The following is a 57671-nucleotide window of genomic DNA, read 5'->3' on the forward strand; positions in this document are numbered from 1 at the left end:
GCAGCCTCAACTCGTGCCGGCAAATCATTGTTGGAGACAGCATCCAGCCGCGCCTTGGCCTTGCTCGCTTTAGATTTTAGTTCGAAAAGAAAGGGGTCGGCCCCATTGTGATGGCGTCCAGCCAGCATGTCCTCGTAATTCTCGTTAGTCATATAATCCATATCTCCACAGTGGATACGATGTGCGTCCGCCATTACTTTATTTGTTTTAGACTTTTCTAGCGACTGTTCAATGAAGCGCGGTTTCTAGCCCTTAATCCAAGAACGGCTTTGTCCGCGCTTAGGTCATTTGTCTTTCAAGAATGCGGCGTTTTAGATGAACGTCCGCTTCTAGGCAGCTGCATTGCAGCGACGCCTAGATGTAGACGGCAGCAAAGGGCCGAATTAGCAAGATTGACGGTTAGATTGCGTTCGTGCCTGCCGTTAAAATTTACATGATAGCTCCGTTCGGCAACGGCGATTGCATGCTCCCGCAGCCAAATTTATCACAATAATTACAATAACTTACGCCTCTCATCTGCGAGGCCGTTCGCGTTGGCAATTCTGCCCGTCGAAGCACTGTGGAAGCACAAGGATGCGTTTCGGGAGTGTGGTTGAAGTGCAACATCCACAGAATCTAGATACCGCAGCAAATGGCCCAAACTGGACCTTGGCCAGATGTGCGCGTGCTGCATCGCAGCTTCTCCTAAGCAGCCGTTCCAAACATTGCGCAGCTTTTTTACTGGCCAGAGGGCGGCACTGCGAACAAAGCCAACGTTCGCCACTCTTCAGGGAGAGTTCGGAGGCTGCGCATTATCGACCGCCGCCCAATCTGAACGCTTCGCAAATATGGTATGACCCTTCGAGAAATCTTCGTCGGGAAACCGCAATTCGTGATTGGGGCAGCAGTATCCCAGAGCAACCCTACAGTAATCTTTCGATTTACCTTGCTCAATAGCCGATCCCTAATCGGCTAATTCGAGGTGAAAAGGTCTGCCATGATGAGCAAGATTGGAATTGCCAATTAGGATTGCGCCAAGGCCGGTCGAACTGCTTTTGACCTGGTTGCCAATGTCGTAGAGGGATATTCCGCGAACTCGCGTTTATAGGCAGCCGAAAACCTGCCAAGATCGAAGAAGCCAAACGAGACAGCGACTTTGGTTACGGTTGTCTCTGCCAAAGGAGCCGCCGAGAGCAGCTTCTGGCGCGCGCCATGCAGTCTCTGCCGACGCAACAGCGCGTATATCGAGCAGCCGAACTCCGCCTAAACGCCGCGAGCCAGCGTGCGATAATTTACCTGAATCTTTTTGCACAGCTGATCAACAGAGTAGGTTCTCGAAACATCAGATCGAAGGCAATCGAGCAATGCGCCGACAGCGCGGGCTTGCTTGTTTCGGCTGCGCGCGCTCTCTCTGCCGAATTCGTCCGGCTGCGCCACTTGCAAGAGCCGTCGCTCAAAGTCGGCGCGCAGAGCAGCGAGCGCGGCGTTCCTCTGCACAAGGTTGGCTAATCTAGAAGCACGAACCAACTGCCGCATGATCTCGACCAAGCCTGGAGAACCATTCTGAGACCCGATCATGCCCTCAATCCGTTTTTTCGAATGAAGTTGGTCAATCACGGACGCTAGGGGTTCTGGCAAGCCTTCGTCGATGTCGATGAGCGCGACCCAGTTTTCATGACCGTCTGACATTACGGCATCCAGCGGCGTAGAGTGCAAAGCATAGAGCGCGCCTGACGATACCTGACGCGACCAAAGGACGGAATCTCGACGGGGATCAGAAGGCAATGCTACCACTAGCTTGCCTTCTGGAGGCATACCTTGAAGTCGTGCAGCACTACCGAAATAGCTGTCGTGATAAATCGTAAGGCCTGGCATCAGCAGGTAGTCAATCTCAAAGCGTACTCTTTTCGCGCCGCTTGTATTGATCATCAGATTCCAAGGGTTGACCGCGATTTCGAAAGCGGAAGGATCGTGCGTGGTTAGACGACCGCTCGTGAGGAATACCGGACGTTCTCCCATTAAAATATCCTATAAACAATATTCTTTTCGCCCAAGTGTCAGAAATTACGTAGCACATCTTAGGAGAAAAGTCTCCTATCTGAGTAAGGAATACGGAAACGGATCCCTTTGGCAGTTGGACAGCTATTTTAAAATTTGTCCAATTTTTTAGGTAAGCTGAGATAGTGCGGCCGTAGATCCGTCATATTTTAAGTCAGTAATAGGAGGTATTTGGAATGCGAATTGAAATACGAAGATTCTGTTCAACATTGACTATTGTTATGCTGCTTGCCGTCGGATCGGCAACCATTACCGCGACGCAATTACGGGCGGACGTACCGGCCTCAATCTCGACACCGGATCAGGTGGAAACTAGGTTAGGCACCTTGGAGTTCAAGGACGGCTACCCGACGAAGGAAACAGCCGAGGCGGTCCGCAACGAACTGGACTACATTCACGGCGTGGAGTCCTTCATGAATTCGATCCAAGGCGTCTCACTTTACGCTCTTCGCAAAGGCTACGAGGAACAGGGCATCAAGGATGGAGACTTTCTGATCTTCTCGAAACTGATGGACTCGAACTCGCTGTTCCTGACCGCCAATGCCGACACTGTCTATTTTTGGGGCAACGTCGATTTGTCTGACGGGCCGCTGGTCATCGAAACACCTCCGCAGGTTCTAGGGATCTTTGACGATTTCTGGTTCCGTTATGTTGGGGACTTCGGTCTGGCCGGTCCAGATAAGGGCGAGGGCGGCAAATTCCTTTTGGTCGGCCCAGAGTACGACGGTGTCCTGCCTGAGGGAGGTTTCTTCGTTCGGCACTCGCGCACCAATCTGGTTACGCTTCTTTTCCGCGCATTCCTCGAGAACGATGATCCGGCACCAGCAGTGGCACGGGTCAAAGAGACGCTAAAGGTTTACCCCTATAAACCCGGGGGCTATGGCAACAGCGTCGGACAGTATCTTGCCGGCGAGGCGCCTCTCGCGTCGACGCCCGAAGCCAAGAGCCCGCGCTTCGTCGAGGGATCTGGCATGGTGATCAATACCGTTCCGCCAAACGATTTCGGTCACTACGAGTTACTTAACGAAATGGTTCAACGCGAACCCGCCAGCGCACTCGATCCAGAGATTGCCGGCCAGTTTGCAGCGATCGGCATAGTCAAGGGGCAGGAGTTTGCTCCCGATGAGCGTATGAAGAAAACGCTGACCGAGGCTGTTGCCTTCGGAAACGCGGCCTCGCGGACGCTCGGAATGGGAGCGCATCCGGTCGACAGATTCCGCTATTACGAGGACGATGAGAATTCCGCCTGGTGGAATATGCTTTTCGTTGGGGGCTACCAATTCCAGGATCCGCCTCCGATGATCGGAGAAAATGGCGAGGTCATTCCTGCTGAGCCCACCGGAAACCGGAAGCTTCATTCGCGCACATCAATGTTTTACACAGCAACTGGTATCACGCCAGCAATGGTGATGCGCCTGACTGGGATCGGATCTCAATATCTGATCGCAAATGTCGATGTCGCTGGAGAACCCTTCGACGGCGCACTTACCTACAAGGTAACGCTGCCCGCTGACATTCCGGCCGAGCGTTTCTGGTCGTTCACGGTTTATGACAACCAGTCTCGGTCAATGCTCGCGACTCCGCAAATGTATCCGCGGGCCGGTAGCCAGGGCTATCCTTCGCCAGCCGCATCCGCGGATGCAGATGGGTCGACAACGATTTATTTCTCCCCTGAGAAGCCCGCTGACGTGGCCGATGGAAACTGGATCCAGACTGATCCGGAAAAGGGGTGGTTCACCATCCTCCGACTCTACAGCCCGAAAAAGTCGTTCTTTGACAAGACCTGGCGGCCTTCAGAGATCGAGTTGGTTGAGTGAGCACAAAAACTTCCGGCGGGCCGAGATGTCCGGCGGAAGTGAAATACGGCTTTTGACCTGCGCTCAGAATCAAGTTCGAGGGCCGCACTATTCCGGTCGGGGGGTACTCAGTTGAGATTGATTCACCCTGAGGACTGCAAATCAGGACAGGAGGTAACGATGAGAAATAGTCTACAACAGACTGTCACGGCAGCTAGCTTGTTTATTGCTGGTATGGCGATGATGCCAAATTACGCTGGTGCTCAGGAGGCCGTTGAGACACGGCTCGGAGAATTGGAGTTCACTCAAAATTATGGTTATCCGACGGAAGAGACCGCAGAGAAACTGTTCGATGAGATGGATTTCCAGCGTGCCAGCCAGTCTTACATCTGGGCTTTGCCAATCGTGCAACTGGCGAAATGGCAGGATGCCCACGAGCAAGTGTTCGGGGTGGATAACGGCCAAATCGTATTATACGACGATTTCGTAGATAAACTCGGTATCCTGACATCCAACAGCACGACGGTCTACCTCTTGGGAATGGTGGATCTGACCGAAAGCGGACCCTATGTGCTGGTTGAACCCGAGGGAGCGACCGGAGGGATGATACTCGATTTCTGGCAGAGACTCCTCACAGACACGGGAGTCATTGGTCCTTTTGAAGGTAAGGGTGGAAAGTACTTGTTGTTGCCACCTGGTGCTGAAGAACCTGAGAATGTCGATGATTACCACGTCGTAAGGTCTACAACGAATAATGTCTTTTTTGCCTGGCGGCTATTGGGAACAGATCCTGACGAGAACAAGTACATTAAAGAAACGGCAAACTCCTATCCTCTTTCACAAAAGGACAGTCCTCCTGCCGTAAAGATTGTCAAACCGGATGGCAAGAAGTGGGATCAGGTTCATCCAAGAGGTCTTGCCTATTGGGAGCTATTGTCCAACGTACTTAACACGGAAGTTATTGATGATCGCGATCGGTTTTTCATGGCGATGTTGAAGCCTTTGGGAATCGAAATGGGCAGCCCGTTTGAACCAGACGAACGGCAGAAAAAAATCCTGACGGAAGGAGCATATGTGGGCGAGGCGATGGCCAAGGCCAATACCTTCCACAAGCGTTTTGATGGGGTCCGATACACTGAGGGCAGCAAATGGCATTTCATTCTGCTGGCTGAACTGGACCAGAGGATGCCCACTTACGATCAACTCGACGAACGTGCGTCATACCTCTATGAAGCCGTTACCGTTTCAAAGGCCATGCAGGGCAAAACCGAGGGCTTGGGCCAAGCGTATATTGGTGCCTATCAGGACGAGGATGGAGATTGGTTGACTGGCGAGGAGACATACAGACTCCATGTTCCGCCGAATCCACCGGCTAAACGGTTCTGGTCTGTGACTGTCTATGACACCGACACTCGGACCATGATCAACAATGAATTGCAACGTCCAGACCGTTCTTCCAGGTCAGAAGACCTGATTATAAATGAAGACGGTTCGATCGATATCTACTTCGGGCCAAATGCGCCAGAGGGGAAAGAAAAGAACTGGATTCCTACCATCGAAGGAGAGAACTGGTTCGCTTACTTCAGGTTTTATGGCCCAGAGAAAGCCTATATCGAGAGAACGTGGGAGCTGCCAGATATTGAAAAATTCGCGGCGGCGGACTGAGCATCTCTAATGCTTAAGCCATCGATTGCAGCGGACGGCGACTGTCTGCCCCCGCTGCAACAAAGATCGTGTCTCGAACGTGGTGGAAACTTGAGGACTGGGCGCTTCTTTTTCATGTGAATGTCTCGTCGATCCTGCCAAGAAATTTCTACACCCGCATGCCCTTATCCACGGGGGATTATGAATCGAGCTCCTTGGTAGCCACATTGTCAACGGCGGCGTTAATTGAAGGACCAATACTGTATATGGGGCTCCAGTGAGGTCGTCAGGAAAAGAACGGCACGCAAGTCGAAAGTTTTCGCGCGATCTCAAGGCTGCGCCAGAACTGGCCCGGCCGTACAGAATTTACGAGATATCTTCGACCGTCCGATGCATGAATGGCTTCGAAACCGATAGTAGCCAACTCGAAATGTGCCACGCAACTGCCGTCGAGTCGCAGCGGCACGCTAACGGATGACCCGTCCGGCCCGTAGCCCCGTCACTTGCGCCCCGCTCGATACCGTCGCCATTTCATCAACGCCAATGTATTCTGTGACCTTTGTTCCAGGCGGTACAACCAAGGCCTCACGATCCGGCTCAAACCAAGGCGCTAGGATATCAACAGCAAAGTCGGCGCGGGCAACGCGCAGTTGTGTTTCAACGTAAGGAATGCCAAGTGCCGCCATATAATTCCGAAAGTGTTTCTCGGCTCCAGCAAGCCCGCTCTTTGCCACCCCAGAGGCGCGAAAGTCCACAGTGATTGCGGGGTTGTTTTGTATGCGGTCCTCTGGGTGTTGGAACAGCCAAACAGCGCCCATATCGCCCGTATGACAGGTAGAGCCCCGTGCGCCCTTTCCCGTGACGCTTAGGGCAATCTCGCCAAACTGGACAAGGCAATCGCTTTGGTTCTCTTTTGCGTATCGTTTTACAGAGGTCTATTCGGCTCGCAACTCCGGCGGAATATCGGCCTGAACGGTGAACTTAAGCCCATCAAAGCCAGAATGTAGGATATCTGCTGTCATCTACTCTCTCTTGCGTTTTCGTATTCGTTGAGGGGGGTGTTACAACGCCCCCCTGCATTGCTGACCCAACAGAGACAACCGTTAAGGTGCTGGTCGATTGCCAGCGCTAACGGAAAGAGGAGAAACTAGATGAGCAGCGTCAGTGTGGCTGAACAATAAGCCATCGTTACAGGTGGCACACGCGGTCTGGGTAAATCCATGGCTGAAGCTTTGTCAGAGGAGGGCGCGCGGGTTGTTATCTTTGGATAAAATGCCGGCGCTAATGATGTGGCCACCAAATTTCGCGAGCAAGGCTACGATTGCCAAGCCGTAACCGTTGATTTGTCAGACCCAAACGCTCGTGCCTCTGCCTTTGATTAGGCGCTGGAAATCTTAGGAGGCCGGCTCGATATCCTCGTCAATTGCGTCGGAGTGCAGGTCCGCCACAAGAGCGAGGACTTTCCGATTGAGGATTGGAATAAAGTCATTGAGGTCAATCTGAATGCCGTTTTTGAACTCTGCCAACGTACGGCCTGTGTCATGTTGCCAAGGGGGCGCGGCAAGATCATCAACATCGCCTCGCTACTTAGCTTTCTCTGCGGCTACACCGAACCTGCAAACACCGCTTCCAAAGGAGGTGTCGCGCAGTTGACCAAAGCTCTTGCCAATGAATGGGCGCGCCAATGGATCTGTGTAAATGCGCTCGCTCCAGGCTTCATGGACACCGAAATGAACACAGCCTTGATCGCCGACCCAACCCGAAACGCCGAACTAACCGCGCGCATTCAGGCCGGACGTTGGGGAAAATCCAAAGACATGAAGGGACCGCTTTTGTTTCTGGCTTCGTCAGCTTCAGACTATATCAACGGCGCAATACTTCCAGTCGATGGTGGTTATCTGGGACGTTGATAACTGCGTGAGATAAAGCCGGCTTTACATGCGGTTTAGGGTGCGAAAACTCAACGGAACCGATGAGCAGTTTGTAATAGTATCAATTTCTTATGGGATTTTTTGACTTTGAAGATCGCAGGGACTAGCTTAGCCTTACGTTAGGGAGAGAAAATGATGTGCCAAGTATTTGCAGCGCAGGATCCGCAGTGTTATGCGGCTACGACCAGAAGGTTGAGACTAAATGGTCAAAGCACAAGTATTCGGTTGGAAAACGCATTTTGGGAAATACTTGATCAAATTTCGGCCAAAGACGGCGTTACGACACCAGCCTTTATTTCCACTTTGCATTCAGAGGTATTGGAACTGCGGGGCGAGCCTTCAAACTTTACATCCTTGCTGCGCTGCGCCTGTCTGGCATTTATTGAAGCATCCTCCGAACGGCCAGCGGAAATGATCGCTGCTGAATAACGAAAACACCCAAAATTTAGGGTAGTGTTCCCCTACTACCCGTACCAACGGCTTTGCAGGCTAGCCTTACCCTCATAGTACAAGAGAGGGACAATACAGGTGGCCAAGGCAATTCACACAATGATCCGCGTTTTAGATGAGGCGCGATCACTGGATTTCTATCAGAAAGCATTTGGTCTGGAGATAGCCGACCGGCTCGATTTTCCAAGCTTTACGCTCATCTATCTTCGAAACAAAGAAACCGACTTTGAGGTCGAGCTTACGGTCAACAAAGATCGCAGCCAGCCATACGAGTTGGGCGATGGTTATGGACATCTGGCGGTATCAGTCTCGGATATCCATGCAGAACATGCACGTTTCGTCAGCGAAGGGCTCGCGCCAAGAAAGGTCGTTGAATTTGCACCCACTGGCGAAGTGATTGCGCGGTTCTTTTTTGTTCAAGACCGGGATGGTTACCAGATCGAGGTGCTTGAGCGTGGAGGGCGCTACCTTTGATTTGCTACCGGTGCTTGCACGCCAAACACCGAAAAACTTGCAACACAATGGGAGGACATTATGAGAAGCAAGAATGGTCCTAAGGGACTAACCAGACGCCAGTTATTGGCGCGTGCTACAGCAGCGGGGACGGTGTTCGTCGTTGGCTCTGGCTTTGTCGCAGCAAAAAACGCGGCTTGGGCTACGGAACTGACCAAGCTAAAGCCAGCCTCATTTGCCACGCTGGTTCAGATGGCACATGACATTTATCCGCACGATCAAATACCAGATGAGAACTATGTAATCGCGGTGAAGGGCTATGATAGCGCCGACGCTGCTCCAGCAATCGAGTCCGGAATTGAAGCATTGAACGCTGCGGCGCAGGCGCGCGGTTATGCAGATTATCTTGCCGTTGGTTGGGAGCGTGACCGCGTGGATATCTTGCGAAGGATGGAGGAGGATGCATTCTTTCAGCAAATCCGAGGCGGACTTGTAACAGGCCTATATAACCAGAAATCGGTCTGGCCGATCTTTGGCTATGAAGGCGAGAGCTTCTCAAAAGGCGGTTACATCGACCGCGGCTTTAACGACATCAACTGGCTTTAAGCCATAGCCTAGGGAGAAACGGATATGGCTGCACCATTTGAACTCACCGACGACAGCGTTGTCGTTATTATTGGAACTGGCGCCGGCGGCGGCGTCCTTGCAAACGAACTCGCCCAGAAAGGCGTCAGCGTTGTTTCGCTAGAAGCGGGAGGGCGCTACCTCCCCGAGGATTTTGTTAACGACGAATGGGATAGCTTTAGGCAACTGGCCTGGACTGATCCACGGACTACAAGCGGCGATTGGCGAGTGGCCAAGGATTTTTCAGGATTACCAGCCTGGATCGTTAAGGCAGTTGGCGGGACCACAACCCATTGGGCTGGTGCTTCCCTGCGTTTTCAAGAACACGAGTGGAAGGCACTCACGAACTATGGCGCGATCGAGGGGGGGCCAACCTCGTGGATTGGCCGATCGACGCTGATGAAATGGCGCCGTGGTATGACAAGGCCGAGAAGAAATTGGGCGTCACCCGCACCAACGGTATCAAGGGCCTGCCTGGGAACAACAACTATAAAGTATTTGAAAAAGACGCGAAGGCGCTCGGATACAAAGACGTACACACGGGCCGAATGGCAATCAACTCGGAAGAGTATGACGATCGCCAGGCCTGTCAGCAAACCGGCTTTTGCTTTCAAGGCTGCAAGTGGGGCGCGAAATGGTCGTCCGCCTACACTGACATCCCGCGCGGCGAGGCAACAGGCAATCTCGAGGTGCGAGAAAAGGCGCATGTTGCGCGCATCTTGCATGATGATACGGGCAAGGTGACTGGTGTTGAATATTTTGATGCTGAAGGTACCTTACAAATGCAGAAGGCGCGGATTGTCTGTGTGGCAGGCAATTCCTTTGAGAGCCCGCGCCTCCTTCTTAAATCGGCCACTTCCATGTATCCCGATGGCCTTGCCAATTCCTCTGGCCAATTCGGTCGAAATTACATGCGTCACATGACCGGTTCTGTTTACGCAACTTTCGATAAACCTGTTAAGATGTGGCGCGGTACGACAATGGCTGGAATTATTTCGGACGAGTCTCGCCATGACCCGTCACGCGGATTTGTCGGCGGGTACGAGATGGAAACTTTGTCACTTGGTATACCATTTATGGCAGCCTTCCTTGATCCTGGCGGGTGGGGGCGTGAATTTACAACGGCGCTCGATATGTACGAGAATATGGCGGGCATGTGGTTGGTTGGTGAGGATATGCCGCAGTCGAGTAACCGCGTAACCCTAAATTCTGACGTCAAGGATCAGTGGGGGCTACCGGTGGCCAACGTGCATTTTGACGACCACCCCAACGATATTGCCATGCGCGCCCACGCTTATAAGCAGGGGCAGGCAATCTATGACGCGGCAGGGGCCACTCGTACTTTCCCGACACCTCCATATCCTTCAACTCATAATCTTGGAACAAACAGAATGTCGGAAAACCCCGAGGATGGCGTTGTGAATAAGTGGGGGCAAACCCATGATGTTGACAACCTGTTCGTATCTGACGGTTCGCAATTCACAACCGGCGCTGCGGAGAACCCAACACTGACCATTGTCGCGTTGGCAATTCGTCAAGCGGACCATCTTGCCCGTGAGATGTCAGCAGGGAAATCTATGAAGCTACTGTTGCACCGGTTTTATCCGGTGCAGCGATTCACGCTTGGCGTAAGTGAATATTACGCCAAGTGGTGGTTAAATGCGGTAGCAAATGGTTTGGACAGTTTTGGTCGACGGGAAGCGGTCATTCGCTGCGTTTTCGACGAGGGACAAAGTTAAGGGTGTCAGCCCGGACGAAGGCAGGTTGGAAGCTGACCCCGCTCAAGCTTTTCCATGACGAGGCACAGAAACGGCAAGAAAACCATCTCATGCAGCTGATTGGCGCTGGGCCACACCTGAACAGTGATCGCAGCAATCATCCTAGGCGGAAGGTCGCTACAAGGTGGGCGGGGCACGATGGTTGATGTGTTGATCCTCGGCACCCTCAACAACGGTTTGACTTTGATGAATGTCACTAGCTTCTGGCAAGACGTGACGCGCGGCGTGGTACAAATTCTGGCAGTTGGGTTTGATGGCTTGCGGCAGCGAATGGCCTAAAGTTTTGCCCACAACATCAGGCGGATTAAAGACTTGCTCTGCGAGCGGTCAAACTCGGCAACTTAGCCCCGTTCGACAACGGTGGTATCGCCCTCCTGTAGCCAAATTTACCACAATAAGTACAACACGCTAACGCCCAAAGGGCGTTTGATGCGCTTAGGTGCTCGGCGCATGGTGCTACGCTTGACAGCAAATGTATTCACGATGAATTTTAGCAAAAATGGTGTTCAAACCAGACTGGTGACCAGCAGAAACAAAACGTAATTAGGCTCCTTTGCCGTACTCGGTACCTTGATTTGATGTGAACTCGCTGTGAGTGCGGCAAAAACAAATTGGTTCTAGGATACCCAAACAATTACTGCTGTATTCTCTTGCACAACTCGGTCAGCTCAGCAGCATTTCATTCACCTCACAAGCCATGCTTTGGCGTTCCTCAGGCGCCACCTCACGAAAGTAAGCTTCCAGGTTCCAGCCGGCCCAAAATTTCCCTACCTGCCCATTCGTCATTTCCGCCTTGCCAACAGCAGTTCCGGTTCTTTCTTCAAAGTAAGTATAGACGGATGCCCCGTTTCTTCCGTCGTCACATTCGAACCTAGCAACACCTATTCCTAAGTAAGTTTTCTCCCACAGGCCTACACATGACGCACCGCTTGATGAATCAGCAATCAATGGGCCACCTACCAAACCGTGCGTTCGGCCCCTGAAAATTTCGCCGGTCTTCTCAATGCAACCGACAAATGGCACGCAGTAATCTTCAGTCGAGTCGCACTGAACAGTCTGTGCCTGAGCCTGTCCAATTTCTAATAATGCCGAAGCGAATGAAGCTTTCAGCGCACACCCGAGAATGAACCGTACAAACCGTTTGGATTTCATGACCTAACAACACCGTTTTAGAAGCAATGCCTTATGGTGGTGCAGTAGAAACTCTATGGCAAGCTGTGGTTTGTAGTTTGGTGTACTGGATCAGTATAGAGAGGCGAATTTGGAAAAGGTACGTATTGTCTGACGTCAGCGCATATGGGTCCAAATAACTTTATTTGCTAAGAGAGTGTTCATGGCTCATCGTACCCACCGCGAAGTGGAAGGTCCGACAGACAACTGGAACCCACAAAAACCCTAGTGAGAAGATCGTCGAAATATTAAATGCTCCACGTCTAAAAATTTATGGCGCTTGCTTTCTTAGGCCCAGAGCATAAGATTTGAGCTATGTGTTTTTGGATGTGGTATGGCTGAAGTTGTTTCTTATAATCCTACACTAGGCATTATCACGATCGCTGCAGCTCCTGGCGAAGACGTGTCAGGGTGGTCGTTTGAAAGTTACGAAAAATCGGGGTCACACGCGACTTTTCTAGGCAGCGGATCTGTTGATTTTTCAGATCCCCAAGTTTCGGCATCCGATCCTAGCGTTGTCTACTATACAAGTAATTTTGGCCTTACGACCGGCAACTCTCGTGATGCAGTCGCACTGATCGACGGCAACGGAGATCTAGTTGAAGTGATCGGTTGGGGAAACGATAGCAGCTATACACTTATTGGCGGTACAGCGAATGGGCAGATAATCTCTGGCTCAAGCGGTAACTACGCTGGGGATAACGATCAGAACTGGTACTCCAAAACGCCCGGAACGAACTGGAATGGCAATAACGGTTCGCCTGATAATGGACTACCAGATGATCTTCAACCATATACACCTCCCTGTTTCGCATCTGGTACGCTGATCGCTACCCCGAGTGGGCGCTGCCCAGTAGAAACCTTGCGTGTAGGTGATACGGTTCTAACGTCCTCGGGAGAGCCCAAAACCATTCGTTGGATTGGCGCCAGAACCATTTACTTTAGTGGCGATTATTCACCGAACCACTTGCGCCCCATTATAATACGCAAGGACGCTTATGGCGAAGGTCGCCCAGACCAAGACTTGTGTGTTTCGCCTCAACATCGAATTGTCCTTAGCAGTGAATGGAACGATCTTCATTTTGGCTGCACGGATGTCTTGGTTGCAGCTAAGCATTTGGTCAATGAGACAACTATTCTCCGAGACGAAAACTGCACATCTATTAAGTATGTGCATTTACTACTCGATCAGCACGAATTGCTGATCTCCAACGGATTGGCCAGCGAGAGCTTTTATCCTGGTCCTGTAACACTAGCGAGCCTCGGCGCTGCGCAGAGATCCGAGCTTATGGAAATATTCCCAGAGCTTCATTCGATTGAACCAAGCTACGAAAAAGCCTGCTTGCCATCGCTCGACCGCTGGGAGGCTTGCATCGCTGTGTCCGGTCAAAAAGTCGCTCGTCTGAACCAACGCGCGTAAGCCCTCATACAGGGGCTTGGCGTTGCAGGCATTCGCAGAGGTATGTTGTGGCTTGAGTTATCGGTTGTCGCGCTAAATAATTTGCGCGAGGTTGATGTGCACCTACACGTTGGTTTGGATGTTGTGAGTGCGTTTCGTAAGGCCGGGATTTCGGACAAGCCACCTCACGGTAGCTTTCGTCGTTTTTAGGCAAGCCCAACGGCCTGCGCGGTAACCGTGCATTAAATCGAACGACTGGGAATACGCGAATACCCCTTTGGACGTCCGCATAGAGCCTCGACAGTAAACACCGCGGGCGATCTGGAGGTTCTGTTTGGCGAAACCAAAGTGTTTCGTGAAGCTTGGAAGCAGAGTTCCTATTTCGGGAACATAAAGGTCATCGTAAACCGTGCGCCCCAGCCCTCTGGCCCTGTGGGCGTAGATTCAGCCCAATACCGTAACCCGCCTGAGAGGCTAACCGGTTGTTTTCCAAAATTCACTACTTTGGAAACACCAAAATTGATTGGCACGGACCACTGATCCTCTGTCCAGTCATAGGTTGATTCTGTATTAAGGAAGGCACCCCAAGCATTTGGCCAAGTGTAGACGAGGAAGGGCTGCATAAACGTTGAGCTGATTTCGGTTTCTCCGCCAACGTCCCAGATATGGTTTGCCAGCGCGCCATAAGTCCAACCGCCGGAAATCCGCAAGGCTACACCAGTCGCGCCTAAACCCCATTCGCCAAGCCCAAACGGACCGTCATTCCAGCGCGATGTCGGCACAAGGACGACAGGACCCGCGCCCCAGATCCAGCCACTTGATGTGGGTGCTTTGGGCGAGAAAAAGAAACTTTGAACAACATCGCCAACCCCGAATTCGGATCCGGCACCGCTTGGAATGCCGTCTGTCAATTGCAGCGGAACGATCGTACGCGAAATCAAATTCCAATCGTCGCTAAGGTCAAAGGGAATGACCGGCTGAACGTTCAAGGTCCAATTCGAACCGTCATCATTAGGCCCGTAGTTCTCGTTGTAGTTAAGCTGGAACGGCGCGCTAATAAGGGAAGCAACCGGGTTCGAGAGTGTTTGGGCGAGCTCGCTAGCCGACTCTTCTTCAGCCGCCGCTCCTTGTGCGCCTAAAATGAGCGCGGCCATTGCTGCCAGTGTGGCACCCTGCTTTTTCGCCATGGATGAGCTGAGGATGCTTTTTGAAATACGTTTTAAATTCATCATTAATATGTTCCCCCACTAGGGTGAGTTTCTGCCCCGTAATTGCTCTCGGCTTAATTATCCTTGACGGGGATGGCTTCTTTCGAAAGTATAAATCTAACACCAGCTTAACGCGATGAGGAGCTACCGCGTCAAGACAACATTTCGTTTACAATACGTTTAGAAAGTGGAATCTCAGTTCAAAGGCAATGAAATACTATTAAATGCCAACACATTAGGCGCGAGTTGATTACTACTGTGATCTCGTTTTCCCCGCGGTATTCAGCTTTCTAAGCCCCTTTAAACCAATTGCATTGGAGCCCCTCATGTTTAAACAAGACCGCCGCTCATTTTTGAAATCGGCACTATTTGGAGCAACCTGCCTGACGCCAATTGGTCAATTCGCTTTTGCGCAGAGTTCATCACTGACTGACATCGGCGCGGCTATGGGAGTCGTTGATCAGGTTACCATCTACACCGCGCGCGAAATCGTCACGTTGGATCCCGATCAACCATCGGCGGGCGCGGTGGCTGTTGTGAATGGCCGCATTCTTGGGGTGGGTGACGTCGAAACCTTGACCGAGGCGCTGGCCGATCAACCATATGAAATCGATGAAACCTTTGCAGATAAGGTGATCGTGCCGGGCTTCATCGCGCAGCACGACCATCCGGTGTTGGCTGGCCTATGTATGTCCTCCGAAATCCTTTCGATCGAAGATTGGGTGCTGCCCGCGGGTACCGTTCCTGCGGTGAAAGACAAAGCAGATTTTCTGACCCGCTTGAAGAGCGCCAGCGAGGCAATCGAAGACCCGGACGAGCCGCTTCTGACGTGGGGGTATCACAGCTATTTCTATGGAAAACTGACACGCGAAGATCTGGATGGTGTCAGCGAAACCCGCCCGATCATCGTTTTTGCCCGCTCCTGTCATGAGTTCACGCTCAATAGCGTGGCGCTTGAAAAAGGTGGCATTGACGAAGAATTGGTGTCTGGCTGGTCGCAATCTGCGCAATATCAATCCAACCTCGAAGAAGGGCATTTCTGGGAGCAAGGCGTATTCGCAATTTTGCCAAGCATTGCGCCAATGGTGTTCAATCCCGAAAAATTCGTCGCGGGCTTGGAGCTCATGCGCGACTACATGCACGCCAAGGGCGTGACCTTCGGAAACGAACCCGGTGGGATCCTTTCAAAAGACGTCCAAGACATGGTGAATTCCGTCATGTCGGCGCCGTCAATGCCGTTCCGATGGACCTTTATGGCTGATGCAAAGAGCCTGATTGCCAAATACGACGATGACGCGACTGTAATTTCCGAAACGGAGAAGCTGGCCTCATGGTACGGCGGCATGACTTCACTTGCAGAAGGCAGCGCCAAGCTCTTCGCCGACGGCGCGATTTATTCATTGGCAATGCAATTGCGTGATCCGCTGCTTGATGATCAGGGGCATGGCGGCGTCTGGATGATGGACGAAGACAAGTTCCTGCGCGGGTTTCAGGTTTATTGGGACGCGGGCTATCAGATTCATATTCACGTCAACGGCGATGCGGGCCTCGACAGGGTACTAAATGCGCTTGAAGTCAACATGCGCCGGAACCCGCGGTTTGATCACCGCACCGTAATCGTGCATTTCGCGGTCAGCGATTCAGATCAAATTCCCCGCATCAAAGAACTTGGCGCTATTGTAAGCGCCAACCCTTATTATGTTCGGGCGCTCTCGGACAAATATGGCGAAGTGGGCCTTGGCCCGCAGCGCGCAGATTCCATGGTGCGCCTTGGTGATCTGGAAGAAGCAGGAATTCCTTATTCGCTGCATTCTGATATGCCCATGGCGCCAGGCGATCCGTTATTCTTGATGTGGTGCGCGGTCAATCGGGTCACTTTCTCTGGTCGGGTTGCTGATGCGGACCAGCGGGCCTCACGCGAAAAAGCCCTCAGAGGTGTGACTCTCGACGCGGCCTATTCCCATCGCATGGAAGACGAGCTTGGCAGCATTCAAGCCGGTAAGCGCGCCAATATGACGATCCTTGAAGAGAACCCTTTGACCGTAGACGCCATGAAGATCAAAGATATCAAGGTTTGGGGAACAGTGATGGAAGGTACAAAACTCAAAGTGGGCTATCAGGCACAAGAGGACGCCTTCCTTGCTCCAAATATTTCAACCGAGGCTCAAACGCGGGTAGCGCGCGCGGCACTCAACCATGCGCTGTCTGTGGTTCATAGCCATCTCTAAGTGATATCCGCGCTCGTGGGCTGGGCTTTAATCCATGATTTCGAAGCGATCGCGTGATACTGGAATTATTTTGAACTATTTGAGGGGGTTGGGCGACAATTTGCTGCATTTCCCCTGCGTCACCGTCATTGACGCTATAATGAGAACCTGCAAAACTTCGACTCGCCGCTTCTATTTCGAACGCGGCTAGAACAGCCAGAAATAGCGAGAAAGGATCAATTGAAAGATCATTGGAATCCGGCACTTGCTACGCTGCATTTCAGGCATATGTGCATGATGTACGATGCGCCAGTCTCTTCGTTGGCTCTGGTCGTCGTTCGTCCTGATAACGCTGATGATGGTCACCCAACCACCTCACCTCTTGCAAACATTATGAAGTGTAATTCTTCAACAGAGCCGAATTCATCAAACCAGAGGTCAACATGACAGATAATAGCAAACAAAAAACTCGGAAAGCGAAGTCCGGCCTAGACCGCCGAGAAGTCCTTTTTAGCGGCGCAGGTGTGGCTGCTCTCGGAGCAATGGGAGGCTTTGCCTTCGGTGGCCTGAGCCCGACACGTGCAGCAGCGCAGACGAGCGAACCATTCATTCAGCCGATCACCGAACGCACAACACCAATTTCAAAGGCGAAAGAACCGCTTCCATACGACGTGGCAAAGGAAGTCCGTGCTCGTTTCAGCGTGCCCAACTGGCAATCTGCTGGGGATGACGGCGTTTATGTCAACATGCATTTCCCGTCGTTCAAGCCGACCGATATTGCGATGCCAAGCCATCCGCCACGTGAGTTGGAACGCGACATTCAACCTCAACTGAAAGACCTGACCTTCACTCGGGAAGACGGATCGCAATCCGATACGCTTGATGGATATGTCTATGGCGAGAATCGGACGCAGGCGCTCTTGATGGCGCATAAAGGGAAAATTGTTTACGAAGCCTATCCTGGTATGAACCCATGGGATTACCACATTTGGATGTCTGCCTCGAAGACTTGCGTCGGTACGCTTTGCATCATCCTTGAGCGCGAAGGTCTTCTCGATCTCGAAGCGCCAATTTCTGATTATGCGACCGAACTGGCCGGCACGGCTTGGGATATGGTTTCCGTTCGCAATGCATTGAACATGGCGTCTGGTCTCGATGTTGAAGAAACAACCGAAGCGTTCCTTGACCCGAACAGCTGGATCGAGAAGTTCTTCGCATCGCTGTTTGGCGGTGACGGAAATGCATGGATTGAAATTCTCCAGTCCGTGAAGCCTCTCGACGGCGAAAAGCCGGGTGATCATTTCCGCTATTCAACCTCGATCACACAGGCGCTTGTTTTGGCGCTCCAAAGTGCTTCAAACCTGAAATACGTGGATCTCTTCAATGATCGGATCTGGTCCAAGATCGGCGTCAAAAACCAGTACATGGTTGGATTGGCATCAGACGGCACCGCAGTCGGTGGCGGTCTGAATATGACCACTCCAGAAGACATGCTGCGTTACGCGATGATCTTCACGCCAAGTTGGAACGTTGTTTCCACAGAGCGGATTATTAGCGACGATCTGTTGCGGCGCATCCAGACACTGGGCGATCCAGCAGCCTATAAAGGCAGCACCGAAGAAGGTTATCACGCGCAGTGGTTCGGCGAGAGCGGCGAACGCAACTCTGCGCAGTGGGACGTGGTCTTTGCCGATGGCGCCATGTTCAAGCACGGTAACATGCACCAAGGTATCTACAGCGACCCAGCCAGAGATTTCTGTGGGATGATCTTCTCTACAACGCCAAACGATCAGCCGGATTACACGCCGGGTTACCTCCGCGCTGCAGCTAAAATGCTGGCAGGTGGCTAAGCACTAAAGCTTGGAGTGGCGGCGCATCGTCTTCGCCACTCTAACGCGTTCTACCGCATCAGGTGGGTTGCGGGGCATATCAATGCGCCCCTAAGTTGCGCGTCTGAAATTAAATTCAATTGAAATTTTCTTGAGGGTGCCCATACTGGCGCACGTAAAATAAAGCGTTTTAACCTCAAGACCAAGAAACAAACAAAGGATTAAAGACATGCAAGAAACCATCGGATTCTTCGATATTATCTGGTCCATATTCTGGCTGTTCCTCATGGTGGCCTGGTTCTGGGTCATGATTGGCGTTGTCACGGACGTTTTCAGATCACGTGATTTGAACGGATTTGCAAAGGCGGCGTGGGTTGCATTCGTCATCCTCATCCCGTGGCTTGGCGTCCTCTGCTATGTTCTTATTCGTGGCGACAAGATGAACGAACACCGCGCCCAAACAATGGCCGAAATCGAGGACTCGCAGCGCGACTATATCCGCTCTGTCGCACAGGTTTCTGCGGCTGATGAACTTGAAAAGCTCGGTGCGCTAAAGGAAAAAGGCGTTATTTCCGAAGAGGAATTCAACGCGCAGAAGGCAAAAATCCTATCTGCTTGATAGCGAGAATGGATGCTAAGTCACGATAGATTCATTCTATTGGTGCTTAGGATTAAGTTTACTGAAAGGCCCTGCTTCCGAGCAGGGCCTTTTTTAATGAGTCCTAATGGTGCTCATCAATTTCGCCATCGCGGGAGAGCAAGATCGCAAGCCATCTCAAATTCGGAACTTCGGACGCAATAACCATCACGATGACCGTCAAAGGTACGGCAAGGAATGCCCCAAGTCCGCCCCAAAGCAGCGACCAGAAAACCAGCGAAACTGTGATGACGAAGGTACTCATATTCAACGATCTACCTTGCATCATTGGTGTGAGAACGTTGCTGATTAATTGATCGGCGCCACCATAAATGACGATGACAGCAGCCAAAGGCCACAAGCTGTCGAACTGCACAAGGGCAACGAGCGAAGGGAGCAAGATGCCGATGAAAGCGCCAATATTTGGAATAAACCCGACGACGAAAATATTGATCGCAAGGAACGCGGCGAAGTCGAGACCGATGGCGCGGAATACAACGTATGCAACTGCGCCACTTAACAAGCTCGTCGTGGCATTGACCCACATATAGTCTTTAATTCCATCCGCTGCCCGTCGAAGGATCACGGCAAGGTCCGCTCCTTCGGGATCGGACGAAGACAGCAGAGCGATTTTCTTTGTCCAGTTTGTTCGCTCTGCGATAAGAAACACAAAATATAGTGTCAGCAAGGCGACTTGGGCGACGCTTCCCAAAAGGCCATTTGCGAGGAACATGACCAATGTTCCCACTTGAAGTTCGTCGGCTGCTTGCTCAATCGCTTCCACACCACGAACGCCAATAATGGCCTCGAGACTCACGAGAAGTTCGCCAAGACGCACCTGAAACTTTGGAAACGAGTCGATGATTTCTTCGGCAGCCGCGGAAGAGACCAAAGCAAATAACCAAATCGCGATAATAAATATCACCGTCGCAAGAAACCGAGCTTTCCAACCTGAAACTGATTTCCCAAAGATCGAAACCTTCGCGAGTCTGTCCGTAAAGGCAGTTGCAAGAACAAAAATAAGAAACGCGACCGCAAGAAGCTTCAGCAGGTCGCGACCAAACCACAGCAAGGCAATAATGAAAGGGACCCCGACTATGATCTTGAACCAATCAGGTGCAACGGCCTGCTGTGATTTCATTTTTTCTCATCCCAGTGATTTCGGCGCGCGCATTTCCGCAAAGTTGAAACAACATTAGAAAACGAAATCTCAGCGCGCAAGGATACACTGCTTTGGTTCTCAGACGTCGCTTTCGCGTTAAGAAATTGTCGAAAGTTTCAAAGGCGGTTCGGAGGTTTTTCGTTCATTTTCACTGAAAGTAGTACGCGCGGAGCCTCATTTGTGGGGGGTTAATCAAACGATCTTTACTTTTGGAGGCCTTTTTTTAGTTGAATGGAGACGGCGTATCTCGCAAGCTTCAATTATTTAATGCGTCTCAATCTACTAAGTGATCAAGGAGATTAAGTTATGCGTATAGTTCATAGAATTATGACTCTGACGAGTTTCGCACTTTCAGCAGGAGCAGTCAGCGCTCAGGATATTGCCGACAGTATTTATATGGGCGGCCCCATTCTTACGATTAACGATGAACAGCCGAACGCCGAGGCTGTTGCGGTAAAAGATGGCCGCGTGCTTGCAGTGGGCTCGCTTGCTGACCTGATGGAGCATCAGGGGGACTCTACGGAAGTGTTTGATCTTGAGGGGCGTACCATGCTTCCAGGATTTGTCGATAGCCATGGCCATGTGGTGTTTGGTGGACTTCAGGCGCTTTCCGCGAACCTGCTCGCACCGCCCGATGGCGAGGTTACAGATATTGCAAGCCTGCAGCAGACACTGCGCGACTGGGTTGATGAAAACAGCGAAGTTGTGGAAAAGGCCGGCGTTATCATCGGGTTCGGTTACGACAACGCCCAACTCGCGGAGGTGCGGCATCCGACAAGAGAAGATCTAGACGCGGTCTCTGAGGACCTGCCGATTATTATTGTTCACCAATCCGGCCACATTGGCGTGGCTAACTCCAAGGCGCTCGAAATCGTTGGATTTGACGCATCGTCGCCGGATCCGGCAGGGGGTGTGATTCAGCGCGCAAGCGACGGTTCCCCGAATGGTGTCCTTGAGGAGTATGCGTTCTTTGGCGCTTTGGTGCCGATCCTTGCCCAGCTCGGTCCGGAAGCATTTGCTGAGTTTGCCGTTGCTGGCGCTGAGCTCTGGGCGAGCTTTGGCTATACAACCGGTCAGGATGGCCGATCTTCCGGTGAGGCCGTGGAAACATTGAAAGCCATGGCAAAAGAAGGACGTATCCCGATCGACGTTGTGGCATTTCCTGACGTTCTAGAAGCGCAGGATTATATAGGCGCGAATGTTTCGCAAGACTATGAGGATGGCATTCGAGTAGGTGGCTGTAAGCTCACCATCGACGGCTCACCACAAGGCTTCACCGCGCTGCGTGATCGCCCATATTATAATCCAGTGGGCGACTATCCGGCGGGCTATAAAGGTTATGCTGCGGTCACCATGGAACAGGTTCAGGACGCCGTGGATTGGTGTTTCGAAAATGGCATCCAAATTCTGACCCATTCCAATGGTGAAGGCGCATCAGACATGCTTATCGCCGCTATTGGGGCTGCACAGGAGAAATATGGCGATCCGGGGAACCGACCTGTTATGGTTCACGGACAATTCATGCGCGAAGACCAAGTAGACGCTTACAAACGGCTGGGTGTTTTCTTGTCTGTCTTTCCAATGCACACCTTTTATTGGGGGGATTGGCACCGCGACCACACGGTGGGCCCAGTTAATGCCGATAACATTTCTCCGACAGGTTGGATTGTTGAGCGTGGCATGATGTTTGGTTCACACCACGATGCCCCCGTTGCTTTTCCGGATAGCATGAGAATTCTCGACGCAACCGTAACCAGACGGACGCGTTCGGGTGACATCCTTGGACCACAGCAAAGAGTTGATGTCATGACAGCACTCAAAGCGCTAACCATCTGGCCTGCATGGCAGCATTTCGAAGAAGATGACAAAGGCTCAATTGAAGTCGGAAAGATTGCTGATTTCGTTTTGCTATCGGATGATCCAACTGCCGTTGACCCAGAAAGCTTGGACGAACTGCAGGTAATGGTCACAATCAAAGACAACGAAGTGATTTACGAAGCGGACGACTCGATCAAGAAGGGCGAGATGCGATCATCGCCGTTCATGAGTGATCCGGTGACTGCACACCGTTTTCTTCACGCGATGTATCAGGCAACCGGCGTAGAGAAACCATGGCTTCAAGGCCTCACCGCTCGCTTTCAATAAGTCTGGCGGGCGCTTTGAGCGCTGAATGGTAAAGCGCCTTTGTGGCTACAACTAAGAGGAAGGCCGGACAACTGTCCGGCCTTTTGCTTCATTTGATGTTGTATTGAACAAGTAGCGAGTGCACTCCGTCATCGTTTAATACGAACAAAGACGTGCCGTTCAAAGAGAGGGCTACGCCCTCGGTGTTATCAAGATGATGAATGCGGTCACCGTCGCGCCAAGTTAGCTCGTTTGAAATGATTTCCTTGCTGTCATTCGCCAAAAAATGAACCGATTTTCCTGTGTCGCTTACAATCCACAAGCCGTTTCTTCGGCTGTCAAATGCAAGGCCGGATACATCCTCTTTATGCGGTAGAACTTTGCTTAAATCGCGAGTTTTGACGACGCGGTCAAGCTCGGGCGTCATCTCGATTAACAGACTTGGCTTGTCCTCTTTGATAAGAAAAACCGAGCCAGTTTCTGGGTCAACTGTAATGCCTTCTAGCCCGTTTCCCGTATCTCTGAGGTGTTTGGCTATTCTCTTGGAGCCAGGTAAATCGCCAAGATCTATGGTCGCTGCATCGTGTGGATGTGAAATAGAAATCGTTACGACGGAAGCCGCACGTTCCGAAACAACCAGTAGCTTTTCAGAACCCGCTGCAACGGCAACACCTTCCAAATCCTTCACCTGAGGACCGAGGTTATGGAAAACAGAGAGGTCGCCGCTTGCAATGTCCAATCGAAAGACGGTCGGCGTGTTGTCTGAAACAATCCAAAACGCGCCGCCGTCGGGATCAAGGGCCAATCCCGATGGCTCTGTCAGGTCAATTTCTGGTTGGTACAGCTTCAGGTGGGAGACATATTCAAGCTCAAGGGCGGCTATAGGCGACGCTGCAAGTCCAGATGCCAAAGCTAAAGCCAGAACGCGCTTAGGCAATATACCAGCCTTTCGCGCCGTGCCCTTCGCTTTCAAGCTCGTCGAGCGCCGAGGTAATTTGTTCTATCGCTTCGGCGTCGGCATGAGAGAGTACAAATTGTATTACCGGCTTAAAGTCAGCTTTGCTTGTCGAGATGATCCGAAACCCTTTTCTGGAGAGGGCGGTTCGAACAGGAGTAATGGCCGCTCGCAACGCTTCATCATCCGCAAACTTCAATTCGATAGTCGTCGTTTTGCGAAAGGAAGCGAAATAGAGGGTCAGAACGCTCGCAACCGTTGCAACAAGCGCCATGACGGGCAGGTTAAGACCAACTGTGAGCCCAACCAGCGTGACCATGATCACAAGCGTTCCATCGATAAGCGTGTTTGATGACATCCGAAATCGGAAGAGGCTGCCGAGGCCAAATATAACAAACCCGATTAGGAAGCCATGATGCACAACGAGAAATCCAACAAGCATCCCGATTAATCCAAAGAGGTACAGACTAGCCTGCACCCGCCACCCATGCGCTTCGTCGCGCATTGAGTTTGTGCGCGGATGAAACGCAAACGCAGATACAAGTATCAGAGTTTCGACCACCGCTAAAAAGAACTCAGAAATCTCTGCGGTATTCGAAATTTGGCGCCAACCAATATTGCGGATTGTAACCTCAGTTGGAAGAACCACTGTTCCGTCAGCTGCCTGTGCGATTGCCAGAGTCGGGAAAGCAATACAAAAGATGATCGCGCTAGCTATGGAGAATGTACGTGTAATCATTATGCGTGCGGCCTGTATTCTTCGTTCATTTTTTCATCATTACGTCACCAGAAGGGACGGTATCAATTCGTCTGATAATGCGGTCGGGTGTGTTCAGGCGCTCTGGCAAAGTGCGCGTATCTATCACAGTTGTGAAATCGGGCCCCTTGAGCGCGGAAACATGGATTGTCCCATCGTTTTCGATTTCAAGAACTGTGAAGCTCTTCGGGCCAGGTTGATTTGTTCCGATTAATCGTCGCGATCCTCCTCCCAGTTCCGCCTGTGAAACCACGGAGAAGGCATCGATTTGACCAGGATAATAGGCGTGATGATGACCGGAAAGATAAAGATCGACGCCAATACTGTCGAGCAGTTGCTCCAGCTCCGGATCTCCTATGATCTCTGGCAAACGTTCAATCGTAAACGGCCAGAGAGGCAGGTGACTAAAAACGATCCGCGCGGGGCCAGCTCCATCGAAAACCGTGCTGAGCGCAGACATTTGAGCGCGGTCCAATTCACCAATTGTTGTTGCGTCAATCGAGACGATCCGCGCGGCTCCGATATCGAATGCATAGAAGAATGGGTAAGTGCCTGTTGCCGTGAAATTCAATTTCGGCATTTTCGATTTCCACTCGTCAGCATAGATGCGCCGCTCGGCTTCAAAACCTGAATAAGCTGATCCGTCGTGGTTCCCCGGAGTGACCGCAAGCGGAATACCCGCGCGTTCAAGCGGCTCCGTTACTGCGTCATGAAAGGCGCGCCACATAGCCCGAACTTGATTTTCCGAGAGCGCAGGCCGCCTTTGCCCTGCCACCATATCGCCGGTTGATAGAACAAGATCAGGATTCAGCGCGATGATCGCATCAATTGCTTTGTGAACATTGCTTGAATACTTGGTTGAGCCATAGGAGCCGTTCAGGTCCGAGATAACAACGATCCGGATGCTCTCGGCGCTTACCTGAACTGTGGCAAACACCCAGAAAAGGATGCCTATGAGAAACTTAAAGCGCACCACAATCCACAATGCCCGGCGACACCTCCCCGTTTAGAAAGAATACTTTCGGATTAAGGTCAAAACGCAGCTTATTCGCTTGACAGCTTTCGTGCAAAATTCCCGCTGCGAGAGCAGTGTTCTTAACAACTTGGCTCACCTCGGCATCTTTCAAACCAAGGCTTTTTGAAAGCCAATTGTAAATCGGTCCTTGTGACTGAAGGTCTTGATTAAGCGCAATCAAGCGTTCGTACAGCTTGCCGTCGAAATGGCGCAGCTTTTCGAGCATCCGCGTCGTCTTTGCAAAGTTTGCATATGCCACCCGTCCCCCAGCATCATTGTCATTCAGATTTGTGCGGCGCAGCAGAATAGCGCCAGACGGGATATCACCATCGTTGATCTCGTGATGTTTGGCTTTCTTGTGCTCAAGTTCACCATTTTCGGTCCAGTAATAATAGGGCGTGAAGTCTATGTTTCCGACACGGTCCTGCTGGCTAAAAATAAAATCCAGCAGCACGATCTCAGAGAGTTCGCGCATCCAATAGACCATCTGCTCGCGAGAAACATCAGGGCCCAAGTCGCGATTGATCTGACTGTCACGCCGCCCTTTGGCAAGCCCTGTATCAATTGCCTCTACCAATGGAGCATCTTCTCTAAGCGCAAGGAACGCGGGTGTCTCTTGGAAGTCTAAGTTCTGTCCTTTTCCCCATCCTGACTTACGCGTCCCGTTGATTTCTGATCCGTATCGATGGCCCGGGCTTAACGTCAGAATGCCGTAGATTTGCTTGCGGTCAGATGTGAAAATATCGTCCGTCGGGCGGTATGATGACGGGTTTGCTTCTGCGTCAACGAGGTGTTTCCACCCTGCATAGTTCATGCGCGCGGAGCGATTATGTCCTGATAGTGAAAGCCCCGGTCGCGCCACCTCCGAGGTATGCATGGTGGCATCCATAGATCGCCAAACCGAGACTGGAACTTTTACCGTCATGTCGAAGTAACGCGAGAAGTGGTAGTAAAGCAAAGAGGAGGCTGAATAAGTTCCGCTTGTCCCTTCTGCATTCATGGTCAGCTTGAATTTTGCCAAGCTGTCTTTGGCAAGGTCGCGGGCGGACTTGCCTTCTTTACATGCATTGCGCTCAAAGGCTGTTCGATCGTTCGCATATGGCCCATCTGTGATGTCATAGACCATCATCCCGGGGCTTGTGCTCCATGTCTTGGGACAGAGTGCAATATCGGCGGCATACAAATCGAGCGCGCAAAATGCGGCTTCGTCTTTGGTGTCGTCCTTGGAATATGTGCCGTTGGGGATTGGGGCAATCTGAATGCAGCGTTCAGTAATGCCGTTGGGGCTTGCATAATCCGTTGCATTGCCAAGGACAGCATCAGTCGCAAACGCAGGTTTCAGGGCGAGGCCCACAAGGGCAAAGGCAGCGGTGCGGAGCATCAAGCTTGTATTCCCTCTTTTATTTTGGGCAAATCGCGGCGCGTTCGGCTTCGGTGATTTCCAAGGATGAATTGAGTTTGAACCGCTCAAACTTGGCGTCAATCCAAGAGTCACAGCCGTTTGCACACGGAGCGCCGTTTCGGGCTTCATCCCAATAGCTTTTTGCGCGGTCCTCTGACCAACCACAGAATTGAACCAGCGCCATTGCCGAAAGCGCGCCCGATGCATGGACACCCCACATGCAATGAACCAGAACCGGCCCCTTACTGGGAGCCTTGATCGTTTCATAAATCGCCTGCATCACGGCGTCTGGTCTCGATGATCGCGCCGAAGCGTAATCTAGCGAACTCGAGCCGCATGAAGTTGCGCCATATTCTGTGTTCTTTCCAAAATCGGCGTAGAATGCTGTTTCGAACCCGCTTTCACAAAGCTCGACCCGTTGGGCGGTGGACATTCCTGTGCGGTTTTTATCGCCCCCCGAAAAACCAGCGCGATACAATACACCCGATAGAACCGGGCGAAAAAAGGTCATTCCATCAGGGGCCGCGTCAGAGTTGCGCACGAGCATCGCGCTTTCACTCGGCCCACCAGAACGCGATGTAACATCCGCATGGCCCGCTGACGCAAGTATGCAAAGGAGGAAACCTGTAAGCGTATTTCGCATCGTATCACCCCATGTTGTCTATCGTCAGTATTGAACACCCTGTGATTTGCATCAATACACTTGTTTAGGAGCGCTCCTCTCTCTCATCCGTTCAAGGTGATTTAGTCAATGCGTTTTGCCACGACAAATGGGCTCATGCGCGAGTTTGAGAGATAGCCGCTTTCCACGATCTCGAACCCTGCGTTCTTAATAAACTCAATTAGTTCGTTACGGCTTAATTGCGTTACGCGCGGGGCCACGCCGAGAAGTGACAAGACGCGAACCAACCCGCGAAGGGCGATAAACTGGTCTTTTACACAGACGGTTTTTGAGATGAATAAACCACCCGGTTCAAGTTGGCTGTGAACAGAATTCAAAACCGCAGGTATGTCATCCACAAGATGCAAAAGGCTAAATGCAAGAATGACGTCAAAGGAATGTTCGCCGACGATCTCTGTCGCATCCGCCCGTCGAAATACGACGTTCTTTGGCGCCTCAAAGGATAGCTTGCGGTTGGCGATATCGATCATTCCAGAGGAGTTATCCGTGCCTGTAAAATGGGCGCAACTGTTCGCAAGATTGAGCGCCGTGCTGCCAGTTCCGCAACCAATTTCCAAAACGCGATCCGTGGGCGAAAGGAGGGCCTGCACGCGTGTGAGTTTGGCTTGATAGGCTATGGGGTCGGCGATTGGTTTGGCGGCATAGCTCGGTGCCTTGCGATCCCAAAATGCGGGCGATGTCATGATTTGGCTCCAATTTCGATAGGGGAGAATTTTGACTTAGAACGGATAATGGCTTCAGCAATTATTAGGTTGATCGTCCAGCCAAGGGGCAACAGCACGGAGCTGGCCACAGGGGTTAAGACGCCCGCGATGGCGAACCAAATACCTATCAATATCGCTTGCATGCTTCCGGCAACGCCGATTGCGAATGCACGGATCATCCAAGCGCGATGTTTTGATTTTTGTCCTAAGGTTATGGACCGAACCGCCAATAGTACGGATCCCAAAAGCGCGACAGCAAACAAAACCCTTAGTGCATCAGAAACTTTGGTGGCCAATGGGCCAGTAGGGAAGCCGACAATCAACCAAATACCCGTTGCCGCGCTAATCACTGCAGACACCGCAGCGACACGCCCAATAAACATGTGCCATCGAAGAAACCGCTGACGTAACGGCCTAGAAAACTGAAAAGACGCTAGAACCAGAAACAATGACCCGAAGAGGATATGCGTGATGAGCACAAGTGGAAACTCCGCGAACCTTTCAGCGCCTTCCTCTGTATTTGCGCCATAGTTCACAATTGCGAGCATACGATTGGTCGTCGCCGCAATTGGGATGAGGCTAATTGTAATAAGCAACGTTGGAGTGAGCCACGGGGTTTCTCGAGTTCGCATATCTGTCTCCTTTGTAGAGAGCCTAGATATGCAGAGATCGTATGAATATTGCCGAATTTTGAACTTTTGATATACGTACATGTATGAACTGGCAGGCAATATCTTTTGATTGGAACCAAATTCGCGCGTTCCTTGCGACGGTTGAAGAAGGCTCGTTCAGCGGTGCGGCGCGCGCGCTGAACTCAACGCAGCCAACAATTGGGCGGCAGATAACTGGTCTCGAATCCGCGCTTGGCCTTTCGTTATTCGAGCGCACAGTTCGTGGTCCAATCCTAACGGACGCAGGGCAAGATCTCGTCGATCACGTGCGCACAATGGGTGAAGCTGCCTCGATGATTGCAACAGTTGCGACGGGGCGCTCGACCGATTTGTCAGGTGAAGTGTCTGTTACATCTAGCGATTTGATGGCCTCGTCCATTCTGCCAGCGATCTTGTTGGAACTACAAAAGTCGTCTCCCGGAATTCGAGTTCAGATCGTCGCATCCAATGACATACGAAATCTTGGGCAGCGCGAAGCAGACATTGCAATTCGACATGTGCGTCCTGAACAACCTGATTTGATTGCAAAGCATATTGGCGACTTTCGAGCGAATTTTTATGCTGCTACATCCTATTTTGACCGCGTTGGGCGACCAAAACTCGCCCGTGATCTCGGCGAGCACCGGTTTGTAGGGAGTTCGGATTTCACACGTATCATCACAATGCTCAAAGAGCGGGGTGTTGATACAAAACCAGAGAGCTTTGTCACCTACACTGACAGCGGATCAGCGATGTGGGAAATGGTTAGGGCTGGGATTGGGATAGCACTGCTGCCTGAAGCCTTGGGAGAAGTCGAACCGCAAGTTGAGAAAGCTCTACCTGACTTTCCGTCTTTTTCGTTTCCGGTCTGGCTCGTCACACATAGAGAGCTGAAAACAAACCGAAGAATCCGGCTCGTATTCGACGCGCTTTCCAGAGGGTTAGCGCAAGCTTCATCTAGGTGAAGTTAGCGGATAGAAAATGGCCCCATCGCGAGGCGAATTGAATTTAACTGATTGCTTTTCCTTGGTGACAGAACTGAGCGCGACTGCTTAAATGGCCAAAATACTCTTCATGAGGTGGCGATATGACTGGCATTCCGGCGAGCATTGATGACACGCTCGCGCACTTGTCTGAACAGGGCTATGTTTGCGGGCGCGATCTTGGCACGGTTGCTTTTCTGTCTCTAAAGCTGGGCAAGCCGCTATTTCTTGAAGGGGAAGCGGGTGTTGGCAAAACCGAAATTGCCAAGGCGTTTGCCGCCATGCTGGGGCGAAAGCTTATCCGTTTACAATGCTACGAGGGGCTCGATGCAGCTTCGGCAATCTATGAATGGAATTTCGCTGCCCAGATGATCGCAATTCGCTCTGCGGAGGCGTCAGGCGGGGCCAGCCGGGACGAATTACAGACAGAACTATTCTCGCAAGATTATTTGATTAAGCGCCCGCTTTTGCAAGCAATGGAACCGCATTCAGAGGGGCCGCCGATCCTGCTAATTGACGAGGTGGACAGAACGGATGAGCCTTTTGAAGCGTTTCTTCTTGAGGCGCTTTCTGATTTTCAGGTGACCATTCCAGAGATCGGGACGGTAAAGGCCGAGGAACCTCCTATCGTCGTTCTTACGTCGAACCGGACTCGCGAGGTGCATGACGCGCTCAAAAGGCGGTGCTTGTATCATTGGGTCGATTATCCCGCGTTTGACCGTGAGTTGGCCATCCTTCATGCGCGAGTGCCTGATTGCGCTGCGACACTGTCAAAAGAGATCGTTTCGTTCGTTCAGGCTCTGCGCGGCGAGGATCTTTTCAAGAATCCGGGAGTTGCTGAAACCATCGACTGGGCGCAATGCCTGATCGCGTTGGATGCTGTGGCTCTTTCCCCGGATGTCATCTCTGAGACATTGGGTGCGCTTTTGAAATATCAGGACGATATCGCCAAAATCGCGGGCTCCGAAGCAACGCGCATTCTGAACGAGGCGCGTCAGCAACTGGCACAGGCGTCGTGATCGATGCAAACGCTGCACGAAACCGATGGGCGGCTAGTTGAGAACATCGTCCATTTCGTGCGGGCGTTGCGCAAAGCGGGCCTGAAGGTCGGCACGTCACAAGTCAAAAGCGCGATTTCAGCCGTTGCTGCGGCTGGGTTTACCAAGCGAGAAGACTATTACTATGCACTGCGCGCGACTTTGGTAACGCGGCCAGAGCATCTCGAAGTCTTTCATCAAGTCTTTCAGATGTTTTGGCGCGATCCCGAGTTTCTTGAGCGAATGGTGCGCTCGATGCTGCCACTAATGCAAACGATGGGGCAGGAAGAGAATGCGCCAAAACCCGCGCAGAAACGTGCCGCTGAGGCTCTGTGGGATGGTAGCTCCCAGCCTAAAGACCAACCCGAGCGCGACGAGATCGAGGTCGACGCGCAGCTAAGCTGGTCGGAGAATGAAATTCTCCGCGATCAGGACTTTGAGCAGATGAGCGTGGGGGAACAGGAAGACGCGGCCAAACTGATCCGTACGCTTTCGCTACCGGTCGCTCCGCTCAAAACGCGGCGGTTTCAATCATCGAACGCTGGCAGGCGTCCCGATACGCGTGCCGTTTTGCGCCGTTCGCTGCGCAAAGGGGGCGAGATAGATCGCCTATCTTTGAAGGTGCCGAAACGCCGCCCGCCCAACCTCGTTGCGATCTGTGATATTTCCGGTTCGATGGCGGTCTACTCGCGCATGATGATGCACTTTGTTCATGCGCTTACTTGGGCTCCTGCGTCAGAATGGGGGCGTGTCCATGGCTTTACCTTCGGCACACGGCTTACCAACATCACGCGGGCCTTGGCGCATAAAGATGTTGATCAGGCGCTTGAGGCGTTGGGAAAAGACGCGCCCGATTGGCAGGGCGGCACACGAATTGGCGAGGCCCTTTTTCGCTTCAACCGCGACTGGTCGCGGCGGGTGCTGGGGCAAGGTGCTGTCGTGCTTCTTATTACCGATGGGTTGGAGCGCGGCGAGACAGAGTTGCTGCAAACCGAAGCCGCGCGGTTGGCGCGGTCCTGTCATCGCTTGGTCTGGCTCAATCCCTTGCTGCGGTTTGACGGTTTCTCGCCGCAAGCCAAAGGCATTCAAACCCTTCTGCCTCTCGTTGACAGCTTTCATGCCTGCCACTCTCTCAACAGTCTTGCTGATCTTGGCGCAGCTTTTGCGACAACTGGAGACAAACGGCGATACGAGGCAATTCTGCGATCATATTGATCGGAAACTGAAAATTCTTGCTAAGAATCAATCGGTACCTATTATCGATTGGTATGCACATTTCTAAATTCCGCCACCTGCCATGGAAATGATTGGAAGCTATCGAATAAGAAAGCTAGACGAAGTCGTTTTGGCGGCTTTGAACAGTGCGGAACTGCTTGAACGTGACATCCTTAAATACAATGACATAGCGAACCGATTGTTTGGCTTCAGAGTCGAAGTCGGGGTTCCGGCGAAAGTGTTGATAGGAGGCAAGCTCAACAGCTTGATCAACCCCGAAGCCATTAATCGAAACAACGCGTTTTCTGAAAGTTTTCACAAGAAATTAGCCAACACAGACCCGCCGGAAGATTAGCTCCGGCGGTCATTGAATATGCGGGCAAAAGACCCGCTCCATAGGGAGGATTAAATGACCAACATTAAAATGACAGTGAACGGCAAATCCGTCAGCGGGGAGGTTCCCGACGAGACTTTGTTGTCGGAATTCCTACGCGAAAATCTACGCCTGACCGGCACGCATGTTGGGTGTGACACAAGCCAGTGCGGAGCTTGCGTCGTTCATGTGAACGGCAAGGCATTGAAGGCCTGCACAACGCTCGCGGCATCTCTGGAAGGCGCAGAGGTCACCACGATTGAGGGTCTCGCCAATGGTGGCGAGTTGCACCCGATGCAGCAGGCGTTCAACGACAATCATGGCCTGCAATGCGGCTTCTGTACGCCCGGTATGATTATGACCAGCGTCGATATGGTGAACCGCTACAAGGCAGAGGGCAAAGAGCTCACCGAAGAAGCGATCCGCGACGAACTTGAGGGCAATATTTGCCGCTGCACTGGATACCATAACATCGTGAAGTCGGTCGAAGACGCCGCCGCGAAAATGTGAACAAACCGGAGGACATGAACATGAAAGATGGAATTGGAGCACCGGTTAAACGCAAGGAAGACAAGCGTTTTACAACCGGAAAAGGCAAATACACAGACGACATTCGCAATGATAATCAAGCTTATGCCGCCTTTGTCCGAAGCCCGTATGCACACGCGAGGGTAAAGGGGATTGATACCTCTGCGGCCTTGGCGATGGAGGGCGTGATTGATGTGCTGAACGGTCAGCAACTCACGGGCGATGGCATCGGAAATATCATTTGCGGTTGGGCGATTACGTCAAAAGACGGCAGCCCAATGAACATGGGTGCGTGGTCCGCTTTGGCGACGGAAAAGGTGCGCTATGTCGGCGATGCTGTGGCTGTTGTCATTGCCGAGAGCCAAGCGCTTGCGCGGATCGCAGCAGAAGCAGTTGAGGTTGATTACGAAGAGCTTCCTGTTGCCGCCAGTATCACCGCCGCGATGGCCGATGGCGCGCCTCAAATCCACGACAACGCTCCGGGCAACCAGATTTACGATTGGGAGCTTGGCGATGAGGCCGCGACGGATGCAGGGCTAGCAGAGGCAGCCCATGTCACCACGCTGAACATCACAAACAACCGCCTGTCGCCAAATCCGATGGAGCCACGTAGCGCCGTAGCCACTTATGATGACGCCGAAGATCATTATACGCTCTATACAACCAGCCAGAACCCACATGTGGCGCGGCTGGTTCTTTCGGCGTTCTACAACGTAGCGCCGGAACATAAGCTGCGGGTCATTGCGCCGGATGTTGGCGGAGGTTTCGGGGCCAAGATTTATATCTATCCCGAAGAGATCACCTGCCTTTGGGCTTCTATGAAAACCAATCGCTCAATTAAGTGGACTTCGGACCGATCAGAGGCATTCCTCACCGACGCCCATGGCCGCGACCATATCACAACCGCGAAAATGGGGTTTGATAAAGACGGAAAAATCACCGGCTTTAAGATCGATACGCTTGCTAATATCGGCGCCTATATGTCGCTTTTCTCAAGTTCGGTGCCGACCTATTTGTATGCGCCGTTGATGTCTGGCCAGTACAATATTCAGAACATCCACTGCAACGTGCGCACCTATTACACTAACACAGTGCCCGTTGATGCCTATCGCGGCGCTGGGCGGCCGGAGGCGACTTATCTGGTGGAACGGATGATGGAAACTGCGGCGCGTGAAATGGGGATGGACCCAGCCGAGCTGCGGCGGCGCAACTTCGTACAGGAGTTCCCGCACCAGACACCCGTGCTCATGCAATACGACTCTGGTGATTTTCCCAAGATCTTGCAAATGGCGCAGGATGCTGCGGATATCGCTGGATTTGAGGCGCGGAAGGCCGAAGCTGCCAAACGCGGCAAGCTACGGGGCTTGGGCTATTCAACCTTTATCGAAGCCTGCGGGCTTGCGCCGTCCAAAGCGGCGGGCTCGCTTGGTGCGGGCGTTGGACTGTGGGAATCTGCGGAGGTGCGGGTAAACCCTGTTGGCTCCATCGAGATTCTGACAGGCAGCCACAGCCATGGTCAGGGGCACGAAACCACCTTTGCTCAGATCGTTGCCGACAGGTTTGGATTACCTGTTGAGAATGTCTCGATCGTTCATGGAGACACCGACAAGGTACAGTTCGGAATGGGAACCTACGGGTCGCGCTCCGGTCCTGTTGGGATGTCGGCCGTCGTCAAGGCGATGGATAAGGTCGAGGCCAAAGTGAAGAAGATCGCCGCGCATACGTTGGAAGCTTCGGAGGATGATATCGTCATCGAAGGCGGTGAAGTAAAAGTCGCCGGAACTGATAAATCCATGGCATGGCACGAGGTTGGTCTCGCTGCATACGTTGCACATAACTTGCCTGACGATATGGAGCCGGGGCTAAAGGAAACGGCGTTCTTTGACCCTGTGAACTTCTCCTTCCCATCCGGTGCCTTCATTTGCGAGGTCGAAGTTGATCCGGATACCGGCCAAACCGAGATCGTGAATTTCACCTCTGCTGATGACTTCGGCACCATCATCAACCCGATGATTGTTGAAGGTCAGGTGCATGGCGGCGTGACCCAAGGAATAGGGCAGGCTATGTTGGAGCAGGTTGTCTATGACGAAGATGGCCAGTTGCTGAATGGGTCTTATATGGATTACGCCATGCCCCGCGCGGCGGATGTGCCGTCCTATTCGATCAGCCACCACGAGGACTCTCCGAGCCCGAACAACCCATTGGGGGTAAAGGGCTGTGGTGAAGCTGGGGCAATCGGCGCGCCGCCTGCGGTAATCAACGCGATTACCGATGCTATCGGCACCAACGATCTGGCGATGCCAGCAACCCCGCAGGCGGTCTGGAATGCAATCCAGGCGGCGAAGTAAGGGAGGATTAAACTATGTATCCGACAAAATACCACAAAGCCGCTAGCATCGACGACGCCGTTGCGGCCCTTAATGCGGGCGAAGACGCGAAGCTCTTGGCTGGCGGACAAACGCTCATCGCTGCGATGAAACAGCACTTGGCCGCTCCAAGCGACCTTATTGATGTACGCGCAATTGACGGCATGTCAGGTGTGTCAGCGGATGGTGATACACTGGTGATCGGCGCGGCAACCACCCACGCGGAGGTTGCCGGCAATGCAGATGTACAACGTCTCTGCCCTGCGCTCGCGGCGCTTGCGGGCGGGATTGGCGACCCTGCTGTTCGTTATGCTGGCACAATTGGCGGTTCCATTGCCAACAATGACCCGTCTGCTGACTATCCGGCGGGACTGTTGGCGCTGGGCGCAACAATTGTGACCAATACGCGCGAGATCGCGGCCGATGACTTCTTTGAAGGGCTGTTCACCACTGCGCTTGAAGACGGTGAGATCATCACAGCCGTCCGTGTGAATGCGCCGAAACGGGCGGCCTATATCAAATTCCGCCAACCGGCCTCGCTTTTTGCGCTTGTCGGCGTGTTTGTTGCCGATGGTGCGGGCGGTGTTCGGGTTGCGGTCACTGGTGCAGGCGAGGACGGTGTATTCCGCCACGCAGGTCTAGAGGAAGCACTTTCCGCAGATTGGGCCTCCTCCGCAGCAGATAGTGTTTCTGTTGATAGTGATGGGCTCTTGTCCGATATCCATGGCAGCGCTGCTTACCGCGCGAACCTGATCAAGGTTTTAACCAAACGCGCAGTCGAAGCCAGCTAACCAAGAGCTACCTCCTCCGCCGCGATCCAAGCTGGTGCGGTGGGGGAGGTTCATTTTTATCCTTGACCTATTTCTTGCAGCGCGAGCTTTCCTACCTGCGCACATATTTTCCATTACAACGAGAGTGTGCTGACGGCCGTTCGCATGTGGCGTCGGTTTCGCTGGCAAAGCTACGGATTACGCCGCGTGTACCATATGTTTCTTCGTAGGCTTTCAGCGACACTGCGAACTGCTCGCCGAAACGTGGGTAGTCGCGCTGTCCAGACTCTTCTTGCGTGTTCAGATGATAGAGGTTGCCGAAATAACCGGTGCGATACCCTGCCTGTTTCATGCAGTCGGCCAGCGAGGGGGAAGCCTCTTGCAACCTGAGCGGAGATCACGGTTACCCCACTGTCGTCATACCTGAGCGGATTGGGTACTGATCGGTAAATCATATGCCTGCGTTTGCTTCGGCACATATCCGTGAACAGGTGGCTCAAATGGGTTCTCCTGACAACGGACTCGACTCTCTGACATCAAGAAACTATTAAGAACAAATGCAGAACATTTAGGGGGTGTAGGTTGACTGAAGTGCGTCGTCGTGTTGTCTCGTTATGGTTCCCGCGGTTGGGAAGTGACCGAGTTCTGCGAACGAAGTCGGTCAGCGGCCCGTTTGTTCTGACGTTATCGCAGAATAATGCCAATCAGATTTACTGTCTGAACGCAGAAGCAGAACGGCAGGGCCTTTCCCAAGGAATGCCTTTTGCTGATGCACGTTCGTTCTGTCCCAACCTGACAAGCCAAGAAGCGGATACCGCCAAAGATGCTCTGTTTTTGAGCGCCTTGCGCCGGTGGGCGACGCGCTATTGTCCATGGGTTGGGATCGAAGGGAGAGATGGGCTTGTAATGGATATTACGGGCTCCGCGCATTTGTTTGGTGGCGAGGCAGGGATGCTGATGGATATCCGTCAGCGCTTGGCGCGAATTGGGGTTTCGGTTCAAATCGGTTTGGGCGATTCACGTGGGGCAGCTTGGGCGCTGGCGCATTATGGCGAGGGATGCGCAGAAATCGGTCAGCCGTTGGCGGCGCTTTCGCATCTGCCCGTTGCAGCTCTTCGGCTTGGTGATGATGCTGTGATGGGGCTTCAGCGGCTGGGTTTGCGTAGAATTGGTGAAGTTGAAGCGGCAGAACGAGCGCCACTCGCGCGTCGATTTGGGCCTGACCTTTTGCTGCGGCTAGACCAGGCCTTAGGGCGCCAGCCAGAGCAAATCGCACCAGAAAACGACCCGCCTCATTATGGGGTGAGAATAACCCTGCCTGAGCCAATTGGGCTAGTTCATGACGTTATGGCGGGCGTTTCCCGATTGTTAAGCCGATTATGCAGCAAGCTGAAAGAGCAGGAGGTTGGCGCAAGAGTTCTATGCCTTACGTTGCGCCGCGTTGATCAAGATGCCCAGATTGTTGAGGTGTGTTTGGCGAGGGCCCTAAGTGATGCAGATCGAATGCTGCCTTTGTTTGAGCGCGGCGTGGGCGAAATTGATGCAGGGTATGGCATTGATCAAATGCGGCTACAGGCCGTTCAGACCGAGGCTTTGCCGACCGTTCAATTGAGCCATGTCCCTTCAAAACGATCTGATCGATTGGCTGATCTTATTACGCGTTTGGGTACACGCCTTGGATTGGAAAATATTAGGCGGCTCTTGCCTGCGGATAGTCACATCCCTGAACGCAGCTTTGTTGTTGCAAGCGCGGCGTATTCAGAACCAGAGAGCAGTTGGTTTGTCGTGCAGCCGCGACCAATCACATTGTTCCCGCCTGAACCAATAGCCGCAACGGAGTCGCGCCCTCCGTTGCGCTTCCGTTGGAGACGTATGCCAATGACCTCAGGCCGGATTGTCGGCCCTGAGCGTATCGCCCCCGAATGGTGGCTGGAAGATGATCTCTGGCGAACGGGTTTGCGGGATTACTGGCGGGTGGACACCACACAGGGGCGGCGGCTTTGGCTGTTTTATACGCCGCAAAGCCCCGGATGGTTTGTGCAGGGAGAGTTTGCATGACCAAGTCAAGCCATACGTACTCTCAGGCGCCAGATTATGCGGAATTGTGCGTCACAAGTAATTTTACTTTTCTGACGGGAGCCTCTCATCCGGAGGAACTGGTCTCGCGCGCTGCTGAACTGGGCCTGTCTGCGATTGCTATTACGGATCGTAATTCTCTGGCTGGTGTCGTGCGGGCGTGGGCCGCATTGAAAGAACTAAGCCGAGAAACTGAAGAGGATTTACAAATACGGTCACGAACGCGCGTGGATGCATCCTCTCGGCAGCAAGTAGAGAGCGGCGACATGATCGAGAAGCCGCGTCTGACAAGGCTGCCTCGGCTTATTGTGGGCTGCCGTCTTGTTCTACGCGACAGCTCGGTAGACTGGGTCACTTTGCCTCGTGACCGTGCGGCGTATCAACGTCTGAGTCGGCTGCTTACACTGGGTAAGCGCCGCGCGGAAAAGGGCGAATGCTTTCTCTATGCCAAAGACCTTACAACGGCTTGCAAAGGCATGATCTTGATAGCGTTGCCGCAAAAAAAGCTTAGCGATGCTATCCCTGAAATTCAGAGCATGCGCCGATGTTTTCCAAGCCATGTTTTTCTTGGGGCGGTCCCGCGTTATGACGGTAGTGACCAATCCTATCTGAAGGCCTGTGCTGAAATTGCGCAAAAGGCCTGTGCGCCGATGGTTGCGATGGGTGACGTGTTGATGCACCGGGCCAGTCGTCGGAAGCTGGCGGATGTTCTGACGTGTATGCGAGAGCATATTACAATTGATCAGATCGGCACCCAAGCTTTGCCAAATGGCGAGCGGCGCCTGAAGGGTGGTGCTGATATGGCGCGTCTCTTTCGAAACTATCTAGGGGCGATCCGCCGGACATTGGAGATCGCGGCCCAATGTAGTTTCGATTTGAGCGAGCTGTCTTATGAATATCCTTATGAGGAAATAGAGGGCGAAACACCCTATGCGCGTTTGGAGCGTTTGGCGCGTGAGGGGCTGGAATGGCGTTATCCTGATGGTCCACCTGATCGTGCGATCAGTTTGATGACTAAAGAGCTGGCGGTGGTTAAAGAGCTGGATTTTCCAGCGTATTTCCTGACCGTCCATGAAATCGTGCAGTTTGCAAAATCACAAGGCATCCTGTGTCAGGGGCGTGGATCGGCGGCAAATTCGATCCTGTGTTATCTGTTGGGAATTACCGATGTTAGCCCAAATATGATTGCGATGGTGTTTGAGCGGTTCGTATCCAAACACCGAGGTGAGCCGCCTGATATCGATGTTGATTTCGAGCATGAGCGCCGCGAAGAGGTGATCCAGTGGATATATGAAAAGTATGGCCGCCATCGCGCAGGGCTTTGTGCCACCGTTATTCATTTTCGTTCACGTGCGGCTATTCGTGAGGTCGGCAAAGTAATGGGGCTGTCACAGGACGTGACGGCCTGCCTCTCAAGTCAGATTTGGGGCATGAGCAATGGTGGCGTCGATCTGGACCGTGTCCGCGAGCTTGGCCTTGATCCAGACGATCGCCGACTAATGCAAACAATACACCTGATTGGCGAGATTATCGGCTTCCCTCGTCATTTGTCTCAGCATGTGGGGGGATTTGTTATCACGCGTGGGCGGTTGGATGAACTCGCTCCAATTGAGAATGCGGCAATGGAGGACCGCACTGTGATCTGTTGGGACAAGGATGATATTGATGCCTTGGGTATCCTAAAGATCGATGTGCTGGGATTGGGGATGTTGACGTGCATTCAAAAATCATTTGCTCTGATGCAGCAACACGAGCGCATCACGCATAGCATCGCCACAATTCCACAAGAAGACGAAGCCACATATGACATGCTGTGCCGTGCTGATGCGGTCGGTGTTTTTCAGGTGGAAAGTCGGGCGCAGATGAATTTCCTGCCTCGAATGCGGCCGCGTGAATTCTATGATCTGGTGATTGAGGTGGCCATTGTGCGCCCAGGGCCTATTCAGGGTGGTATGGTGCAGCCCTATATCAAACGGCGGCAAGGGCTGGAAAAAGTAGAGCCATTTGGGCCCGAACTGGAAGCTGTTACTAAGCGTACGCTGGGAGTGCCTCTGTTTCAGGAGCAGGCTTTGCAAATCTCGGTTGTAGGCGCAGGGTTTTCTGCCGAAGAAGCCGACCATTTGCGCAGGTCGCTTGCTACTTTTCGCCGAATGGGAACGATTGGTGAGCATCGGGAGAAGTTCATCACCGGAATGCTGCGCAATGGCTATAGTCTGGAAGTGGCTGAACGATGTTTTGGCCAGATTGAAGGGTTTGCCGATTATGGTTTTCCCGAAAGCCATGCTGCAGCCTTTGCGATGTTGGCTTATGTCTCCGCTTGGCTGAAGTGTCACCATCCAGCTATTTTTGCGTGTGCACTGCTAAATTCACAGCCCATGGGGTTCTATGCGCCAGCACAGATTGTGCGCGATGTCCGTGAGCATCAGGTAGACGTGCGCCCGATCTGTATTAACAATTCCGAATGGAACAACACGCTGGAGCGCCGTTCCGATGGTGCATTGGCTTTGCGGCTAGGTTTCCGACAGATCAAAGGGTTCAAAGAAGAAGATGCGGATTGGATCGTGGCGGCCCGCGGCAATGGATACCGTGATCCTGAAACTGTTTGGATCCGCGCGGGCGTTGCGCCGGCCGCGCTTGAACGGCTTGCGCAGGCGGATGCGTTTTTCGATATGGGTTTGACCCGCAGAGACGCCCTTTGGAAGGTAAAGGCTATTCGCAGCAACAAACCATTGCCGTTGTTTAACGATCCGATTGACGGGGAAGCCATTCAAGAGCCTCAGGTGGTATTACCGCCGATGCAGCTGGGGGAGGAGGTTGTGGAGGATTATGTCTCGACGCGTATGACTTTGCGGGCCCATCCCATGGAGCTGCTTCGTCCGTCTATTCCTGGGCTGGTGACGCATGATGCGCTTCCGAAAGTCCCGCTGGGCCGGTACTCCGTTTGTGGGCTTGTTATTACACGCCAGAGGCCAGGTACGGCGTCGGGGGTGATTTTTCTGACACTGGAAGATGAAACCGGAGTCAGTAATATTGTGGTCTGGCCCTCGGTATATGAGCGTTTCCGGCGCATCGTCATGGGCGGGCGGTTGTTGCGTGTTACAGGCTATCTCCAACGCGAAGGGATCGTTGTGCATTTGATCGCTCAGCAGGTTGAGGATTTTTCTTACCGCCTCCAAGAGCTTGGTCATCCTCAATCAGACGCAGTGACCACCGAAGGCCTGCGCGCGGATGACACCCCAAAATCCGCACGTCATCCCGCGCGTTCTAGGCATCCACGTGAGCAGGCCAAGCAACTCTTCCCAAGTCGAGATTTTCATTAAGCGTTTGAAGACCGAGAAAGTTCTAAAAAATAAAACGCCGCAAATCATTCAGTGTGGGTGGGGTGGAAACGAACCTAAACCCAAGCGACGCGGACATTTCTTTCCAGATACAACAATGTTAAGAAAGGGCCGGATGGACACGCGCTCCCGCGCCAAGGAACAAAACTAAAGTGAACTCAACTTGCGTAACTTATGTCTCTGATGCGCGTTACTTACCGCTCGTCGCGGCGTCGCTTCTAAGCATGAATACATTCGCAACAGCGAGAGTGAATGTCGCTGTTTTTCTGATTGATGTTCCGGAGAATGTTCAAGCCGACATGCGCGCGTTTTTTGCAGGCAGTAAGCTTGAGATCGCATGGATCAATCTTGATCTTGAAAGCCATTTTAGTTCGCTTGGCTCGCTTCGGTCATCCATCGATCGCATTCCGCTGTCCACATTCGGGCGGCTTGTCATCAACGACCAGCTAAACGGCTTTGAAAACCATATCTATCTGGATGGCGATACGCTTCTATGTAACGATATTCATGCATTTGCACCGAACGGCGTAGAAGTGTTTGGCGCCGTCGATGCCGGTTGGGATATGGAGACAAAGAAAGATCTCTTCGAGAAGAACCACCTGCCGCTGAACAAAGGCTATTTCAACGCCGGCGTTTACATTCTGAATTCTGGGTACTGGCGTGAAAACGACATGACCACGCAATGCATCGCTCTGGCAACTGATGCCAATGCCTATCTTCCGCTCGCAGATCAGGATGTGTTGAACCTTAAGTTCGGGGACAAATGTGACTGGTTCGGCGATAACTGGAACTTCAAAAAAGAGCGTTCCTGGACACATAAAGACGAGGCTCCAAACATCCTGCATTTCGCGGGGCGGCTAAGGCCTTGGGATAAAAGGGACGCGCGGGCACCCGGATCTGTACGGTCGCTATATGCGGGTGTTTTCGAAACGCTTCCTGCTTCGGTGAAAACGCAAGTAACGACGCTTGAACTACCCGCGAGGGAGCTAAAAAGGTCGAGGAAAGCGAATGTCCGTAAGTGGATTAGTCGCGAAGCGCGAAAAGAGTGCTGGAACCCAAAACACGACAAAGTCCTGACGCCACTCATGAACAAGATTTTACTTGATAGCTAACGTAAAATAGACTGGCTCTTGATTAAATAGATATCCGAATGCGCTCGTCAGAGCGAGTTCAATCATTTTATGGAACAGAATTTAATGGAGACAAAGATGTATCGAATTATTGCTTTTCTTGTTTCGACGTTGGCGTTCGCGAATGCGTCGATTTCAGAAGAACTCTGTGTGGCAGGGGTGTGTCAGGTTGAGGTGCAGTTTGATACGGATTCAACAGAGCCGCTTCCCGAGGATGCCCAAGCATATGTTCAACTCCTTGACGTATCCTTGATGGATGTCGCAGCAACGCCAATTGCAGGGAAGCGGATTGCGGTTTCTGAATTGCCAATGACGATTGACCTTTTGTTTGATCCAGCCGTGATCGATGAGAGGTTTACCTATGTCGCGACCGTAGAAATCATCTCGGATCGTAAGCGTATCTATCGAAATACGCAGAGCTATCCTGTTTTGACAAAAGGCGCGCAAAAATCCGTGAGCGTCATGTTGGACGCGATGCAATAAAGCACGTGCCGTTTTGGGCGCGAAAAGTTTTGTGATAGGGTGAAGGTGGAGCAATTTCTCTAACGACACCAACTTTTCTAACCAAGGATACTAACATGAAGCTTGCTTATCTCGCTGCTGTACCGCTGGCATTTTCACTTGCTGCTTGCGTCGAAACTTCGGAACCCGCGGGCACACCTGCTGTCGGAAGTTCAACTGATCTGACTCCGTTCATTGGCGCAAAAGCGGGCCAAGCGGAAATGGGACTACAGAATCTAGGCTACGAAAACGTGCGGAGCAGTGGGCTAACATCTTATTGGTTTAACCGCTCTACGGGCGCATGTGCCGAAATCACCACGTCCGATGGCAGATATTCATCGGTAAACATGCTGCCATCTGGCGATTGCTGATCGCGTAAACACTTTAGGCTACCGTTGGGTATCAGACCTGACGGTGGCCTTCTTTCTAAGATAAGCCATGAAAGCGTGATGAAGCGGCCAGCCAAGCGCGGCGCCGAGAAACACGCCTGTGGTGTCTGCGATGAGATCAGCCATTTCCCGCGAGCGGCCAACAGTGGGTTGGATGAGTTCGATGAGCGCGCCGTAAAGCACTGCCGCCAAAACCACTCGCACAAGCGCGCGCGGGTAAATCACCGCACAGGGTAGTGTCAGTCCGAAAAAGGCAAGCATATGGTATAGCTTGTCGTCGCCGGGGAGCGACTTTGGAACGCTGACAGGCATCAGTGTAAGAAGTGCGATGACACAGCCGAGCACTACAGTTGCCCAAATTACAAATGCGCGACGTTGCTTGCGCGCGGGGCCAGTGTCTTGTTTGAAATACAACGCAGTTCTCCTGTTTGTCTCTTATTGCCTGTGGCGAATGGTTAGACAACGGCTTTCGAAGTCGAGTGAAAACGAAAACGGCGCCCCAACAGAGGGCGCCGTTTGCTGTTTGGTTTAGGATTACCTAGCCGATGATAGCATTCAGTGTTGCGCTCGGGCGCATGACTGCTGCTGTTTTGGCTGGGTCCGTGTGGAAGTATCCACCGAGATCAGCTGGTTTGCCCTGTGTGGATGCAAGCTCCGCGAGGATCGTGTCTTGCTTGTCGGCGAGCTCTTTCGCGATGGGTGCGAAATGCGCGGCCAGTTCGGCATCCTCGGTTTGAGCGGCCAGGGCTTCGGCCCAGTAGAGCGCAAAGAAATAGTGGCTGTCGCGGTTGTCGAGTTGGCCAACTTTACGCTGTGGCGATTTACCAGTGTCGAGGAGTTTCTCGGTTGCGGCGTCAACCGCTTTGCCGAGTACGGCTGCTTTGGCATTGCCTTTGCTATCGGCGAGGAAGTTCAGAGATTCTCCGAGAGCGCAGAATTCGCCGAGCGAGTCCCAGCGCAGGTGTCCTTCGGATACAAGCTGCTGAACGTGCTTTGGCGCAGAGCCGCCAGCACCAGTTTCAAACAAGCCGCCACCGTTCATAAGCTTCACAATCGAGAGCATCTTGGCGGATGTACCAAGCTCAAGGATCGGGAACAGGTCGGTCAGGTAATCGCGCAGAACGTTACCTGTCACCGCGATAGAATCCGCACCAGTGCGGATAGTTTCAAGGGTCTGGCGTGTTGCCGCCCGAGGCGCGAGCGTGACGAATTTGTCGGCTACGCCTTCGCGCTCAAGAATTGCGTCGACATACTTGATTAGCTCGGCATCATGCGCGCGGTTTGCATCGAGCCAGAAGATCGCTTCGGAGCCGGTTGCTTTCTGGCGTGAAATGGCAAGCTGCACCCAATCTTCGATCGGCGCTTTGTTGGCTGACGAGGAGCGCCAGATGTCGCCCTTTTCAACTTTGTGCGAATGAAGAACTTCGCCATTGGCCAGAACATAGCGGATTTCACCGTTGCCGGGCGCTTCGAAGGTTGTTGGGTGTGAGCCGTATTCCTCTGCTTTTTGCGCCATCAAGCCAACATTGGAAACTGTGCCGGATGTTGTTGGGTCCAGCGCGCCGGTTTCTTTGAAATAGTTGATTGTCTCGTCATAAACGGGCGCATAGCAGTTGTCTGGGATCACACATTTTGTGTCTGCGGGCTTGCCATCAGGCCCCCAACCTTTGCCGCCTGCACGGATAACCGCAGGCATCGACGCGTCGATGATGACGTCTGACGGCACGTGAAGGTTCGTAATGCCTTTGTCGGAGTCCACCATATAGAGCGGTGGCTGACCGGCGAGGGCCGCTTCGATATCCGCGAGGATTGCGGCGGACTGATCTGCTGGCAGAGTCTCGACCTTGGCAACAAGATCACCGATGCCACTGTTTGGCGAAACACCGAGGCTCTCGAATGTGTCACCGTGTTTGGCGAATACATCCTCAAGGAACACAGACACAAAGTGACCAAAGATGATCGGATCAGAGACCTTCATCATTGTCGCTTTGAGGTGCACAGAGAAGAGAACACCTTCAGCTTTGGCCTTTTCGATTTCCGAGCGAATGAATGCCTGAAGAGCTGCCGCACTCATGAATGTGGCGTCAACAACTGTACCTTCTGCAAGGTTGATGCCGTCTTTGAGGAGAGTCACATCGCCGTTCTCCGCGACGAACTCGATCTTGGCAGCACCAGCTTGATCGGCGCTGATGGTTGCGGACTGTTCGTTGGAATAGAAATCATTCCCCGGCATGGAAGCCACGTGCGTTTTCGAAGTAGAAACCCAATCGCCCATGGAGTGCGGGTTTTTCATCGCGTAGTTCTTTACCGCGCGTGCGGCGCGACGGTCAGAGTTACCCTCACGCAGAACAGGGTTCACAGCGCTGCCCTTGATCGCATCGTAGCGCGCGCGGATGTCTTTTTCTTCGTCGGTGGTTGGGTTCTCGGGATAATCCGGAACGTTGTAACCTTGGGACTGAAGCTCCGCGATTGCGGCAGTCAGCTGTGGAACAGACGCAGAGATGTTTGGAAGCTTGATGACGTTGGCCTCTGGTGTTTTCACCAGAACACCAAGTTCAGCAAGGTCGTCAGATTGGCGCTGCTCTTCGGTAAGGGCTTCTGGAACCGTCGCGAGAATGCGGCCTGCAAGCGAGATATCCTTAGTGCCAACGCTTACATCAACAACAGATGCAAAGGACTTAATGATCGGTAGAAGCGATGCGCTCGCAAGCTGAGGCGCTTCGTCTACAATTGTATACAATATGTCGGGCTGTTTTTTCTGTGTCATTCTATTTTGGCCTTTCTGCGATGGGCGGGAGCAGCGGCGCGCATGTATCGACGCCGGAAATTTCACTTAAAAGCGCGGCAAAGCTCGTGGCTTTTTGCGCAATGATGGATTGCGTAGCCGTTTAAATGAGGTTGCGGTAAATTTCAATTGCTCAGAGCCAAAAAGGGTTGCGCGAGATGCCGCAGCACGCTTGTTATGTGGCAAATGCACGTAAGGGCTTACGATTGCGTGCTGACCTTGAAGGGGATGAGATGAAGGATTTGGTGATCGCTGCGCCGGAGCAGGTGTTGCTTGATGTTGTTGGTACGCAAGCGAAGTTTCCCGTTCGGCGGGTATATTGCATTGGCCGAAACTATGCGGCTCATGCGGTTGAAATGGGCCATGACCCAAAAGAGCCGCCATTCTTTTTTCAGAAGAACCCTAACAATCTAACGCAGGCGTCGGAATTTCCTTATCCGCCGCATACCAATGATGTGCACCATGAAGCAGAAATCGCCGTTTGCTTGGCTTCCGGCGGGGAGGGAATCCCAGAGGATGATGCTCTAAATCATGTGTTTGGCTATGCTCTTGCGCTCGATATGACACGCCGTGATTTGCAGGGCGCGGCGAAAAAGGCGGGGCGGCCTTGGGAGATTGGCAAAGCATTCGAACATTCCGCGCCAATTGGGCCGTTCCATCCGGTTGCCCAAACGGGCCATATTGCATCTGGGCCGCTCAAGCTCACGGTTAATGGTGCGCTTCGGCAAGAGGGCGACGTGAATCAGATGATCTGGAAGGTTCCGCAGATGATCTCTTATCTGTCGAACTACTTCGCACTATCCGCGGGCGATGTGATCCTAACAGGAACTCCAGAGGGCGTTGGGGCTGTCGTTCCGCAGGATGAGATGTGTATCTCCCATCCTGCGCTGGGCGAACTTAAGGTGACTGTCGTAACCTAAGCGTTACAGCGCCTGACCTGATTGGCGATCAAAATACCGAAGCTGGGCTTTATCGACGCTTAAGCCGACAATACCCGTTTGCGCAAAGCTCCAAGGAAGTCGGGCAGTGAGTTTCGTCTCGGCAATTTCGAACGACAGATACGTGTCTGATCCCGTGTTCTCCGAAGACGAAACCTCAACTTCTATATCCGAGCCAATCGCGAAGTTCTCAGGACGAATGCCAAGCGTGATCTCTCCGGTCGCGGTTTCTGGAATCGTAACGCCAGTTAGTTCCTGACCGTCGCCAAAACGAATGCTGTTTTTGCCTATAACAGTGGCGGGCACGAGGTTCATTGGCGGCGAGCCCATGAAATCGGCCACAAATGTATTGGCTGGGCTGTGATAGATTTCGGCAGGGGTGCCGACTTGTTGTACGAAACCGTCTTTCAGAACAACAATCTTGGTTGCCAGGGTCATCGCTTCGATTTGGTCGTGCGTCACATAAACGATTGAGGCGCCCGTAGTTTCATGGAGCCGCTTGATCTCTGCGCGCATTTCAACACGAAGCTTGGCGTCAAGGTTCGAGAGTGGTTCGTCAAAGAGGAATAGCTCCGGATCGCGCACAAGCGCACGCCCCATGGCAACACGTTGACGTTGTCCGCCAGATAGCTGACCGGGGCGACGATCAAGCAGGCTTTCTATTTGCAAGAGCTTGGCAACTTCATCAACTTTTGCCGCGATGCTCGCTTTGTCTTGCTTCCGAATTTTCATGCCAAAGGCGATGTTCTCGCCCACTGTCATGGTCGGGTAAAGCGCATAAGACTGGAAAACCATCGCAATATCGCGCTCGCGTGGCGGCAGAGCCGTAACTTCGCGACCGCCAATCATGAGGGTTCCTGCGGTTGTTTCCTCAAGTCCTGCGATGCAGTTCAGCAAGGTTGATTTCCCGCATCCAGACGGGCCGACAAGCACAAGAAATTCGTGTGGGTCCATCGTGACGTTGATGTCTTTTAGGACTTCAATCTGCCCGTAGGATTTTTGCAGCGCCTGAATTGAAAGCGCATGTTTGGTGTTTTCTACCATGAGGTTTCTCCTGATGCGGGGGCAGGGCCAGTTGAATCGCGGATGATCAACTCGGCACGCTCAATTGTTTGAAGGTCTTTCGGTTGTGCGCCGTCCAAAAGATCGCAAATTGCCTTGGCAAGCGGCGCGCAAGCATCACGGAAGGGCGCGCGCGTTACGGTTAGGGCGGGGCTGAAGTTTACGGCTCGCATTTGCGGCACGGCATCATCATGCGCGATAACCGATAGTTTGGACGGGATCGGAATATTTAGATCATTTGCCGCGCGATAGACACCCGCCGCGATAAGCGTAGAAGCGCAAATGATTGCCGTGGGTGGCAATCCTTCGTGCCCAGAAAGCAGTGAAAGTGCGGCGGAATACCCGTAATCCTCTGTCAGTACGCCGTGATGCACAGCGAATTCTGGGATAACCAAGCCCTTGTGGCTGGCAGCATCTTTAAAGCCTGCAAGGCGCGAGGCCGAGAAGGTAAAGGAACGCGGGCCATTCAGAAACGCAACGCGTTGATGGCCGAGATTGGCAAGGAGGTTTAGGGCGTCACTTGCAAGATTCCTGTTGTCGATATCGAAATAGGCATAATCCGCGTTCTCTGTCCGGCCGTGAACAACAAAAGGAATGCCCTGTTCTTGCAGGTATGCGATGCGCGGATCGTCTTTTTCCGGCGCGTTCAGGATAAATCCATCAAGCGTATTTTTCTCTACGAGACGTTTGTAAGGCATCAGGATTTCGTCGGCCATCGAGGCATGAAACACCAAATCCATATCTCGGCGGGCGAGCTGATCTGAAAGGCCAAACATGATTTCATAGAACGCAGCATCCGTTGCTTGCGTGCTTTCCGGCTTGAGAATCATTCCCACCATGCCTGAGCGACCAGAGACCAATTTCTTGGCGATTTGGTTCGGGCGGTAGTTCATTTTCTTCGCGGTCTCGGCAACAAGAACACGCGTTTTTTCACTGACTTCTGGGAAGCCATTAAGCGCCCGACTCACCGTTGCAGGTGAGAGGTTGAGGGCGTTGCCGATGTCCTTCAATGTTGCCATTTAAATCTCCTCAAATCGATTTGAAGATATATCATCTATAAAAATAAGGCAAAAACTTTGTACCAGCGGACGCTAAAATAAATTCTTTCAAAACGCTTTGAAAAATTTAAACACGACGCTATGCTTTTTTGAGAATCAGACGAACCAACCAATTTCAGGAGGAGCGGCATGTCGGAATGGTGGCGCGGCGCGACAATCTATCAAATCTATCCGCGGTCGTTTCAGGACAGCACTGGAAACGGTATTGGCGATCTGAATGGGATCACAAAACGGCTTGATCATGTCGCTGCGCTTGGAGTCGAGGCGATCTGGCTTAGCCCGATCTTCATGTCCCCGATGAAAGACATGGGATATGACGTGAGCGATTACACCGATATTGACCCGCTCTTTGGGACGCTTGCGGATTTTGATGCGTTGATTGCGCGAGCTCATGAATTGGGTCTTAAAGTAATTGTGGATCAGGTGCTCTCGCACACATCCGACCAGCACGAATGGTTCAAGGAAAGCCGTACATCCCGCACCAATGACAAAGCCGATTGGTATGTTTGGGCAGAGCCCTCTGCGGATGGTATGCCGCCCAACAACTGGCCCTCTGTTTTTGGTGGTGCCGCGTGGGAATGGGAGCCGCGCCGTCGGCAGTATTACCTTCACAACTTCCTGATTGAGCAGCCAGACCTCAATATGCACAACGCGGATGTGCAGGACGAAATCCTTAAGAGCATGCGCTTTTGGCTTGAGAGTGGCGTAGACGGGTTCCGGCTTGATACGGTGAACTACTATTTCCATGATACCGAGCTTCGCAACAACCCGCCTGCACCTCAGCATATCATCGACGAACAGGTCGATACCTACGGGATGCAGAACCACATCTATTCCAAGAACCGCCCCGAAAACATCGCGTTCCTAAAACGGATGCGTGCGCTGACGGATGAGTTTGATGCACGGATGATGGTTGGCGAAGTAGGCGATGGCGGCCAGACCGCGATTGATATCATGGGCGAGTACACGCGTGGCGATGACCGTTTGCACATGTGCTATAGCTTCGAGATGCTCGGCCCGAAATTCACTGCCGCGCATTTCCGCAATACGATTGAAGGCTTTCAAAAGGGCGCGCCCGATGGATGGCCGTCATGGAGTTTCTCAAACCATGATGTGCAGCGCCACGTAACCCGTTGGTCGGAGTTTTCGGAAAATCCGGATGACCTCGCCAAACAGGCCGCGGCGATGCTCATGAGCTTTGAAGGCACTATCGGTATTTATCAGGGTGAGGAGCTTGGCCTTGCTGAAACTGAACTGGAATACAGCGAGCTAACCGACCCTCCTGGCCTGCGATTCTGGCCAGAGAACAAAGGCCGTGATGGATGCCGCACGCCGATGGTTTGGGATGCGAGCGAGGACGGAGCAGGCTTCTCTGCGGCCAAGCCTTGGTTGCCGGTAAAAGAGCCGCAAAAGCTGCGCTCTGTGAACACGCAAACACAAGCGAACGACAGCGTTTTGCACGCGTATCGCGAGACAATTGCGTTTAGGAAGATGAGCGATGCATTGGTCAAAGGATCGACTGAATTCATCGATCTTCCGGAGCCGCTCTTGGCGTTCCATCGTGTAGCGGAAGGTCAAACGCTTACCTGTGTGTTTAACCTTTCAAAGTCGTCACAAACAGTTTCACTCGGCAGTGAAGCAAAAATTTCCGGGCCGCATAACGCCTCGATTTCCGATGGCAACCTGATCCTTGGGCCAAACGGTTTCGCCTATTTGGAGTCCGGCGAAACCGCGGGCGTTACACTCAAAAAGACTGCTTAATCGGCTTTCTTAAAGCCAATCTAAAGGGAGAGAGATATGAAAAACCTCATGAAAACACTAGGCGTAACTGCCGCTCTTATGTGTTCTGCTTCTGGCACATTTGCGTTGGAAGAAGGCAAGATCACCATCTGGATGGGTGCGGGCAAGGGCAACGAAAACCTTCAAGCCGTTGCCGATAAATTCACCGAAGAGCTCGGCATCGAAGTATCGGTCGAAGTCGTTGACCCTGGCCTTACCGACAAATTCCAGCAAGCAGCCTCAACTGGCGACGGCCCCGATATCGTTCTTTGGGCGCATGACCGCTTTGGCGAATGGGCAAAAGGTGGCTTGATCACGCCCGTTACACCAAGTGCGGATTTCAAATCCGGTGTCCTAGACACGGCATGGGATGCGGTTTCTTTTGACGGCAATATCTGGGGCTACCCCGTTTCGGTTGAAGCAATCGGCCTGATCTACAACACAGACTTGATCCCAACACCGCCAGCAAGCTTCGAAGAACTCAAAGACATCGAGCTCCCAGAGGGTGTGAACACAATTCTTTGGGATTACAACAACACCTACTTTACCTTCCCGATGCTCATGGCAAACGGCGGATTTGCGTTCAAGAAAGTTGACGGCTCGTTCGACGGTTCCACAACTGGTGTTAACACCGATGGCGCGATTATGGGTGGCGATGTGCTGCGCTCGCTTTTTGATGACGGCGTCCTGCCGGAAGGCGTTGACTATGGTGTAATGGACGGTGCGATGGCCCGCGGTGAAACCGCAATGGTCATCAACGGCCCATGGTCTTGGAATGGATACACTGACGCTGGCATCAACATTGCTGTTGCTCCAATTCCAACAGTGAACGGCCAAGTATCGCCTCCGTTCCTTGGGGTTTACTCCGCTGCGATCAACGCCGCTTCGCCGAATGCAGATCTCGCGATTGAACTGGTCGAGAACTACATGCTCACTGACGAAGGTCTTGCCGAATGGAACGCGCAAAGCGCGCTGGGTGCTTTGGCAGACATTTCCGCTGGTCAAGCACAGTCTGATCCAAAGGTCGGGGCAACGCTGGCGAATGCAGCTAACGGTGTTCCTATGCCATCTAACCCAGAGATGGGAGCATTCTGGTCTTCGATGGAGCCTGCTCTTGGCAACATCACAACCGGCGCCCAAGCACCGGCAGATGCGTTGAATGATGCGGCCAAGCGTATCCTCGGCGAATAAAAAAACCAGCGTCAGGAGCAATCCTGGCGCGTCTATCTTTCGGGGAGGCGGAGGATCATGGAAGCAAGCAGAAGCCAAAACGGCCATAACCCACTGCAAATCGCGGTCGTTGCGGCGCTGTCTCTGATCCTCCTCTATGGTGTATTTGCGCTTTACCTCGCCGGACAGGCCGTAATCGCGGTTATCGTTCTTGCGATCACAATCGGCTTCGCAATCATTTTCGGCAGCAACCGTTTTTATGCCCAGAGATTTATCTTCCCTGGGATTGCTGCGATTATTTTGTTCATAGCATTCCCCGTCGCCTACACCGTTTACATCGGGTTCACGAACTACAGCAGCTTCAATTTGCTGAGTTTCGAGAGGGTGACTGAAGTTCATCTTTCTAAGAAAGTGATCGACGAGGAGTCGCAACGGCCTTTCAGCCTTGTTCAGGACGGCGACTCTTATCAGATCTTCATCAAAGAAGGCGAAGGCGGCTACCTAAGCGAGCCAACCGATTTTAACGCGCCCGCCAAACTGTCAGCTGCCACTGTTTCCGAAGCACCAGAGAACCCGCTGAAAATGGGCGAGGTCGTCAAATTGCGTGGCGGATTGGGGCAGGTCGAAGTTGTGTTGCCGGATGAAACCGCACTGCGGAATTCCGGCCTTAGAAGCTTCGCAAGTGTTCAGCAGGAATACACGCAAACAGAGGACGGAACGCTTGTTTCGAATTTGGATGGTTCGACCCTCACGCCCGATCAATCACAAGGTTTCTATGTAACGGAAACAGGAGAAGCCGTCGCGCCAGGTTGGCGCGTGAATATCGGGCTTGATAACTTCCGCCGCATCGCAAATTCCAAAGGTATCCGTGCGCCTATGGTTTCGATCTTTGTGTGGACCGTTGTTTTCGCGACCCTATCCGTTGGCCTTACATTCGCAGTTGGTTTGGCTCTGGCAATGGTCCTTCAGTGGCCACATCTTCGCGGGAAAACCGCATATCGAATTTTGCTTATTCTACCGTATGCGGTGCCGGCGTTTATTTCGATCCTCGTATTTCGCGGGTTGTTCAACCAGAATTTCGGCGAAATCAACATGATCCTAGAGGGGCTTTTCGGCATAAGGCCAAATTGGTTTACCGATGGCGGACTCGCACGCTTGATGCTTGTGATCGTAAATACATGGCTCGGGTATCCCTATATGATGTTGCTAGCGATGGGGTTCCTGCAATCTGTGCCCGCTGACCACCACAAAGCTGCCGCCCTTGAAGGCGCTCCGGCGTGGACGGTCTTTCGCAAGATCACTTTGCCACAGATCATTCCGCCATTCTTGCCGCTTTTGATCGCAAGCTTTGCCTTTAATTTTAACAATATCGTGCTTGTCTTGCTGCTGACGCGCGGTTTGCCCGACATTCCAGGCACGATCATTCCGGCCGGAGAAACAGATATTCTCGGAAGCTTCACGTTCCGTATGGCCTTTATGGATAGCGGTCAGCAGTTCGGCCTTGCGGGTGCGATCACGTTCTTGATCTTCTTGGTCGTTGCCGCATTGGCCTATGCGAATTTCGTTGCGATGCGTCGCCAGGCAAGCAAGAGGGCAGCACAATGATTGTTGAACATAAATCGACCTTGCGCAGGCAGAAGTTCATCGCGCACGCCTTTCTTTGGGTCTTCATCGCGTTAGTTATGTTTCCGTTCCTGATGGTCGTTTCGATTTCATTTCGGGAGGGTAACTTCACAACGGGCGAGATTTTTCCGCAGAATCCAACGCTAGAGCATTGGTATCTTGCTTTTGGTCTCGATTACACGCGCGCGGATGGAACGGTTGTCACGCCGCCCTATCCGGTTCTGCTTTGGATGTGGAATTCCGTGAAAATCGGCCTGATCGCTTCGGTTGGAATTGTGAGCCTATCAACGATTTCGGCCTATGCCTTTAGCCGCATTAAGTTCCGCGGACGCTTTGCGCTGCTTGATAGCTTGTTCATTATTCAAATGTTTCCGACAACTCTGGCTCTAGTTGCGTTGTTCGCGATTTTTGATGGTCTCGGCGAAGTTTCTCCCGCCCTCGGGATCGATAGCCATTGGACGCTGATATTGACCTATATGTCTGGGATCACGCTCCATGTCTGGACAATCAAGGGCTATTTCGACAACCTCGATCCAGCGATGGATAAGGCGGCACAAGTTGATGGTGCCAGCCCGTGGCAAACGTTCCGGTATATTTTCCTTCCGCTTGCCGTGCCGATTATCGCAGTGGTTTTCGTTCTTTCATTTATTGGCGTGGTTAACGACTACCCGATCGCATCTGTGCTCCTGCGAAGCGAAGACAACATGACGCTCGCGGTTGGATCACGCCTATATTTGAACGAGTTCAAGTACCTTTGGGGTGACTTTGCCGCCGCCGCCATTCTTTCGGGCCTGCCGATCACTGTCGTGTTTCTGATTGCTCAAAAATACTTGGTTTCCGGCTTAAGCGACGGCGCTGTCAAAGGCTAACGCCGCGCGACGGAATAGAGCGTATAGCTATTCGTCTGGGTCACGACGCGGGCACCTTCGGAGGCAGCAAGGCTGGCGGAATCATCCGTGCCGGTTGAACAGGCAACAAGGTCGGCGGCATCGTCAAGGAAATCGACAGTGAATGCGTTTTCTCCAACCAACTGACAGGTGTCTCCGGCGCCACGATATGGTCTTACAAAGTTAAGTTCTGGATCGGGCTCTGAAATTTGAGGCTGATCCATTGAGGATGGTGTGCACGCCATTAGCGAAGATGCGATGACCATCAAAGCAGTTAATCTTAGAGGTTTCATCAATCTGTTTTCCTATCTGTCAGTTTGAATTGCGAAGCAGGGCTTTGACGCGATCGCGCCCGAGTTCGATTTGACAGGACGCAATAGCAATTCCTGCCCCTGAACCGCCACCAAACGTTGACCCCACGAAATCACAATGCGCTTTGCGGTGCGCCTCCCAAGCGTCTTGGCTCTTCGTAAGCGCGGGGTAAGCGATCTCTCGTCCCGTCACTTCATCGAGCTCTTTTGCGGAACCACTGGCAATATCCAGTGCGATTGCCAGAGCTTTATTTACTTGCTCAAGTTGTCGCGAAACGCAGTTGCCAATCTCAACTTGGCTTGACGCAGAAGCGCTGCATTCCAAGCTCGGATCGGCCCACGAAGGGGCTGTAACCGAGATTAGAGTTCCCAAAAAACAATAACGAAATGCGATCATATTCCAGCCCTTTCGGTTTCGGAATGCTAATCCTCTTATCGTTTTCTAAAATCTACTCTTACGCAAGGGGTAAGAAAAAACTGCTAATCTGCGAAAAACGCGCAAACCAGCTCTAGTTTACGACAAACTCTGCGTGCAATGCACCAGCAGCTTTGATGGTTTTGAGGATATCGATCAAGTCGCGCGGGGCAACGCCAAGTGCATTTAAACCTGCAACAACTTCTGACAACGAAGCGCCACTTGGCACCTCGGCAAGTTTGATCCCTGTGTCTTCGTTCAAACTTGCCTGTGTGTTTGCTACGACAATTGTGTCGCCATCGCTAAAGGGATTTGGCTGCACAACGCGCGGAGTCTCTTCGATACGAATGGTTAAGTTCCCCTGAGAAACCGCAACACGACTTATCCTGACATCTTCCCCCATCACTATCGTGCCCGATCTTTGATCTACAACAACTCGCGCTTTGCGCTGCGGTTCAACAAGTATGTTCTCGATCTTGCCAAGCGCGTGCGCCGCAGAAGGCTCGCGTGTGGCTCGGATGCTGAGTTGTACGGTTCCGGCGTCTAGCATCTGCGCAACGCGTCGTCCGTAGGCCGCATTGATTGCCGATTCAACTCGGCCAGCGGTTGTGAAGTCGGGGCTACGCAGCGCGAGTCTCATTTGATCCAGACCTGCAAAATTAAACTCCACTTCACGCTCAACGCGTGCGCCTGCAGGGATAGTACCAGAAGTCGGCACGCCTTTGACCACACTTGCCCCGTCGCCATCAGCGGACGCACCGCCCGCGATGATTGCACCTTGGCTCACGGCGTATATTTGCCCGTCGGCCGCATTTAGCGGCGTCATGATTAAGGTGCCGCCAAGGAGACTCTTGGCATCACCAATTGCAGAAACCGTGACATCGATCTTGCTGCCGGCGCGCGCGAACGGGGGTAGGGTGGCGGTTACCAAAACAGCGGCAACATTCTTGGGCCGAAGCTGCTCTCCCGTTATGTTTACACCCAGTCGTTCAAGGATGTTTGACATAATTTCTTCGGTAAACGGGGCGTTTCGCAAGCCATCTCCTGTACCGTTCAAACCCACAACTAGGCCGTAGCCGACGAGGTCATTTCCACGCACACCGTCAAATTCAACCAAATCTTTGATCCGCACCGGTGCCGCAAACGACGGCGATGAAAAGCTCAGTAGGAACAAAGCTAAGGTAAGCAAAAAATGTTTCATCGTAAAAAATCCATCAAGCTAAGTTGCGATATCCGTGCTGTCATTGTGTAGAGCGCTTCTAGTTGGACTTGTGTGGCTTGAAGCTCGGCAGCGGTTTCGTAAGGGTCTTTTCCGAGAAGTTCAGATTTTGCTATTTTTAGAATGTCTCGCTCCTTGTCGTTATGTTGTGCCACATGATCGACCGTATTCTGGGCATGGCCGATTTCGGCACGAACGGCTGCGATTCCGGTTTCTCCGGCTAGCAGCAATTCGCCAGCAGTTTTCAGCAGGTTGCTGCGCTCGCTTTGTTGGCTTGCGAATGCACCATCAGACACTAGCGCCGCGACGGTTAACCCTTTTAGCGTTGTTCGAATATCTGGATTGAGTGCAGTGATTCCGTAATCAACCGTTCGCTCCGAACCGATAGGAATAGAACTGCGTGATTGTGTGGAGCCGGTGTATGCATTGGTTTCAAATCCGCCTCCGGGGGTGTCGAACCAATTATCTATTACCGTCATGAAATCGGCTTCTGTTGTGGCCCCAGCAATCAGTGGATTTAGCTCTGCGATGATTGCATCTGCATTTACGACGGCGCTTTGGTTCGTGGCTTGCCCAGCAAATATCGATTGGCCAGCCGCGCGCGTGTTTAAAGCAGCAAGTGCAGCATCCAAATTCCCTTTTGCACCACTAATCGCAGTGTCGACCAGCTGTGCATTTCCAGCGTTTGAGGCCATCAAAAGCGAAGGCGCATACTCGGATGATACAACTTGAATTGAGCCAAGTGCGGATTGAGCGCTATCGAGGAAGAATGCTGCTTCAGCGTTGGTTGTCTTGTAAGCTTCAAGTGCTGCGGCGGCTTCTTCGAAACTCGCAAGACTTGCAAAGTTGCCTTTGAGTGCCTTTGAAGTGTCGGCGACCTGGCCGCTTGCCAGTTCTAGCGATAGCTTGTGTAGGTCTGCTTTTAGATCAGAGTTTTGTAGCTTTAGCTGATAGGCGTGAGCGCGGTCTCCAAAAGATACTGGCATCATAATCTAAATCCCCAACAGAAGATCAAACAACTCATCAATTGATTGGATGATTTTTGCGTTAGCAGCATAGCTTCGCTCCACAAGCAGGAGTTTCTGCATTTCCTGGTCAGTGTCG

50 protein-coding genes and 3 pseudogenes (1 of these 53 running past the window's edge) are annotated in these 57671 nt (G+C 52.4%); 30 read left to right on the forward strand and 23 right to left on the reverse strand.

Features of this window, described 5'->3' with window-relative positions:
* Positions 1-1002: 1002 nt before the first annotated feature.
* Together OU789_RS16920 and OU789_RS00005 are read right to left on the reverse strand one after the other, a co-directional pair.
* Positions 1003-1227: pseudogene (locus OU789_RS16920) on the reverse strand (helix-turn-helix domain-containing protein); the annotation flags it as partial.
* Between the two features lie 15 nt (positions 1228-1242).
* Positions 1243-1998 (reverse strand): hypothetical protein, encoded by a 756-nt coding sequence (locus OU789_RS00005; protein ID WP_274652206.1) that lies wholly within the window; start codon positions 1996-1998, stop codon positions 1243-1245.
* A gap of 215 nt (positions 1999-2213) precedes the next feature.
* On the opposite strand from OU789_RS00005, the gene OU789_RS00010 reads away from it, so the two are divergent.
* Positions 2214-3854 (forward strand): DUF1254 domain-containing protein, encoded by a 1641-nt coding sequence (locus OU789_RS00010; protein ID WP_274652208.1) that lies wholly within the window; start codon positions 2214-2216, stop codon positions 3852-3854.
* Positions 3855-4013: 159 nt separating this feature from the next.
* Positions 4014-5498 carry a DUF1254 domain-containing protein gene (locus OU789_RS00015; protein ID WP_274652210.1) on the forward strand — a complete coding sequence of 495 codons (1485 nt, stop codon included), beginning with the start codon at positions 4014-4016 and terminating at the stop codon, positions 5496-5498.
* 446 nt (positions 5499-5944) lie between these two features.
* Here OU789_RS00015 and OU789_RS00020 read toward each other — a convergent pair whose 3' ends face one another.
* A complete protein-coding gene (locus tag OU789_RS00020; protein WP_274652212.1) occupies positions 5945-6295 on the reverse strand; it encodes a hypothetical protein in 351 nt (116 codons plus the stop codon).
* A 402-nt stretch (positions 6296-6697) separates the two neighbouring features.
* On the opposite strand from OU789_RS00020, the pseudogene OU789_RS00025 reads away from it, so the two are divergent.
* The 6 genes and pseudogenes from OU789_RS00025 (at position 6698) to OU789_RS00050 (ending at position 10992) form a co-directional block, all read left to right on the forward strand.
* Positions 6698-7387 (forward strand): annotated as a pseudogene (locus OU789_RS00025) (SDR family oxidoreductase).
* A 156-nt stretch (positions 7388-7543) separates the two neighbouring features.
* Positions 7544-7837, forward strand: coding sequence for a ribbon-helix-helix domain-containing protein (locus OU789_RS00030; protein WP_274654470.1), 294 nt, complete (start codon positions 7544-7546; stop codon positions 7835-7837).
* Between the two features lie 99 nt (positions 7838-7936).
* A complete protein-coding gene (locus OU789_RS00035; protein WP_274652214.1) occupies positions 7937-8332 on the forward strand; it encodes a VOC family protein in 396 nt (131 codons plus the stop codon).
* Positions 8333-8392: 60 nt separating this feature from the next.
* Positions 8393-8917, forward strand: a complete 525-nt coding sequence (locus OU789_RS00040) for a Twin-arginine translocation pathway signal (RefSeq protein ID WP_274652216.1) — start codon at positions 8393-8395, stop codon at positions 8915-8917.
* A 24-nt stretch (positions 8918-8941) separates the two neighbouring features.
* Positions 8942-10506 (forward strand): annotated as a pseudogene (locus OU789_RS00045) (GMC family oxidoreductase); the annotation flags it as partial.
* A gap of 345 nt (positions 10507-10851) precedes the next feature.
* Positions 10852-10992, forward strand: coding sequence for a hypothetical protein (locus tag OU789_RS00050; RefSeq protein ID WP_342453556.1), 141 nt, complete (start codon positions 10852-10854; stop codon positions 10990-10992).
* Positions 10993-11376: 384 nt separating this feature from the next.
* Here OU789_RS00050 and OU789_RS00055 read toward each other — a convergent pair whose 3' ends face one another.
* The gene (locus OU789_RS00055; protein WP_274652218.1) at positions 11377-11865 is read right to left on the reverse strand and encodes a hypothetical protein; all 489 of its coding nucleotides are present in this window, start codon (positions 11863-11865) and stop codon (positions 11377-11379) included.
* 352 nt (positions 11866-12217) lie between these two features.
* On the opposite strand from OU789_RS00055, the gene OU789_RS00060 reads away from it, so the two are divergent.
* Positions 12218-13303: a Hint domain-containing protein gene (locus tag OU789_RS00060; RefSeq protein WP_274652220.1), complete on the forward strand. Its 1086-nt coding sequence runs from the start codon at positions 12218-12220 to the stop codon at positions 13301-13303.
* A 356-nt stretch (positions 13304-13659) separates the two neighbouring features.
* Here OU789_RS00060 and OU789_RS00065 read toward each other — a convergent pair whose 3' ends face one another.
* A complete protein-coding gene (locus OU789_RS00065; protein ID WP_274652222.1) occupies positions 13660-14514 on the reverse strand; it encodes a transporter in 855 nt (284 codons plus the stop codon).
* Between the two features lie 302 nt (positions 14515-14816).
* Here OU789_RS00065 and OU789_RS00070 point away from each other — a divergent pair, with 302 nt between their 5' ends.
* The 3 genes from OU789_RS00070 (at position 14817) to OU789_RS00080 (ending at position 19145) form a co-directional block, all read left to right on the forward strand.
* The gene (locus OU789_RS00070; RefSeq protein ID WP_274652224.1) at positions 14817-16718 is read left to right on the forward strand and encodes an amidohydrolase; all 1902 of its coding nucleotides are present in this window, start codon (positions 14817-14819) and stop codon (positions 16716-16718) included.
* A 422-nt stretch (positions 16719-17140) separates the two neighbouring features.
* Entirely contained in the window at positions 17141-18547 is a 1407-nt protein-coding gene (locus tag OU789_RS00075) for a serine hydrolase domain-containing protein (protein WP_274652226.1), read from the forward strand.
* A 208-nt stretch (positions 18548-18755) separates the two neighbouring features.
* Positions 18756-19145, forward strand: a complete 390-nt coding sequence (locus OU789_RS00080; protein ID WP_274652227.1) for an SHOCT domain-containing protein — start codon at positions 18756-18758, stop codon at positions 19143-19145.
* 103 nt (positions 19146-19248) lie between these two features.
* Here the strand turns inward: OU789_RS00080 and OU789_RS00085 are convergent, their stop codons facing one another.
* Positions 19249-20304, reverse strand: coding sequence for an AI-2E family transporter (locus OU789_RS00085; RefSeq protein ID WP_274652229.1), 1056 nt, complete (start codon positions 20302-20304; stop codon positions 19249-19251).
* A gap of 327 nt (positions 20305-20631) precedes the next feature.
* On the opposite strand from OU789_RS00085, the gene OU789_RS00090 reads away from it, so the two are divergent.
* A complete protein-coding gene (locus OU789_RS00090; RefSeq protein WP_274652231.1) occupies positions 20632-22470 on the forward strand; it encodes an amidohydrolase in 1839 nt (612 codons plus the stop codon).
* 88 nt (positions 22471-22558) lie between these two features.
* Here the strand turns inward: OU789_RS00090 and OU789_RS00095 are convergent, their stop codons facing one another.
* From OU789_RS00095 to OU789_RS00125, 7 genes are all read right to left on the reverse strand, one after another.
* Complete coding sequence (locus OU789_RS00095; protein ID WP_274652233.1) at positions 22559-23386, reverse strand: SdiA-regulated domain-containing protein; 828 nt, start codon at positions 23384-23386, stop codon at positions 22559-22561.
* Positions 23379-24143 (reverse strand): hypothetical protein, encoded by a 765-nt coding sequence (locus tag OU789_RS00100; RefSeq protein ID WP_274652235.1) that lies wholly within the window; start codon positions 24141-24143, stop codon positions 23379-23381. Before OU789_RS00100 ends, OU789_RS00095 begins: the two co-directional genes overlap by 8 nt.
* A 25-nt stretch (positions 24144-24168) precedes the next feature.
* Entirely contained in the window at positions 24169-25134 is a 966-nt protein-coding gene (locus OU789_RS00105) for a metallophosphoesterase family protein (protein ID WP_274652237.1), read from the reverse strand.
* Positions 25124-26557, reverse strand: a complete 1434-nt coding sequence (locus OU789_RS00110; RefSeq protein WP_274652239.1) for a hypothetical protein — start codon at positions 26555-26557, stop codon at positions 25124-25126. Before OU789_RS00110 ends, OU789_RS00105 begins: the two co-directional genes overlap by 11 nt.
* A 19-nt stretch (positions 26558-26576) precedes the next feature.
* The gene (locus tag OU789_RS00115; protein WP_274652241.1) at positions 26577-27221 is read right to left on the reverse strand and encodes a hypothetical protein; all 645 of its coding nucleotides are present in this window, start codon (positions 27219-27221) and stop codon (positions 26577-26579) included.
* A 101-nt stretch (positions 27222-27322) separates the two neighbouring features.
* Entirely contained in the window at positions 27323-27943 is a 621-nt protein-coding gene (locus tag OU789_RS00120) for a class I SAM-dependent methyltransferase (protein WP_274652242.1), read from the reverse strand.
* The gene (locus OU789_RS00125) at positions 27940-28596 is read right to left on the reverse strand and encodes a DUF2306 domain-containing protein (protein WP_274652244.1); all 657 of its coding nucleotides are present in this window, start codon (positions 28594-28596) and stop codon (positions 27940-27942) included. The genes OU789_RS00120 and OU789_RS00125 overlap by 4 nt, the downstream gene beginning before the upstream one ends.
* An 83-nt stretch (positions 28597-28679) precedes the next feature.
* Here OU789_RS00125 and OU789_RS00130 point away from each other — a divergent pair, with 83 nt between their 5' ends.
* The 7 genes from OU789_RS00130 to OU789_RS00160 all read left to right on the forward strand — a co-directional run bounded on the left by OU789_RS00130 (position 28680) and on the right by OU789_RS00160 (position 35907).
* Complete coding sequence (locus tag OU789_RS00130; RefSeq protein ID WP_274652246.1) at positions 28680-29579, forward strand: LysR family transcriptional regulator; 900 nt, start codon at positions 28680-28682, stop codon at positions 29577-29579.
* A gap of 122 nt (positions 29580-29701) precedes the next feature.
* On the forward strand, positions 29702-30616 hold the full coding sequence (locus OU789_RS00135; protein ID WP_274652248.1) for an AAA family ATPase: 915 nt from the start codon (positions 29702-29704) through the stop codon (positions 30614-30616).
* 3 nt (positions 30617-30619) lie between these two features.
* Complete coding sequence (locus OU789_RS00140) at positions 30620-31849, forward strand: vWA domain-containing protein (protein ID WP_274652250.1); 1230 nt, start codon at positions 30620-30622, stop codon at positions 31847-31849.
* Positions 31850-31931: 82 nt separating this feature from the next.
* On the forward strand, positions 31932-32204 hold the full coding sequence (locus OU789_RS00145; protein ID WP_274652251.1) for a hypothetical protein: 273 nt from the start codon (positions 31932-31934) through the stop codon (positions 32202-32204).
* 54 nt (positions 32205-32258) lie between these two features.
* Positions 32259-32732, forward strand: coding sequence for a (2Fe-2S)-binding protein (locus OU789_RS00150; RefSeq protein ID WP_263954771.1), 474 nt, complete (start codon positions 32259-32261; stop codon positions 32730-32732).
* Between the two features lie 20 nt (positions 32733-32752).
* Positions 32753-35098, forward strand: a complete 2346-nt coding sequence (locus tag OU789_RS00155; RefSeq protein ID WP_342453557.1) for a xanthine dehydrogenase family protein molybdopterin-binding subunit — start codon at positions 32753-32755, stop codon at positions 35096-35098.
* A 14-nt stretch (positions 35099-35112) separates the two neighbouring features.
* Entirely contained in the window at positions 35113-35907 is a 795-nt protein-coding gene (locus tag OU789_RS00160) for an FAD binding domain-containing protein (RefSeq protein WP_274652257.1), read from the forward strand.
* 91 nt (positions 35908-35998) lie between these two features.
* On the opposite strand, the gene OU789_RS00165 is transcribed toward OU789_RS00160, so the two are convergent.
* Complete coding sequence (locus OU789_RS00165) at positions 35999-36238, reverse strand: hypothetical protein (RefSeq protein WP_274652259.1); 240 nt, start codon at positions 36236-36238, stop codon at positions 35999-36001.
* Between the two features lie 239 nt (positions 36239-36477).
* On the opposite strand from OU789_RS00165, the gene OU789_RS00170 reads away from it, so the two are divergent.
* From OU789_RS00170 to OU789_RS00190, 5 genes are all read left to right on the forward strand, one after another.
* Positions 36478-37944, forward strand: a complete 1467-nt coding sequence (locus tag OU789_RS00170) for a Y-family DNA polymerase (RefSeq protein WP_274654472.1) — start codon at positions 36478-36480, stop codon at positions 37942-37944.
* On the forward strand, positions 37941-41282 hold the full coding sequence (locus OU789_RS00175) for an error-prone DNA polymerase (RefSeq protein ID WP_274652261.1): 3342 nt from the start codon (positions 37941-37943) through the stop codon (positions 41280-41282). Before OU789_RS00170 ends, OU789_RS00175 begins: the two co-directional genes overlap by 4 nt.
* A 170-nt stretch (positions 41283-41452) precedes the next feature.
* Complete coding sequence (locus OU789_RS00180) at positions 41453-42412, forward strand: glycosyltransferase family 8 protein (RefSeq protein ID WP_274652262.1); 960 nt, start codon at positions 41453-41455, stop codon at positions 42410-42412.
* Between the two features lie 96 nt (positions 42413-42508).
* Positions 42509-42913 (forward strand): YbaY family lipoprotein, encoded by a 405-nt coding sequence (locus OU789_RS00185; protein WP_274652264.1) that lies wholly within the window; start codon positions 42509-42511, stop codon positions 42911-42913.
* 95 nt (positions 42914-43008) lie between these two features.
* Positions 43009-43302 carry a hypothetical protein gene (locus OU789_RS00190; protein WP_274652266.1) on the forward strand — a complete coding sequence of 98 codons (294 nt, stop codon included), beginning with the start codon at positions 43009-43011 and terminating at the stop codon, positions 43300-43302.
* Positions 43303-43320: 18 nt separating this feature from the next.
* On the opposite strand, the gene OU789_RS00195 is transcribed toward OU789_RS00190, so the two are convergent.
* Both OU789_RS00195 and OU789_RS00200 read right to left on the reverse strand, forming a co-directional pair.
* Positions 43321-43734, reverse strand: coding sequence for a VanZ family protein (locus tag OU789_RS00195; RefSeq protein WP_274652268.1), 414 nt, complete (start codon positions 43732-43734; stop codon positions 43321-43323).
* A gap of 124 nt (positions 43735-43858) precedes the next feature.
* Positions 43859-46087, reverse strand: a complete 2229-nt coding sequence (locus OU789_RS00200; RefSeq protein WP_274652270.1) for an NADP-dependent isocitrate dehydrogenase — start codon at positions 46085-46087, stop codon at positions 43859-43861.
* 251 nt (positions 46088-46338) lie between these two features.
* Here OU789_RS00200 and OU789_RS00205 point away from each other — a divergent pair, with 251 nt between their 5' ends.
* Complete coding sequence (locus OU789_RS00205) at positions 46339-47025, forward strand: fumarylacetoacetate hydrolase family protein (protein ID WP_274654474.1); 687 nt, start codon at positions 46339-46341, stop codon at positions 47023-47025.
* A gap of 3 nt (positions 47026-47028) precedes the next feature.
* On the opposite strand, the gene OU789_RS00210 is transcribed toward OU789_RS00205, so the two are convergent.
* Positions 47029-48087 (reverse strand): ABC transporter ATP-binding protein, encoded by a 1059-nt coding sequence (locus OU789_RS00210; RefSeq protein ID WP_274652272.1) that lies wholly within the window; start codon positions 48085-48087, stop codon positions 47029-47031.
* On the reverse strand, positions 48081-49124 hold the full coding sequence (locus OU789_RS00215) for a substrate-binding domain-containing protein (RefSeq protein ID WP_274652274.1): 1044 nt from the start codon (positions 49122-49124) through the stop codon (positions 48081-48083). The genes OU789_RS00210 and OU789_RS00215 overlap by 7 nt, the downstream gene beginning before the upstream one ends.
* A 168-nt stretch (positions 49125-49292) precedes the next feature.
* On the opposite strand from OU789_RS00215, the gene OU789_RS00220 reads away from it, so the two are divergent.
* Genes OU789_RS00220 through malG form a run of 4 tightly spaced genes read left to right on the forward strand, consistent with a single transcriptional unit; the run spans position 49293 to position 54604 of the window.
* Positions 49293-50924 carry an alpha-glucosidase gene (locus OU789_RS00220; protein WP_274652275.1) on the forward strand — a complete coding sequence of 544 codons (1632 nt, stop codon included), beginning with the start codon at positions 49293-49295 and terminating at the stop codon, positions 50922-50924.
* A gap of 36 nt (positions 50925-50960) precedes the next feature.
* Entirely contained in the window at positions 50961-52133 is a 1173-nt protein-coding gene (gene malE, locus OU789_RS00225; RefSeq protein ID WP_274652278.1) for a maltose/maltodextrin ABC transporter substrate-binding protein MalE, read from the forward strand.
* 57 nt (positions 52134-52190) lie between these two features.
* Complete coding sequence (gene malF, locus OU789_RS00230) at positions 52191-53717, forward strand: maltose ABC transporter permease MalF (RefSeq protein WP_274652280.1); 1527 nt, start codon at positions 52191-52193, stop codon at positions 53715-53717.
* Positions 53714-54604, forward strand: a complete 891-nt coding sequence (gene malG / locus OU789_RS00235) for a maltose ABC transporter permease MalG (protein WP_263954785.1) — start codon at positions 53714-53716, stop codon at positions 54602-54604. The genes malF and malG overlap by 4 nt, the downstream gene beginning before the upstream one ends.
* Here malG and OU789_RS00240 read toward each other — a convergent pair.
* From OU789_RS00240 to flgK, 5 genes are all read right to left on the reverse strand, one after another.
* Complete coding sequence (locus OU789_RS00240; protein WP_274652282.1) at positions 54601-54915, reverse strand: hypothetical protein; 315 nt, start codon at positions 54913-54915, stop codon at positions 54601-54603. The genes malG and OU789_RS00240 overlap by 4 nt on opposite strands.
* A gap of 19 nt (positions 54916-54934) precedes the next feature.
* Positions 54935-55330 (reverse strand): lysozyme inhibitor LprI family protein, encoded by a 396-nt coding sequence (locus OU789_RS00245; RefSeq protein ID WP_274652284.1) that lies wholly within the window; start codon positions 55328-55330, stop codon positions 54935-54937.
* Between the two features lie 112 nt (positions 55331-55442).
* Positions 55443-56549, reverse strand: coding sequence for a flagellar basal body P-ring protein FlgI (locus OU789_RS00250; protein ID WP_274652286.1), 1107 nt, complete (start codon positions 56547-56549; stop codon positions 55443-55445).
* Positions 56546-57556 (reverse strand): flagellin, encoded by a 1011-nt coding sequence (locus OU789_RS00255; protein WP_274652288.1) that lies wholly within the window; start codon positions 57554-57556, stop codon positions 56546-56548. The genes OU789_RS00250 and OU789_RS00255 overlap by 4 nt, the downstream gene beginning before the upstream one ends.
* Positions 57557-57559: 3 nt before the next feature.
* On the reverse strand, positions 57560-57671 hold the end of the coding sequence (flgK, locus tag OU789_RS00260) for a flagellar hook-associated protein FlgK (protein ID WP_274652290.1). The gene runs 1337 nt beyond the window's last position; only the last 112 of its 1449 coding nucleotides appear in the window; its start codon lies off the right edge, out of view; the stop codon is at positions 57560-57562.

It is taken from the genome of Halocynthiibacter sp. C4, from assembly GCF_028823805.1.
GTDB classification, from domain to species: domain Bacteria; phylum Pseudomonadota; class Alphaproteobacteria; order Rhodobacterales; family Rhodobacteraceae; genus Falsihalocynthiibacter; species Falsihalocynthiibacter halioticoli.

Coding starts and splice junctions, on each gene's coding strand:
- OU789_RS00005 (WP_274652206.1), bottom strand. CDS start 1,998: ATGGGAGAACGTCCGGTATTCCTCACGAGCGGTCGTCTAACCACGCAC.
- OU789_RS00010 (WP_274652208.1), top strand. CDS start 2,214: ATGCGAATTGAAATACGAAGATTCTGTTCAACATTGACTATTGTTATG.
- OU789_RS00015 (WP_274652210.1), top strand. CDS start 4,014: ATGAGAAATAGTCTACAACAGACTGTCACGGCAGCTAGCTTGTTTATT.
- OU789_RS00020 (WP_274652212.1), bottom strand. CDS start 6,295: ATGGGCGCTGTTTGGCTGTTCCAACACCCAGAGGACCGCATACAAAAC.
- OU789_RS00030 (WP_274654470.1), top strand. CDS start 7,544: ATGTGCCAAGTATTTGCAGCGCAGGATCCGCAGTGTTATGCGGCTACG.
- OU789_RS00040 (WP_274652216.1), top strand. CDS start 8,393: ATGAGAAGCAAGAATGGTCCTAAGGGACTAACCAGACGCCAGTTATTG.
- OU789_RS00050 (WP_342453556.1), top strand. CDS start 10,852: ATGGTTGATGTGTTGATCCTCGGCACCCTCAACAACGGTTTGACTTTG.
- OU789_RS00055 (WP_274652218.1), bottom strand. CDS start 11,865: ATGAAATCCAAACGGTTTGTACGGTTCATTCTCGGGTGTGCGCTGAAA.
- OU789_RS00060 (WP_274652220.1), top strand. CDS start 12,218: ATGGCTGAAGTTGTTTCTTATAATCCTACACTAGGCATTATCACGATC.
- OU789_RS00065 (WP_274652222.1), bottom strand. CDS start 14,514: ATGATGAATTTAAAACGTATTTCAAAAAGCATCCTCAGCTCATCCATG.
- OU789_RS00070 (WP_274652224.1), top strand. CDS start 14,817: ATGTTTAAACAAGACCGCCGCTCATTTTTGAAATCGGCACTATTTGGA.
- OU789_RS00075 (WP_274652226.1), top strand. CDS start 17,141: ATGACAGATAATAGCAAACAAAAAACTCGGAAAGCGAAGTCCGGCCTA.
- OU789_RS00080 (WP_274652227.1), top strand. CDS start 18,756: ATGCAAGAAACCATCGGATTCTTCGATATTATCTGGTCCATATTCTGG.
- OU789_RS00085 (WP_274652229.1), bottom strand. CDS start 20,304: ATGAAATCACAGCAGGCCGTTGCACCTGATTGGTTCAAGATCATAGTC.
- OU789_RS00090 (WP_274652231.1), top strand. CDS start 20,632: ATGCGTATAGTTCATAGAATTATGACTCTGACGAGTTTCGCACTTTCA.
- OU789_RS00100 (WP_274652235.1), bottom strand. CDS start 24,143: ATGATTACACGTACATTCTCCATAGCTAGCGCGATCATCTTTTGTATT.
- OU789_RS00110 (WP_274652239.1), bottom strand. CDS start 26,557: ATGCTCCGCACCGCTGCCTTTGCCCTTGTGGGCCTCGCCCTGAAACCT.
- OU789_RS00115 (WP_274652241.1), bottom strand. CDS start 27,221: ATGCGAAATACGCTTACAGGTTTCCTCCTTTGCATACTTGCGTCAGCG.
- OU789_RS00120 (WP_274652242.1), bottom strand. CDS start 27,943: ATGACATCGCCCGCATTTTGGGATCGCAAGGCACCGAGCTATGCCGCC.
- OU789_RS00125 (WP_274652244.1), bottom strand. CDS start 28,596: ATGCGAACTCGAGAAACCCCGTGGCTCACTCCAACGTTGCTTATTACA.
- OU789_RS00130 (WP_274652246.1), top strand. CDS start 28,680: ATGAACTGGCAGGCAATATCTTTTGATTGGAACCAAATTCGCGCGTTC.
- OU789_RS00135 (WP_274652248.1), top strand. CDS start 29,702: ATGACTGGCATTCCGGCGAGCATTGATGACACGCTCGCGCACTTGTCT.
- OU789_RS00140 (WP_274652250.1), top strand. CDS start 30,620: ATGCAAACGCTGCACGAAACCGATGGGCGGCTAGTTGAGAACATCGTC.
- OU789_RS00145 (WP_274652251.1), top strand. CDS start 31,932: ATGGAAATGATTGGAAGCTATCGAATAAGAAAGCTAGACGAAGTCGTT.
- OU789_RS00150 (WP_263954771.1), top strand. CDS start 32,259: ATGACCAACATTAAAATGACAGTGAACGGCAAATCCGTCAGCGGGGAG.
- OU789_RS00155 (WP_342453557.1), top strand. CDS start 32,753: ATGAAAGATGGAATTGGAGCACCGGTTAAACGCAAGGAAGACAAGCGT.
- OU789_RS00160 (WP_274652257.1), top strand. CDS start 35,113: ATGTATCCGACAAAATACCACAAAGCCGCTAGCATCGACGACGCCGTT.
- OU789_RS00165 (WP_274652259.1), bottom strand. CDS start 36,238: ATGAAACAGGCAGGGTATCGCACCGGTTATTTCGGCAACCTCTATCAT.
- OU789_RS00175 (WP_274652261.1), top strand. CDS start 37,941: ATGACCAAGTCAAGCCATACGTACTCTCAGGCGCCAGATTATGCGGAA.
- OU789_RS00185 (WP_274652264.1), top strand. CDS start 42,509: ATGTATCGAATTATTGCTTTTCTTGTTTCGACGTTGGCGTTCGCGAAT.
- OU789_RS00190 (WP_274652266.1), top strand. CDS start 43,009: ATGAAGCTTGCTTATCTCGCTGCTGTACCGCTGGCATTTTCACTTGCT.
- OU789_RS00200 (WP_274652270.1), bottom strand. CDS start 46,087: ATGACACAGAAAAAACAGCCCGACATATTGTATACAATTGTAGACGAA.
- OU789_RS00205 (WP_274654474.1), top strand. CDS start 46,339: ATGAAGGATTTGGTGATCGCTGCGCCGGAGCAGGTGTTGCTTGATGTT.
- OU789_RS00210 (WP_274652272.1), bottom strand. CDS start 48,087: ATGGTAGAAAACACCAAACATGCGCTTTCAATTCAGGCGCTGCAAAAA.
- OU789_RS00215 (WP_274652274.1), bottom strand. CDS start 49,124: ATGGCAACATTGAAGGACATCGGCAACGCCCTCAACCTCTCACCTGCA.
- OU789_RS00220 (WP_274652275.1), top strand. CDS start 49,293: ATGTCGGAATGGTGGCGCGGCGCGACAATCTATCAAATCTATCCGCGG.
- malE (WP_274652278.1), top strand. CDS start 50,961: ATGAAAAACCTCATGAAAACACTAGGCGTAACTGCCGCTCTTATGTGT.
- malF (WP_274652280.1), top strand. CDS start 52,191: ATGGAAGCAAGCAGAAGCCAAAACGGCCATAACCCACTGCAAATCGCG.
- malG (WP_263954785.1), top strand. CDS start 53,714: ATGATTGTTGAACATAAATCGACCTTGCGCAGGCAGAAGTTCATCGCG.
- OU789_RS00240 (WP_274652282.1), bottom strand. CDS start 54,915: ATGAAACCTCTAAGATTAACTGCTTTGATGGTCATCGCATCTTCGCTA.
- OU789_RS00245 (WP_274652284.1), bottom strand. CDS start 55,330: ATGATCGCATTTCGTTATTGTTTTTTGGGAACTCTAATCTCGGTTACA.
- OU789_RS00250 (WP_274652286.1), bottom strand. CDS start 56,549: ATGAAACATTTTTTGCTTACCTTAGCTTTGTTCCTACTGAGCTTTTCA.
- OU789_RS00255 (WP_274652288.1), bottom strand. CDS start 57,556: ATGATGCCAGTATCTTTTGGAGACCGCGCTCACGCCTATCAGCTAAAG.